This is a genomic window from Promicromonospora sp. NPDC059942, from assembly GCF_042731755.1.
Taxonomy (GTDB): Bacteria; Actinomycetota; Actinomycetes; order Actinomycetales; family Cellulomonadaceae; genus Promicromonospora.
Genome location: NZ_JBHWLR010000004.1, coordinates 58,702 through 107,510 on the forward strand (window position 1 = coordinate 58,702; position 48,809 = coordinate 107,510).

40 protein-coding genes are annotated in these 48,809 nt (G+C 71.2%); 10 read left to right on the forward strand and 30 right to left on the reverse strand.

The window, feature by feature from the left end; genetic code table 11:
- The first annotated feature begins 141 nt into the window (after positions 1 to 141).
- Entirely contained in the window at positions 142 to 1,473 is a 1,332-nt protein-coding gene (locus ACFV9Q_RS07635; RefSeq protein WP_377233894.1) for a phytase, read from the forward strand.
- Positions 1,474 to 1,522: 49 nt separating this feature from the next.
- Here the strand turns inward: ACFV9Q_RS07635 and ACFV9Q_RS07640 are convergent, their stop codons facing one another.
- The 10 genes from ACFV9Q_RS07640 to ACFV9Q_RS07685 all read right to left on the reverse strand — a co-directional run bounded on the left by ACFV9Q_RS07640 (position 1,523) and on the right by ACFV9Q_RS07685 (position 12,622).
- Positions 1,523 to 2,248, reverse strand: a complete 726-nt coding sequence (locus ACFV9Q_RS07640; protein ID WP_377227729.1) for an ABC transporter permease — start codon at positions 2,246 to 2,248, stop codon at positions 1,523 to 1,525.
- Positions 2,245 to 3,048, reverse strand: a complete 804-nt coding sequence (locus ACFV9Q_RS07645) for an ABC transporter ATP-binding protein (protein ID WP_377233895.1) — start codon at positions 3,046 to 3,048, stop codon at positions 2,245 to 2,247. Before ACFV9Q_RS07645 ends, ACFV9Q_RS07640 begins: the two co-directional genes overlap by 4 nt.
- A 25-nt stretch (positions 3,049 to 3,073) precedes the next feature.
- On the reverse strand, positions 3,074 to 3,712 hold the full coding sequence (locus ACFV9Q_RS07650) for a TetR family transcriptional regulator (protein ID WP_377227727.1): 639 nt from the start codon (positions 3,710 to 3,712) through the stop codon (positions 3,074 to 3,076).
- A gap of 113 nt (positions 3,713 to 3,825) precedes the next feature.
- On the reverse strand, positions 3,826 to 5,007 hold the full coding sequence (gene mmsB / locus ACFV9Q_RS07655; protein WP_377233896.1) for a multiple monosaccharide ABC transporter permease: 1,182 nt from the start codon (positions 5,005 to 5,007) through the stop codon (positions 3,826 to 3,828).
- A complete protein-coding gene (gene mmsA / locus ACFV9Q_RS07660; protein ID WP_377233897.1) occupies positions 5,004 to 6,584 on the reverse strand; it encodes a multiple monosaccharide ABC transporter ATP-binding protein in 1,581 nt (526 codons plus the stop codon). Before mmsA ends, mmsB begins: the two co-directional genes overlap by 4 nt.
- A 152-nt stretch (positions 6,585 to 6,736) precedes the next feature.
- Positions 6,737 to 7,915: a multiple monosaccharide ABC transporter substrate-binding protein gene (chvE, locus tag ACFV9Q_RS07665; protein ID WP_377233898.1), complete on the reverse strand. Its 1,179-nt coding sequence runs from the start codon at positions 7,913 to 7,915 to the stop codon at positions 6,737 to 6,739.
- A 279-nt stretch (positions 7,916 to 8,194) separates the two neighbouring features.
- Positions 8,195 to 9,106 (reverse strand): carbohydrate ABC transporter permease, encoded by a 912-nt coding sequence (locus tag ACFV9Q_RS07670; RefSeq protein WP_377233899.1) that lies wholly within the window; start codon positions 9,104 to 9,106, stop codon positions 8,195 to 8,197.
- Complete coding sequence (locus ACFV9Q_RS07675) at positions 9,106 to 10,041, reverse strand: carbohydrate ABC transporter permease (RefSeq protein ID WP_377233900.1); 936 nt, start codon at positions 10,039 to 10,041, stop codon at positions 9,106 to 9,108. The genes ACFV9Q_RS07670 and ACFV9Q_RS07675 overlap by 1 nt, the downstream gene beginning before the upstream one ends.
- Complete coding sequence (locus tag ACFV9Q_RS07680) at positions 10,038 to 11,390, reverse strand: ABC transporter substrate-binding protein (RefSeq protein ID WP_377233901.1); 1,353 nt, start codon at positions 11,388 to 11,390, stop codon at positions 10,038 to 10,040. The genes ACFV9Q_RS07675 and ACFV9Q_RS07680 overlap by 4 nt, the downstream gene beginning before the upstream one ends.
- 155 nt (positions 11,391 to 11,545) lie before the next feature.
- A complete protein-coding gene (locus tag ACFV9Q_RS07685; protein ID WP_377233902.1) occupies positions 11,546 to 12,622 on the reverse strand; it encodes a LacI family DNA-binding transcriptional regulator in 1,077 nt (358 codons plus the stop codon).
- 116 nt (positions 12,623 to 12,738) lie between these two features.
- Here ACFV9Q_RS07685 and ACFV9Q_RS07690 point away from each other — a divergent pair, with 116 nt between their 5' ends.
- Complete coding sequence (locus tag ACFV9Q_RS07690; protein WP_377233903.1) at positions 12,739 to 14,286, forward strand: alpha-N-arabinofuranosidase; 1,548 nt, start codon at positions 12,739 to 12,741, stop codon at positions 14,284 to 14,286.
- Between the two features lie 87 nt (positions 14,287 to 14,373).
- On the opposite strand, the gene ACFV9Q_RS07695 is transcribed toward ACFV9Q_RS07690, so the two are convergent.
- The 6 genes from ACFV9Q_RS07695 to ACFV9Q_RS07720 all read right to left on the reverse strand — a co-directional run bounded on the left by ACFV9Q_RS07695 (position 14,374) and on the right by ACFV9Q_RS07720 (position 23,623).
- Positions 14,374 to 15,153: a GTP pyrophosphokinase family protein gene (locus ACFV9Q_RS07695; RefSeq protein WP_377227720.1), complete on the reverse strand. Its 780-nt coding sequence runs from the start codon at positions 15,151 to 15,153 to the stop codon at positions 14,374 to 14,376.
- 45 nt (positions 15,154 to 15,198) lie between these two features.
- Positions 15,199 to 18,822, reverse strand: a complete 3,624-nt coding sequence (locus ACFV9Q_RS07700; RefSeq protein WP_377233904.1) for an alpha-L-arabinofuranosidase C-terminal domain-containing protein — start codon at positions 18,820 to 18,822, stop codon at positions 15,199 to 15,201.
- A 92-nt stretch (positions 18,823 to 18,914) separates the two neighbouring features.
- Positions 18,915 to 19,922 (reverse strand): galactofuranose ABC transporter, permease protein YjfF, encoded by a 1,008-nt coding sequence (yjfF, locus tag ACFV9Q_RS07705; RefSeq protein WP_377227718.1) that lies wholly within the window; start codon positions 19,920 to 19,922, stop codon positions 18,915 to 18,917.
- Complete coding sequence (locus ACFV9Q_RS07710) at positions 19,922 to 20,995, reverse strand: ABC transporter permease (protein WP_377227717.1); 1,074 nt, start codon at positions 20,993 to 20,995, stop codon at positions 19,922 to 19,924. Before ACFV9Q_RS07710 ends, yjfF begins: the two co-directional genes overlap by 1 nt.
- The gene (locus ACFV9Q_RS07715) at positions 20,992 to 22,518 is read right to left on the reverse strand and encodes a sugar ABC transporter ATP-binding protein (protein WP_377233905.1); all 1,527 of its coding nucleotides are present in this window, start codon (positions 22,516 to 22,518) and stop codon (positions 20,992 to 20,994) included. Before ACFV9Q_RS07715 ends, ACFV9Q_RS07710 begins: the two co-directional genes overlap by 4 nt.
- A 100-nt stretch (positions 22,519 to 22,618) precedes the next feature.
- A complete protein-coding gene (locus tag ACFV9Q_RS07720; RefSeq protein ID WP_377233906.1) occupies positions 22,619 to 23,623 on the reverse strand; it encodes an ABC transporter substrate-binding protein in 1,005 nt (334 codons plus the stop codon).
- A gap of 288 nt (positions 23,624 to 23,911) precedes the next feature.
- Here ACFV9Q_RS07720 and ACFV9Q_RS07725 point away from each other — a divergent pair, with 288 nt between their 5' ends.
- Positions 23,912 to 24,601, forward strand: coding sequence for a GPP34 family phosphoprotein (locus tag ACFV9Q_RS07725; protein WP_377233907.1), 690 nt, complete (start codon positions 23,912 to 23,914; stop codon positions 24,599 to 24,601).
- 92 nt (positions 24,602 to 24,693) lie between these two features.
- Here the strand turns inward: ACFV9Q_RS07725 and araA are convergent, their stop codons facing one another.
- The 10 genes from araA to ACFV9Q_RS07775 form a co-directional block, all read right to left on the reverse strand.
- Complete coding sequence (araA, locus tag ACFV9Q_RS07730; protein ID WP_377233908.1) at positions 24,694 to 26,208, reverse strand: L-arabinose isomerase; 1,515 nt, start codon at positions 26,206 to 26,208, stop codon at positions 24,694 to 24,696.
- Positions 26,205 to 26,945: an L-ribulose-5-phosphate 4-epimerase gene (locus tag ACFV9Q_RS07735; RefSeq protein WP_377227712.1), complete on the reverse strand. Its 741-nt coding sequence runs from the start codon at positions 26,943 to 26,945 to the stop codon at positions 26,205 to 26,207. The genes araA and ACFV9Q_RS07735 overlap by 4 nt, the downstream gene beginning before the upstream one ends.
- Positions 26,945 to 28,609, reverse strand: coding sequence for a xylulokinase (locus ACFV9Q_RS07740; RefSeq protein WP_377233909.1), 1,665 nt, complete (start codon positions 28,607 to 28,609; stop codon positions 26,945 to 26,947). Before ACFV9Q_RS07740 ends, ACFV9Q_RS07735 begins: the two co-directional genes overlap by 1 nt.
- 335 nt (positions 28,610 to 28,944) lie before the next feature.
- A complete protein-coding gene (locus tag ACFV9Q_RS07745) occupies positions 28,945 to 30,294 on the reverse strand; it encodes an ABC transporter substrate-binding protein (protein WP_377233910.1) in 1,350 nt (449 codons plus the stop codon).
- 62 nt (positions 30,295 to 30,356) lie between these two features.
- Positions 30,357 to 31,220, reverse strand: coding sequence for a carbohydrate ABC transporter permease (locus tag ACFV9Q_RS07750; RefSeq protein WP_377233911.1), 864 nt, complete (start codon positions 31,218 to 31,220; stop codon positions 30,357 to 30,359).
- Positions 31,220 to 32,113 (reverse strand): carbohydrate ABC transporter permease, encoded by an 894-nt coding sequence (locus tag ACFV9Q_RS07755; protein WP_377233912.1) that lies wholly within the window; start codon positions 32,111 to 32,113, stop codon positions 31,220 to 31,222. Before ACFV9Q_RS07755 ends, ACFV9Q_RS07750 begins: the two co-directional genes overlap by 1 nt.
- A gap of 262 nt (positions 32,114 to 32,375) precedes the next feature.
- Positions 32,376 to 33,377 carry a LacI family DNA-binding transcriptional regulator gene (locus tag ACFV9Q_RS07760; RefSeq protein WP_377234168.1) on the reverse strand — a complete coding sequence of 334 codons (1,002 nt, stop codon included), beginning with the start codon at positions 33,375 to 33,377 and terminating at the stop codon, positions 32,376 to 32,378.
- A gap of 47 nt (positions 33,378 to 33,424) precedes the next feature.
- Positions 33,425 to 34,228 carry a pyrroline-5-carboxylate reductase gene (gene proC, locus ACFV9Q_RS07765; RefSeq protein WP_377233913.1) on the reverse strand — a complete coding sequence of 268 codons (804 nt, stop codon included), beginning with the start codon at positions 34,226 to 34,228 and terminating at the stop codon, positions 33,425 to 33,427.
- Positions 34,229 to 34,304: 76 nt separating this feature from the next.
- Complete coding sequence (locus ACFV9Q_RS07770) at positions 34,305 to 34,958, reverse strand: hypothetical protein (protein ID WP_377233914.1); 654 nt, start codon at positions 34,956 to 34,958, stop codon at positions 34,305 to 34,307.
- Positions 34,959 to 35,112: 154 nt separating this feature from the next.
- Positions 35,113 to 36,063: a phosphatase PAP2 family protein gene (locus ACFV9Q_RS07775; RefSeq protein WP_377233915.1), complete on the reverse strand. Its 951-nt coding sequence runs from the start codon at positions 36,061 to 36,063 to the stop codon at positions 35,113 to 35,115.
- Positions 36,064 to 36,165: 102 nt separating this feature from the next.
- Between ACFV9Q_RS07775 and radA the strand changes: the two genes are divergently transcribed.
- On the forward strand, positions 36,166 to 37,599 hold the full coding sequence (radA, locus tag ACFV9Q_RS07780) for a DNA repair protein RadA (protein ID WP_377233916.1): 1,434 nt from the start codon (positions 36,166 to 36,168) through the stop codon (positions 37,597 to 37,599).
- Positions 37,600 to 37,652: 53 nt separating this feature from the next.
- Positions 37,653 to 38,735 (forward strand): DNA integrity scanning diadenylate cyclase DisA, encoded by a 1,083-nt coding sequence (gene disA / locus ACFV9Q_RS07785; RefSeq protein ID WP_285100798.1) that lies wholly within the window; start codon positions 37,653 to 37,655, stop codon positions 38,733 to 38,735.
- Between the two features lie 261 nt (positions 38,736 to 38,996).
- On the opposite strand, the gene ACFV9Q_RS07790 is transcribed toward disA, so the two are convergent.
- Complete coding sequence (locus ACFV9Q_RS07790; protein WP_377233917.1) at positions 38,997 to 39,863, reverse strand: hypothetical protein; 867 nt, start codon at positions 39,861 to 39,863, stop codon at positions 38,997 to 38,999.
- A 289-nt stretch (positions 39,864 to 40,152) separates the two neighbouring features.
- On the opposite strand from ACFV9Q_RS07790, the gene ACFV9Q_RS07795 reads away from it, so the two are divergent.
- Positions 40,153 to 41,049, forward strand: coding sequence for an A/G-specific adenine glycosylase (locus ACFV9Q_RS07795; protein WP_377233918.1), 897 nt, complete (start codon positions 40,153 to 40,155; stop codon positions 41,047 to 41,049).
- A gap of 7 nt (positions 41,050 to 41,056) precedes the next feature.
- On the opposite strand, the gene ACFV9Q_RS07800 is transcribed toward ACFV9Q_RS07795, so the two are convergent.
- Positions 41,057 to 41,584: an amino-acid N-acetyltransferase gene (locus tag ACFV9Q_RS07800; protein ID WP_377227701.1), complete on the reverse strand. Its 528-nt coding sequence runs from the start codon at positions 41,582 to 41,584 to the stop codon at positions 41,057 to 41,059.
- A 184-nt stretch (positions 41,585 to 41,768) separates the two neighbouring features.
- Here ACFV9Q_RS07800 and ACFV9Q_RS07805 point away from each other — a divergent pair, with 184 nt between their 5' ends.
- The 3 genes from ACFV9Q_RS07805 (at position 41,769) to glpK (ending at position 45,910) form a co-directional block, all read left to right on the forward strand.
- A complete protein-coding gene (locus tag ACFV9Q_RS07805) occupies positions 41,769 to 43,514 on the forward strand; it encodes an FAD-dependent oxidoreductase (protein ID WP_377227700.1) in 1,746 nt (581 codons plus the stop codon).
- A gap of 106 nt (positions 43,515 to 43,620) precedes the next feature.
- Positions 43,621 to 44,349 (forward strand): MIP/aquaporin family protein, encoded by a 729-nt coding sequence (locus ACFV9Q_RS07810; RefSeq protein WP_377233919.1) that lies wholly within the window; start codon positions 43,621 to 43,623, stop codon positions 44,347 to 44,349.
- 46 nt (positions 44,350 to 44,395) lie between these two features.
- Complete coding sequence (gene glpK / locus ACFV9Q_RS07815; RefSeq protein WP_377233920.1) at positions 44,396 to 45,910, forward strand: glycerol kinase GlpK; 1,515 nt, start codon at positions 44,396 to 44,398, stop codon at positions 45,908 to 45,910.
- A gap of 73 nt (positions 45,911 to 45,983) precedes the next feature.
- On the opposite strand, the gene ACFV9Q_RS07820 is transcribed toward glpK, so the two are convergent.
- Positions 45,984 to 46,577: a TetR/AcrR family transcriptional regulator gene (locus ACFV9Q_RS07820; RefSeq protein ID WP_377233921.1), complete on the reverse strand. Its 594-nt coding sequence runs from the start codon at positions 46,575 to 46,577 to the stop codon at positions 45,984 to 45,986.
- On the reverse strand, positions 46,561 to 47,268 hold the full coding sequence (locus ACFV9Q_RS07825; protein ID WP_377233922.1) for a hypothetical protein: 708 nt from the start codon (positions 47,266 to 47,268) through the stop codon (positions 46,561 to 46,563). Before ACFV9Q_RS07825 ends, ACFV9Q_RS07820 begins: the two co-directional genes overlap by 17 nt.
- Before the next feature lie 92 nt (positions 47,269 to 47,360).
- On the opposite strand from ACFV9Q_RS07825, the gene ACFV9Q_RS07830 reads away from it, so the two are divergent.
- Positions 47,361 to 48,665 carry an alpha/beta fold hydrolase gene (locus tag ACFV9Q_RS07830; RefSeq protein ID WP_377233923.1) on the forward strand — a complete coding sequence of 435 codons (1,305 nt, stop codon included), beginning with the start codon at positions 47,361 to 47,363 and terminating at the stop codon, positions 48,663 to 48,665.
- Positions 48,666 to 48,809 lie beyond the last annotated feature (144 nt).

Genomic DNA, 48,809 nt, shown 5'->3' on the forward strand with positions numbered 1-48,809 from the left:
TTGCGGCCAGAGAAAAAAAAAAAACCCCCGGGCCTAAAAGGGGAGGCCACCGCGCCGGGGGACCGCAGCGGCCGGATCGGCGCCCGAAGCGTTCGCGTGGAGTTCAGGTCGGCGACACCTGGGGGCGGGAGGCTCGGGGCCATGCGACGTCGCCTCGCCGCCCTGCCGGCCGCCCTGCTGCTCGTGTCCCTGCTCGCACCGGTCGCGGCACCCGCGTCGGCCGTCGCGGACGGCGTGCACGGCACGCACGGCGTCGGCGGAGAGCACCGGACCGCCACCGTCACCACCTCGGTGGAGACTCCCCCGCTGTACGACGACGAGGCCGGGGGCAACGCGTCCGGCGACGACCCCGCGATCTGGGTGCATCCGGACGACTCGGAGCGGTCGATCGTGGTCGCGACGGCCAAGGAGGGCGGGCTCCGGGTCTACGACGTGGCCGCGACCGAGCTGCAGTCGGTCGCGGCCACGCCGGCCCCGCGCGCGGACGGCGTTCCCGGCCGGTTCAACAACGTGGACATCGCCTACGGCCTGAAGGTCGACGGCCGAGCGACCGATGTCGCCGTCGTCTCGGACCGGTACAACGACCAGGTCCGCTTCTTCGCGATCGACCCCGCGGGTGCCGACGCCGAGACGCCGCTCACCGAGGTCACCGCGCCGGAGCTGGAGTTCCTGTTCAGCCCGGACCGGGAGACGGTCGCGGAGGACCACACCGCGTACGGCCTGGCCGTCTACCAGCCGCGGCGCGGCGGCACGTACGCCGTCGTGACCCAGGAGGGCAGCACCACGATCGCGACGGCGCGGCTGACGACCGGGCCGGACGGCGTGGGCTACACCGACGTCGAGCACCTGGAGCTCCCCGGCGAGTTCCACCTGCCGGACGGCACCACCTGGGTGCCGTGCGAGGAGCCGGGCGTCGAGCCGCAGCTCGAGGGCGTGGCGGTCGACCGCCGCACCGGCACGCTGTACGCCACGCAGGAGGACGTCGGCCTGTGGCGGGTGCCGCTGCCGCTCGGCTCGGGCGCGCCGCGCCTCGTCGACAAGGTCAAGGACTTCGGCGTGCACGACGCCTACGACCCCGAGACCGAGGAGTGCGCCCCGGTGGACCCGGCGGCGCCGTCGTACGGCGGGACGAACCTGACCGCCGACGCCGAGGGCGTCGACATCTGGTACGGCCCCGGCCGCACGGGCTACATCATCGTCTCCAGCCAGGGCGACGACACCTACCCCGTCTACGCCCTGACCGGCCGCAACCGCTCGCTCGGCGCCTTCCGCGTCGCGGGCGACGGCGTGGACGACGTCAACGGCTCGGACGGCCTCGCGGTGTCCAACGCGCCCGTCGGCGAGTACCGGTCCGGACTGCTGGTCACGCACGACGAGCCCGAGACCGGGCCCGACGTCGACCCGGGCCGGGACGCCACGGGCTTCTCGTACGTGCACTGGGGCGACGTCGCGAGGGCCCTCCACCTGCACTGAGATCTGCGCGACCTGGCCGGGCCTGCCGGCCGGCCAGGTCGCGCCGCGCTCACGCCGTCCGACGGCGGAGCGTGGCCACCCCCAGCACCACCGCGCCCACGATGAACAGGACGATCACCCCGACGGCGCCGCGCACGCCCGACCAGTCCTCCCCCGCCGCGAGCGACGTCATCGCCTCGATGGCGTAGGTGAGCGGGAAGACCCGGGACAGCCACTCCAGGACCTCGGGCATCTGGTCGCGCGGCATGAGGAGGCCGCAGGTGATGAGCTGCGGGAACAGGATCGCGGGCATCATCTGCACCGCCTGGAACTCGCTCCGGGCCAGCGCGGAGGCGGCCAGGCCCAGGGTGCAGCCGAGGATCGCGTCGAGCAGCGCGACCACGACGACGAGCCAGAGCGGCCCGGCCACGTCCATCCCGACCAGCACGGCGAAGCCGACCACGACGCCCGCCTGCACCAGCGCGAGCGTCGCGAACGCGAGGCCGTAGCCCGCCACGAAGTCGCCCTTGCGGATCGGCGTGGTCATGAGCCGCTCCAGCGTGCCCGACTGCCGTTCCCGCAGCGTCGCCACGCTCGTGACCAGGAACATCACGATGAGCGGGAACAGGCCCACGAGCATGGGGCCGAACTGGTCGAGCACCTGGGGCTGGTCGTGGAACATCCAGGCGATCAGCCCGATCAGCAGGCACGGCAGCAGCAGGATGAGCGCGACCGTGCGGTGGTCCCCGCGCAGCTGGGACAGCACGCGGCCGGCGGTGGCGAGGGTCAGGGTCATCGCGCGGTCTCCTCGTGCGTCGGGGTGTCGTGCGTCGGCGTGGCGGCGGGGGTCCCGTCCGCCGGGGTGGCGGTGGCCGCGGCGTCGGCCGCGTCGATCAGGGAGAGGAACGCGCGCTCCGCGTCCGGCGCCCCGGTGCTGGTCAGCAGCTCGTCGGGCGTGGTGTCCGCGACCAGGCCGCCGGCCCGCATCAGCAGCAGGCGGTCGCACTGGGTGGCCTCGTCCATCACGTGGCTGGAGACCAGGAGGGTGCGCCCCTCGGCGGCGAGCCGCCGGAACACCGTCCACAGGTCGCGGCGCAGGACGGGGTCGAGGCCGACCGTCGGTTCGTCGAGCACGAGCAGCTCGGGGTCGCTGACCAGCGCCGCGGCCAGCGAGACCCGGGACCGCTCGCCGCCGGACAGCGTGCCGACCCGCTGCTTCTCGTGCCCGCCGAGGTCGACGGTCGCGACGGCCCCGGCGACCGCCTTCGCCGGGGACGAGACCCCGGCCAGGGCCGCGAAGTACCGCAGGTTCTGCGCCACGGTGAGGTCGGTGTAGACGCTGGCGTCCTGCGTCATGTAGCCGACCTTGCGGCGCAGGCCCGGGCTGCCCGCCGCGGCGTCGAGCACCTGGACGGTGCCGGTGACCTTGTCCTGGACACCCACGACGGTGCGCATGAGCGTCGTCTTGCCGGAGCCGGACGGCCCGAGCAGACCGACGACCGACCCCGCGGGGACGTCGAGGTCGAGCCCGTCGATGATCGGCCGCCCGCCCCGGACGACCCGCAGGTCCCGGATGACGATCGCGTTTTTCCTCATGTGAGGAATTGTGCTCCTGCGACGGCTACCGCGCAAGACCCTCCGCGGCACCCTCGGCGGCGGAGAGGGTGCCGGTGAGATAGCGCTGGAGGGTGGGGCCCACGAGCCGGGCCACCTCGGCCGGGGCGAGCGAGGCGAGCGGCTCCACCGGGATCAGGTAGCGGGTCAGCAGCACCCCCGACATCTGCGAGGCGACGAGCGCGGTGCGCACCGGGGCGTCGGGCACGGCGAGGGCGCGCATCACCGGCGCCAGGATGGCCGCGCCGATGAACTGCGGCAGCAGCCCGCGCAGCTCGGGATCGGACATCACGGCCGGGATGACCACGCGAACGGTGTCCCCGCCGTCGAAGTCCCAGATGCCGATGACCGCCTCCACGAGACGCTCCCCGAGCGACTCGACCGGGCCGGCGGACACCCGCTCCACCACCTTGTCCGGCTCGATCCCCGCGACGCCGAGCGTCGCCGTCAGCAGGCGCGCCTTGTCGGGGAACCAGTGCCGCACCGTGCCCGGGTCGACGCCGGCCCGGCGGGCCACGGCCCGGAGTGAGGCGGCCTGGTACCCGTTCTCCACGAACTCGTCACGGGCGGCGGCCAGGATCTCGGCGCGGGCGTCCTGCCCGGCAGGACGTCGGCCCCGCCGGGGCGCGGGATCAGGTTGGGCCATCCCGTCATTCTCGCCCACCACCCAGAACGCCGAGACAGAACTGTGGCGAGGTAGAACCGCAGCACGGGTCTGCGGTACTACCTCGCCACGGTTCTGTCTCGGCGAGAAGGGGGTCAGCGGGTAGCCGCCGCCCGCTTCTTGTTCCAGACGTCGAAAGCGACGGCCAGGAGCAGCACGATGCCCTTGACGATCTGCTGCGTCGACTGGTCGACACCCATGAGCGACATGCCGTTCGACATGACGGCCATGATCAGACCACCGACCATCGCGCCGGTCACCGTGCCGATGCCACCGGTCACGGCGGCGCCACCGATGAAGCACGCCGCGATCGCGTCGAGCTCGAACATGTTGCCCGCCGCCGGCTGAGCGGCGCTCGACCGGGCGGAGAACACGATGCCCGCGACGGAGGCGAGGAAGCCCATGTTCACGAACATCCAGAAGTTCACACGCTTGACCCGGACGCCGGACAGCTGCGCCGCGGCGAGGTTGCCACCGATGGCGTAGACGTGGCGGCCGAACACGCTGTGCTTGGTGATCAGCGTGTAGGCCAGGACCAGCACGGCCAGGATGATCAGCACGGCGGGCAGGCCGCGGTACGTGGCGAGGTTGTAGGCGAACCACATGACGACGGCGGCGACCACGACCAGCTTCAGCACGAACAGCACCGGAGCCTCGACCGTCTGGTTGTAGGCGATCCGCGCGCGGCGGTTGCGCCACGAGTTGTAGGCGAAGCCCAGCACGCCGATCGCGAAGATGACCAGCGTGAAGGTGTCGTACCCGTACCCGCCGAGCAGGCCGTTGAGGAAGCCCGTGGCGATGCTCGTGTACTCGCTCGGGAACGGCGAGAGCGAGACGTTGTTCAGCACCTCGAGCGTGAGGCCGCGGAACAGGAGCATGCCTGCCAGCGTCACGATGAACGCTGGGATACCTACGTACGCGACCCAGAACCCTTGCCAGGCACCGACCAGGAGTCCCGTGCCGAGCGCGGCGAGGACGCCGACCCACCAGGGCAGGCCGTTCCGGATGACGACGACGGCGGCGACCGCACCGGTCAGCGCGACCACCGACCCCACCGACAGGTCGATGTGCCCGCCGATGATGATGATCACCATGCCGATGGCGAGGATCAGGATGTACGAGAACTGCAGCACGAGGCTGGTGAGGTTCCGCGAGCTGAGCAGCAGTCCGTCGGTGAGCACCGAGAACAGCACGATGATCAGCACGAACGCGATGTAGATACCGCTGGTGCGGATGTTCCGGGTGAGCAGGTCCCGGATGTTGGCGATGCCGGTCATGCCGTCGCCTCCTGCGTCTCCTGCGTGGTCTCCTGCGTCATGAGAGCCATGAGTCCTTCCTGGGTGGCGGAGGGCACGTCGACCTCGCCAGTGATACGGCCGAAGGCCAGGGTGTAGATGCGGTCACAGATCCCGAGGAGCTCGGGGAGCTCCGACGAGATGACCAGCACGGCCTTCCCGGCAGCGACCAGCTCGTTGATGATGGTGTAGATCTCGTACTTGGCGCCGACGTCGATGCCGCGGGTGGGCTCGTCGAGGATCAGCACCTCAGGGGCGGTGTACAGCCACTTGGACAGCACCACCTTCTGCTGGTTGCCGCCCGAGAGCTTGCCCACCTCCACCAGCACGTTGGGGGTGCGGATGTTCATGGACGCGCGGTACTCCTCCGCGACCTTGAGCTCCTCGTTCTCGTCCACGAAGCCGTTCTTGGACAGCTTGCCGAGGCCTGCCGCCGAGATGTTCCGGCGGATGTCCTCGATGAGGTTGAGCCCGTACTGCTTGCGGTCCTCCGAGACGTAGGCGATGCCCGCCTTGATCGCGTCCGGCACGTCGCGCACGTCGACCGGCTGGCCGTGGATGTACGCCGTGCCGCTGATGTCCCGCCCGTAGGAGCGGCCGAACAGCGACATCGCGAGCTCCGTGCGCCCGGCGCCCATGAGTCCGGCGATGCCGACGACCTCGCCGGCGCGGACGTTCAGGTGCGCCTTGTCGACGACGACGCGCCCGGGCTGGGTCGGGTGGTACACCGTCCAGTCCTCGATGCGCAGCACCTCGTCGCCGGGGTTCGACACGCGGTCGGGGTACCGGTTGTCGAGGTCGCGCCCCACCATGCCGCGGATGATCCGGTCCTGGATCGCGTCGGACGAGGCGCCCGCGGTGGCCATGTCGAAGGTCTCGATCGACCGGCCGTCGCGGATGATGGTGGTGCGGTCCGCGATCTCGGCGATCTCCGCCAGCTTGTGGGAGATCATGATCGAGGTGATCCCCTGCTCCTTGAACTGCCGGAGCAGGCCGAGCAGGTGCTCGGAGTCGTTGTCGTTCAGCGCCGCCGTCGGCTCGTCGAGGATGAGCAGGCGCACGTCCTTGGAGATCGCCTTGGCGATCTCGACGAGCTGCTGCTTGCCCACGCCCAGCGCGGAGATGGGCGTCGTGGGCGACTCGCTCAGGCCCACCCGCGCGAGCAGCTCGGCCGCCTCGGCGTTGGTCCGGTTCCAGTCGATGGCGCCGCCCGCCCGGAGGCGCTCGTTGCCGAGAAAGATGTTCTCGGCGATCGACAGGTACGGGACGAGGGCGAGCTCCTGGTGGATGATCACCACGCCCAGCGCCTCGGAGTCGTTGATCGTGCCGAACTGGGCGGTCTCGCCGTCGAGCACGATGTCGCCCTCGTAGGTGCCGTGCGGGTACACACCCGACAGCACCTTCATCAGGGTGGACTTGCCCGCCCCGTTCTCGCCGCAGATCGCGTGGATCTCGCCCCGGCGGACGGTGAGGTTGACGTCCTGGAGTGCCTTGACCCCAGGAAATGTCTTGGTGATGCCGCGCATCTCGAGGATGTCGGTCGGCGCCGAATCGGCCATGCCAGTCCTTGTCGCGTACTTGTCGCCAATAGAGAGGGTGCGAGGCCGGGCCCGCCCGACGGCCCCGTGCCAGGCCGTCGGTCACCCGGAGGTGGCCTGACGGCCTGACACGGGGTCGGCGGTGTCGAGCCGGTGTCGCGAGGAGGTCAGACCTACTCGTCGACCTGACCGGAGGCGACCTCGTCCTCGGTGAGGTAGCCGGAGTCGATCAGCTCGGCCTGCAGGTTGTCCTTGGTGACGATCACCGTGGGCAGCAGGTACGACGGCACGATCTTCTTGCCGTTGTCGTACGTCTCGGTGTCGTTCGCCTCGGGCTCGTTGCCCTCGAGGAAGGACGTGGCGGCGGTGACGGCCTGCTCAGCCAGCAGACGCGTGTCCTTGAAGATCGTCGAGTACTGAGCGCCGTCGACGATCAGCTTGGCCGACGACGCCTCGGCGTCCTGGCCCGTGACGATCGGCGTCGCGAGGTCGCCCTTGCCGTAGCCGGCGTTCTCGAGGGCCGTGATGATGCCGCGCGAGATCACGTCGGCCGGGGCCAGCACACCGTCGACGTTCACGTCACCCTTGGTGTACGTGGCGGTCAGCAGGTCCTCCATGCGCTTCTGCGCACGCTCCTGCTCCCAGCGCTGGATGGCGACGGTGTCGAAGTCGACCTGCTTCGACGGCACGACGAGCGTCTTGTCGTCGATGTACGGCTGGAGCACGGACATGGCGCCGTTGAAGAAGAACCCGGCGTTGTTGTCGTCGGGGGAGCCGGCGAACAGCTCGATGTTGAACGGGCCCTCGGGCGCGTCCGCGGCCGGCTTGCCGTCCTCGCCGAGGATGCCCAGGCCGGTCAGCAGCGAGGTGCCCTGCTGCACGCCGACCTCGTAGTTGTCGAACGTGACGTAGAAGTCGACGTTCTCCGAGTCGCGGATGAGGCGGTCGTAGGAGATGACCGGGATGTCCGCAGCGGCGGCGGCCTCGAGCTGGCTGCCCAGCGCGGTGCCGTCGATCGAGGCGATGATGAGCGCCTCGGCGCCCTTGTTGATCATCGCGTCGATCTGCTGCTGCTGGGTCGGGATGTCGTCGCCCGCGAACTGCAGGTCGACGTCGTACCCGGCGTCCTCGAGACCCGTCTTCACGGCGTCGCCGTCGGCGATCCAGCGCTCGTACGTCTGGGTGGGCATGGCCACACCCACGAGGCCGCCGGCCTCGCCGTCCCCGGCACCACCACCGTCGGCGCCGCCACCCGCACCGGCACCGCCACCGCCGCACGCGGCGAGCGAGACGGCCATCGCGCCCGTTGCCAGCGCGGCCAGACCACGCGTAGCCCACAGCTTCCTTGCCATGACTTCTCCTCTTCGAGTGTTGCCCGGGCAACGTCTCTGCAACCCGGCCGACTTCACTTTGTGAACGCAACAGATTGTGAACGCTCACAAGCCCATTGGTCAAAGTCGCGTCGGCTGAACCCCGCCACGACCCATCGGTGACGGGGTTCACCGTAGCCGTGGTCCGGGAAAAGTAAGGAAGCCTTCTTGAATGGTTACGGCATCGAGACCGTCAACCGTTCAAGACATGTGTCAAGGAAGCGCGGGCTCGGCCGACCCGTCGCGCGGGCCGGCCGGGCCTCACCGGACGCTGCCGAGCGACAGCCCGCCCTGCCAGTACCTCTGCAACGAGAGAAACGCTGCGACCAGCGGAACCACGGACAGGAACGACCCCGTGACGATCAGGTTCCACACCTGCTCGCCGCCCGCGCCGGCGTTCGAGAGGGCCTGCCAGTTGTAGATGCCGACCGTCACCGGCAGCAGGTTGGGGTCCCGCAGGACCGCCAGCGGCAGGAAGAAGTTGTTCCATGTCGCGACCGTCGTCAGGAGCAGCACGGTCACGATCGCCGGCCGCAGCAGCGGTAGCACGACCTGGAAAAAGAGGCGAAGTTCACCCGCGCCGTCGACCCGCCCGGCGTCGAGCACCTCCTCCGGCACCGCGTCCTGGGCGTAGACCCGCACGAGGTAGACGCCGACCGGGCTCAGCAGCGACGGCAGGATCACCGCCCACATCGTGTTGAGCAGCCCCATCCCGCTCAGCAGCACGAAGGTGGGGATCACCAGCGCCGTCATCGGGACCATGACCGAGCCGAGCAGCAGGGCGAAGAACGCCGAACGCCCCCGGAACCGGTACTTGGCGAGGCCGTAGCCCGCGAGCACGGAGAGCGCCGTCGCGCCCACGCCGCCGGCGATCGCGTACACGAACGAGTTGCGGAACCACGTCCAGTAGATGCCGCCCTGGTGCGTGAAGAGCCCCGCGATGTTGTCCCAGAGCGCGAAGTCGGGGCCGAACCAGAGCGCGTCCCCGGCGAACAGGCCGGAGTTCGTCTTGGTGGACGCCACGGCGAGCCACCACAGCGGCACCACGAAGTAGATCGCGAGGAGCACGAGCACCACGTGCGAGCCGAGGCGACGGCCCTGGCCCACCGGGGCCGAGGTCTCGCGTGCCGCGCGGCCGGCCTGGGATCTGGAAAGAAGCGTCGAGGTCGCCATCACTTGAGCCCGCTCTGCTTGCGCGTCAGGAACAGGAACACGTACGAGCCCACGAACACGAGGAAGCCGAGCGCGAACGCCAGCGTCGAGGCGTAGTTGAACTGGCTGTAGTTGAACGCCGTCGCGAAGGCGTACATGTTCGGGGTGTAGTCGGACGGGATGGCGCCCTGCGCGGAGGACCGCAGCACCTGCGGCTCCGTGAAGAACTGCAGGGTGCCGATGAGCGCGAAGACCACGATCATCACCATCGACGACGAGATCATCGGCACCTTGATGCGCAGCGCGATCTGGCGGCCGTCCGCTCCGTCGAGCACCGCGGCCTCGTAGACCGAGGGGTCGATCGACCGCAGGGCCGCGTAGATGATGATCATGTAGTAGCCCACCCACTGCCAGGTCACGATGTTGACCAGCGACCCGAAGATGTTGGCGGAGCTGAGGAAGTTCGGCGCCGTCAGGCCCACCAGGCCGAACACGTCCTGCGCCGGGCCGAACCGGGGGCTGTACAGGAAGCCCCACATGAGGGCCCCGATGACCGCCGGGATCGCGTACGGCACGAAGATCAGCAGGCGCGTGGCCCGGCTGAGCCGCGTGGCGAGGGTGTCGAGCAGGAGCGCCGCCACGAGCGCGACCACGATCTGCACCGGCACCATGACCAGCACGAACCGGAGCACCCGCCACAGGCCCTCCAGGAACACCGGGTCCGTGAACGCCTTGACGTAGTTGTCGGCGCCCACGAACACGCTGCGCCCGGCCGTGGCGATGCCCTTGTTGTGCAGGCTCATCCACAGCGCGTAGCCCAGCGGCAGCACGAGGAACACGGCGAACACCGCGGCGAACGGCGCCACGTAGACGTATCCCCAGCGCTGCCGCCGGCTGGCGATCTTGCTGGTGGGGCGGGTCGCGGACGGCGCGACGGCGCTCTTGCTCGCGCTCATTCGGAGACCGTGAAACCCTGCTCGGTGGCGTACTGGACCAGCCCGTCCTGGACGGTGCCCAGGGCGGTGGCGGCGTCCGTGCCGTTCTGCACCATGTCGTACAGGGCCTGGGTCTGCTGGTCGTAGGCGTAGACCTGGAACGGGCTGAACGAGAAGCCCTGGTACCCGTTGGCCGCGTCCAGGAACACCTCCTCGTTGATCTTCTGCCCGCCGAAGAACGGCGCCTCGAGCCCCGTGAACCAGTCCGACTCGAGCATCGGCTTCCACTGCGGCCACAGGGCCGCCTCCTCGACGCCGAGCTTCCACGCCTCGTCGGTGTCGAACAGCTCCTTGGCCACGGTCGCGGCGGCCTCCGGCTGCTCGGACTGCGTGGTCACGGCGAAGGTCGAGCCGCCCCAGTTCACCTGCACCGGGTTCTCCGGGTCCCACTGCGGCAGCGGGGCCGCGCGCCACTCGGCGTCGGCGTCCGCCTCCGACAGGCCCTGCAGGTAGCCGGGGCCCCAGGCGGCCGCGAGGTAGACGGCGTAGGTGCCGTCCACGAGCGCCGCGTTGTAGTCGGTGGTGAAGGCGTCCTCGGTGGCCACCAGGTCGTCGTCGATCAGGCCCTTCCAGTAGCTCAGGACCTCCTCGGCCTCCGGGCTGTCGACGGTGATGCCCACCTCGGTCGGCTTGGCGGCGTCGTACTGGAACGGCTCCCAGCCGTTCTGGGCGAACAGCGCGTAGTTGAGCGCGTTGCCGTTGGTCGGGAAGTCGGTGATGTGCCCCTCGAAGCCCGCGTCGCGCAGGTCCTGGGCGGCGGTCGCGAACTCGTCCCAGGTGGTGGGCACCTCGACGCCGTACTGCTCGAAGATGTCGGCGCGGTAGAGCATGCCCATGGGGCCGCCGTCCACGGGGATCGCGTAGACCGCGTCGCCGTTGGAGACGTCGGACCAGGAGCCGGGGGTGTAGTCGCCCTCCAGCTCGGCGGCGCCGTACTCGGACAGGTCGACGAGCGACTCGAGGATCGTGAAGGTGGGCAGTACCTCGGCCTCGAGCATGATCACGTCGGGCGCGCCGGTGCCGGCCTCGATGGCGGTCTGGAACTTGTTGTACTCGTCCGCGCCCTGGCCCGCGTTGGTCCAGCAGACCTGCAGGTCGGTGTGGGTCTCGTTGAAGTTGTCCACGACCGACTCGAACGACGGGTACCACGCCCACACGGTCACCTGGGCGGCGTCGGGCTGATTGATCTCGTTGGTGCAGGTCGCCTCCTCGGCACCCCCGCTGCCCCCGGAGCAGGCCGTGAGGCCGATGGCGGATACGGCCACGGCGGCTGCGGCGGCCACGCCTCGGCGTCGGGCTGAAGTACGCATCCGAGTCCTCCTTGATTCGGTGCTCCGCGGTCGAGGGACCGCGTCGCTCCCGGCGTCGTCACCGGGTCACTTTTCAACGTTGTAGGAACGCCGGGCACCGTTCTACCGGCAACCATGCCGCCGTGGCAAGAGGTAGTGCGGTGATCGGTAGTTCGTCAGGCCCAGGTCATGTCGACGGCGACCTGCTCGGTTCCGCCCGGCTGGACGCCCACCACGTCGCCCTGCTCGCCCGTGGACTCGCGGCCCACGATCCGGGAGTCCGGCACCACCTTGCGGAAGGGCGCCGGGTCGCCGGACGCGCCGATGCGCTCCAGCAGCAGCTCCACCGCGGTGTGCGCGATCTGGTCCCGGCCGGGGTCCACGGACGAGAGCGCGGGGACGGAGAACCTCGCGTCGTCGACGTCGTCGAAGCCGATGAGTGCCACCTGGCCCGGCACGTCGATCCGGTGCGCGTGCAGGGCGTGCAGGGCACCGAGCGCCAGGGCGTCGTTGAGGGCGAAGACGGCGTCGATCTCCACCCCGTCGTCGAGCATCCGGCTCATCGTCTCGGCGCCGGTCGAGCGGTGCCAGAGGCCCGCCTCGCCGACCAGCGCGGGGTCGAACGGCAGCCCGGCCTCCGCCAGCCCCTCGCGGTAGCCCTCGGTCCGCAGCGCGGCCGACCCGACCTGCTCCCCCTCGTGCGCCCCGATCACCGCGATCCGACGCCGTCCCAGCGACGCCAGGTGGAGGGTCGCCGCCTTGGCAGCGGCCACGTTGTTCATCGTCACGTGGTCGGCGGGCGCCCCGAACACGCGCTCGCCGAGGATCACCAGCGGGAAGTCCACCGAGAACAGGCCGATGTCGTCCGGCCCCAGCGCCAGCGGCGAGAAGATCAGCCCGTCGGTCAGGTGGCGGCGCCGGCCCGAGAGCACCTCGGTCTCGCGTTCGCGGCTGGCGCTCGTCTGCTCGATGAGCACGGTCCAGCCGGCGGCGTCGGCGGCGGAGATGACGGCGTCGGCGAGCTCCGCGAAGTACGGGAGGGACAGCTCCGGGACCGCGAGCGTGATCAGTCCGGTCCGCCGCGTCCGGAGGTTCCGCGCGGACATGTTCACGCGGTAGCCGAGCTCCTCGATCGCGGCCTCGACGCGCTCCTTGGTCGCTGCGCGGATGTACGGGTAGCCGTTCACCACGTTCGACACGGTCTTGATCGAGACGCCGGCGCGTTGCGCCACGTCGTGCATCGTCACGGCCACGCTGCCAGCCTCCGGTCGGCGAGTTTTTCCACAGGGTAGAGGACGGGCATCGCTGCCGCGTCGTCCATCGGCTAGTGTGCAACGTTGTAGAACCGCCGACCGATCAGCGAGGAACAATGACGACCTCCCGCACCCGCGTCCTGCTGCACCCCGACTTCACCGTGGGCGCCGTCGACCGCCGCCTCTTCGGCTCCTTCGTGGAGCACCTGGGCCGCGCCGTGTACACGGGCATCCACGAGCCCGGCCATCCGACGTCGGACGAGCACGGCTTCCGCCGCGACGTCGCCGACCTGACCCGCGAGCTGGGCGTCACGACCGTCCGCTACCCGGGCGGCAACTTCGTGTCGAACTACCGGTGGGAGGACGCCGTCGGCCCGGTGGAGCAGCGCAAGCCGTTCCTCGACCTCGCCTGGCGCACCGTGGAGCCCAACCTCGTGGGCACCGACGAGTTCCTGCAGTGGGCCGAGCGCGAGGGCATCCAGCCGATGATGGCGGTCAACCTCGGCACGCGCGGCGTCGAGGAGGCCGTGGCGCTGCTGGAGTACTGCAACGGCGAGGCCGGCACCCGCTGGGCCGACCTGCGCATCGCCAACGGCCGCGAGAAGCCCTACGGGGTCAAGCTCTGGTGCCTGGGCAACGAGATGGACGGCCCGTGGCAGATCGGTCACAAGGACGCGCACGAGTACGGCAAGCTCGCCCGGAACGCGGGCGCCGCGATGAAGCTCGTCGACCCGTCGATCGAGCTGGTCGCGTGCGGCTCCTCCTCGATGCAGATGCCCACGTTCGGCGAGTGGGAGCGCACCGTCCTGGAGTACACGTACGACCTGGTGGACCACATCTCGATGCACGCCTACTACGAGGAGGTCGACGGCGACCGCGCGTCATTCCTCGGCTCGGGCACCGCGATGGACCGGTTCATCGAGCGGGTCGTGTCCTCGGCCGACGCCGTGGGGGCGCAGCGCCGCTCGGACAAGAAGATCACCGTCAGCTTCGACGAGTGGAACGTCTGGTACCTGACCACCCGGTTCCCCGGCGAGGAGAACCTGCCGATCCAGCGGGACGCCCCGCGCATCATCGAGGACGTCTACTCCGGCCTGGACGCCGTCGTGGTGGGCGACCTGCTGGTCACGCTGCTGAACCACGCCGACCGCGTGCCCGTGGCCTGCCTGGCCCAGCTCGTCAACGTGATCGCACCGATCATGACCGAGCCGGCCGGCGAGGCGTGGCGGCAGCCCACGTTCCACCCGTTCGCGACGACGGCGCGGCTCGCGCAGGGCGAGGCGCTCGACCTACGCGTGACCACGCCCTCGATCACGACCAAGGCCCACGGCGACGTGCCGTCGGTGACGGCCGCGGCCACGCTGTCGGACGGCGCGGTGGCGCTGTTCCTGACCAACCGCTCCCCCGAGCCGGTCGAGGTCGAGCTGGCGCACCCGGGCGCGGCGCTCGGGATCACCGAGGGCTGGTCGATGACGGCCGACCACGAGCCCGCCGTCGTCGGCCCGGAGCACGCGGCGAAGGTGGCCGAGAAGCACTGGGGAGCGTTCGACGTGGCCGGCCGCGTGGCCGGGGGCGGCGCCGCCGGGGGTGCCGCCGGCAGCACCACGATCACCCTGCCGCCGGAGTCGTGGACGGCCCTGTCGGGCACCCTCGCGTCGTCCTGAGCACGTGAGACGTGTCAGCCGTACAGGTCACCGGAATGACCTGTACGGCTGACACACCGGGAGCGCGGGAGAGCGTCAGAGAGCCGGTCAGGACTCGCTGTCGAAGCCGAAGCCGCCGTCGGCCTCCGCCGCACGCCAGAAGTCGCGCAGCATCTCCTCCGGCGTGTGCAGGTTGTGCCGGCTCGCCACGGGCTCCTCGTCGCCCGAGATCGCCTTGACCTCGTCGTGGATGCGCTCCATCGAGGTGTCGAGCGACCAGGCGACGTCTGCGGCGAGCTTGAGCGAGTCGGTGAGGTGCCGCGGCACGTCGCCGTCGTACTTGTAGTAGATCTTGTGCTCCAGGCTCGCCCAGAAGTCCATGGCGATGGTCCGGAGCTGGATCTCGACGATCACCTTCTCGACCCGGTCGGACAGGTACACGGGGATCTGCACGATGAGGTGCAGCGACTTGTACCCCGTCGCCTTCGGGTGCTTGATGTAGTCGCGCTCCTCGAGCAGCGTCAGGTCCGTCTGCTGGAGCAGCATGTCGCGCACCAGGTAGATGTCGTTGACGAAGCTGCAGGTGATCCGCACTCCGGCGACGTCGAACATCTGCTCGCGCACGCCCTCCGGCGTCAGCGGGATGCCCTTGCGCCGGCACTTGGCGACGATCGACTCGAACGACTTGAGCCGCGACCCCACGTGCTCCACGGGGTTGTAGTTCTGCATGTGCCGGAACTCGTCCCGGAGGATCGAGATCTTGGTCATGACCTCGTCGATCCCGAACTTGTAGGTCAGCACCAGACGGCGGAGGTCGGCGACCAGCTGACGCAGCTCGGCAGGATCAGGCATGGGGCGTTCCCGGACGTCCTCGGGCAGCTTGCTCACGGGACCACCGTACGGGGTGACGGTGGTCCCGTGGGCATGAACCGGCTAACGCTCCTGAAGACGCAGGAACGTGATCGAGTGGGCCGGGAAGTCGTACGTGAACTCCGACCCACCGCCGGAGCGGGTCACGTCGAGCCGCGTCCTGCTCTCGACGGGTACCACCCGTTCGGGCTGGGTCTTGGTGTTCCTGGCCGACGGCGCCCCGGTCATCTCCGTGACCTCGGCACGGGAGGCCAGCGCGGCCCCCGCCACCGAGACCGCCGTGCGCGCCACCGACTCGTACGGGTTGACCACCTTGAGCACCAGGTCGCCGGTGCGCTCGTCGCGCGTGACCACCTGGTACAGCGACTCGGTGGTCGGCTCGGTGTACGTCATCTGCAGCTCGCCGTCCAGGTAGAGCTTGATGGTGCGGCCCGAGACGACGACCTTGACGTGGTAGTCCCGGCCCGTCTGCATCGAGTGCCCCTCCACCGCCGCGACCTCGTTCGCCGAGCTGTTGTCGGCCCGCTGCAGCGCCTGCCGGGTGTTGTTCCACCCGCCGAGGTTCCACCAGTAGAAGTCGTCCCGGCCGCCGGCCGCGAACCCGACGAGGAACGCCTCGCTGCCGCCCAGCTTCCGGGCGTCGAGCTCCAGGGTGTAGTTGTCCCAGTCCTTGGCGTACGCGTCCGTGATGATCGAGCGGGCGTCGGTGACGTTCCCGGCCGACTGCACGTACTCGCCGTCGGTCACGGCCCACGTCCCGGACTGGGGGTCCCAGCCGGACGCGTCGTCGAACGAGTCGGAGAAGAGCACCTCGCCGGACGCGTTGTCGGTGACCACGACGTCGTCGTAGGCCGCCCGGGTGTTCCACGTCGACAGGAAGACGCCACCCGAGATGTCCGCGGGCGTCTCCTCCGGGCCGTCGTGCGTGGACGGGACCACCTGGTCGCCCGTGTTCGTCATGAACATCTTCTGCGTCCAGTACGACGTCGAGCCCCACGACTCGTCGTTGTCGAACCACATCATGTCCGGGGACCACTGCACGTAGTCCTCGTTGGCGAACATCGGCGCGTACGAGGCGAGCTCCACCAGGTCGGAGTTGCGCTCGATCCCGGTCATGTACGCGGCCTCGGACAGCGCGTTCGACCACGCGTTGCCCCTTGAGGCGTACTCACCGAGGAAGACGTGCGGGCCCTCGCGGTCGTAGGAGTCGTAGCGCTCGGTGTTCGACAGGAACCACGACGGGTCGTTGTAGTAGTGCTCGTCGACCATCGCGACGCCCTGCTCGCGGTTGAAGTCCCACAGCTCCTCGAACCGGGCGCCGGTGTCGTCCGGGCCGGAGTTGGAGATCACGGTGACCTCCGGGTGGGCCGCCTCGACGGCGTCACGGAACCGCGGGAAGTTGGCCTGGAACGTGTCGGTGTTCTCCTCGTTGCCCAGGCCGATGTACCTCAGGCCGAACGGCTTGGGGTGCCCCAGCGAGGCCCGCACCTTGCCCCACTTCGTCCTCACCGACCCGTTGGCGAACTCGATGAGGTCCACGGTGTCCTGCACCCAGCGGTCGATGCGGGCGTCGTCGGTCATCTCGGGGATGGTGCTGCCGCAGCCGTTGGCGCCCACCGAGAGCACGGGCAGCGGCGTCGCGCCCAGGTCCTCCGCGAACTCGAAGTACTCCAGGTAGCCCAGGCCGTAGGTCTGGTTGTAGCCCCAGAAGTTCCAGTTGGTGGGGCGCTCCTCGACCGGCCCGATGGTCTCCTTCCACTGGTAGGTCCGACGGCGGTCGGCGCCGTCCGACTCCAGGTACGTGTCGAAGGTGCCCACGTTCGTGACGCAGCCCCCGGGGAACCGCAGGAACGACGGCTCCAGGTCGGCGACCTTCTCCGCGAGGTCCTTGCGCAGCGCCGAACGCCCGTTGACCGGGCCCACCCAGGTGTCACGCGGGAAGAGCGAGACCATGTCCAGGCGCAGCGTGCCGCGAGCGCCGCCGGTCACCACGAGCCGGGCGTCGTTCACGGTGCGGTTCGCGGTGAGGGTGGCGGTGTGCTTCTTCCAGCGGTCGGAGCCGTTGACGGCGACCGTGGTGGACGCGTACGTCGTCGAGCCGTCGGGGGACTCCAGGCTGACCGTGAGGCGCTGCCCGCGCTCGGCCCGGGCGAACACCGAGAAGTCGTACTTCTTGCGCTTCTCGAGGGCGAAGCCCTTGTTGTAGCTCGCGTTGCGCACGCCGACGCCGGGGCCGTCGGCCTCGACCGTCAGGTAGGCCCGGTTGCTGTCGTTGAGCCACTGGCCCCGCTCGGACTCGACGACGGCGGTGCCCGCAGAGCCTCGCTGCACCACGTCCCAGCCGGTCATCCCGGTGAAGCTCGAGTTGTCGGTCGCGGCGAACTCGAAGGACCGGTTGCGGACCAGCTCGGCGTACAGGCCGCCGTCGGCGGCGTAGTTGATGTCCTCGTAGAAGACGCCGTAGAGGTCGTCGCTCATCTCCGTGCCGGCGGCGTCGGCGTCGACGTCGAGCGTGTGCTCCTGGACCGGGGTCGCGGCGGGCGGGTACGCGGCGAGCAGCCGCTCCCGCTCCTCGGCCGTGATCGGCAGGACCGTCCCGTGCCGCGGGCTGGCCGGCAGGATCGCGTCGAGGTTCGCCGTCCACTCGCCGCTGCTGAGGTCGTCGGTCTCGAAGAGCATGTAGCCCTGGCCGCCGTGGTAGCTGGGCTGGTCCTGGAGCAGGAACCAGCGGTCGTCGGTGAGCGACGGGAACAGCGTGGGGCCCTCGCCCCCGGTGAACGTGCCGCCCCACGGGTTCGGCTGGCCGAACCCGACGCGCTCCTTGATCAGGTCCCAGCCGTCACCCTCGGTCACGCCCTGGGTGCGGCGCAGGTCGGTGGACGACTCCTGCCGCATCCCCATGTACGACTCGTCCTTGGTGAGGCGGTAGTAGACGCCGTCCTCGTGCGCGACCGTGGAGTCGATCATGCCGAGGCCGTCACCCTGCGGCTCGTCGATCCAGGGCTGCGGCTCCGAGAACGTCTCGAAGTCGGTGGTGGTCGCGTACAGCATGCGCTGGTAGGAGTCGCGGATGTCGCGCTCGGCGGGCGGGACGTCGTCGGGGTAGAGCGCCGAGGCCCAGTAGACGACGAACTCCCCCGCCGCCTCGTCCCAGTACGCCTCGGGGGCCCACAGGTTGCCGGCGTTCTCGGGCGCCAGCTCGATCTCGCGCTGCTCGCCCCAGCTCACCAGGTCGGTGGACTCCCAGACCATGATCGACCGGCTGCCGGTCTCCTGGGCGTCGCCGAAGTTGCCGCCGCCGTAGATCTGCAGGTCGGTGGCGAGCAGGTAGTAGGTGCCGTCGCCGCCGCGGATGAGGAAGGGGTCGCGCAGGCCCTTCGTCCCGAGGTCGGAGGTGAGCACGGGCTCGCCGCCGTTCAGGGTGGTCCACTCCAGCGGGTAGGGCCCGTCCGAGACGGCGAACGAGATGGTCTCGCCGTCCGCGGTGGACTCGCCTGTGAAGTAGGGGAAGAAGTAGGCGGCGTGCTCGCCGTCGGCGGCGGCCGGCGCGGGGGCGACCGGCGCGAGGGCCGCCGGTCCGGCCGGGACGACGGCGGACGTCGTCGCCGCCGCGACCCCGGGGACGGCCAGCCCCAGGGTCAGTGCTGCCGCCACGAGGGCGGTCCTGCGTCTCGTCGATCTCTTCATCGTTGTAATCCTTCTCGTCACGTCGTTGTGGCTGTGCGGATGGGACTGCGCCCCTGACTCGGCATGCCTGGCACGCCGAGTCAGGGGACGGGTTACGTTCTGCGGAGGCTCAGGACGCGCTGGAGCAGCACGAAGATCAGCAGCAGCACGCCGATCACGATCTTGGTCCACCAGGAGCTCAGGGTGCCCTCGAACGTGATGATGGTCTGGATCAGGCCGAGCACCAGCACGCCGAGCACGGAGCCGAGCACGAACCCGGTGCCGCCCGTGAGCAGCGTGCCGCCGATGACGACGGCGGCGATGGCGTCGAGCTCCATGCCGACGCCGGTCAGCGAGTAGCCGGACCGGAACGCCATCGCGAACAGCAGGCCGCCGAGCCCGGCGCAGGTGCCGCTCACCACGTAGGCGAGCACCTTGGTGCGGGCGACGGGCAGGCCCATGAGCAGCGCGGACTGCTCGCCGCCGCCGATCGCGTACACCGTGCGGCCGAACCGCGTGAAGTGCAGCACCAGGAACCCGAGGCCCACCACGATCAGCGCGATCAGCACGCTGGAGGTCATGCGCCACTGGCCGAAGATCTGCACCCAGGTGGACAGCTCGATGAACGCGGGGTTGTCGATCGCGATGGACTCCGGCGCGATGAGGAAGCACAGGCCGCGCGCGAGGAACATGCCCGCGAGGGTCGCGACGAACGGCTGCACCTGGAAGTAGTGGATCATCACGCCGTGCGCCAGGCCGATCACCGTCCCGGCGAGCACGGCGAGCGGGATCACCACGGCCACCGGCCAGCCGGCCTGGAGCAGGGCCGCGGTGATCACCGTGGACAGCGCCAGGACCGAGCCGACCGACAGGTCGATGCCGCCCGTGAGGATCACGAACGTCATGCCCACCGCGAGCACGATGAGGTGCGCGTTGTTGATGAACAGGTTGGAGATCACGGCGGGCGTCAGGAAGTTCTCGTACCGGGTGCCGCCCACGATCAGCATGAGGGCGAGCACCACGAACGTGCCCAGCACCGGCAGGTAGCGCCGGTCCAGCCGGGTGGGGAGCCGCAGCCCGCGGCGGGCGCGCGGGGTACGGGCGGGGGCCGACGTCGTCATCAGGCCTTCACCTCCGTCGAGTCGGGGGTCGAGTCGGGGCGAGCGGCGGGCTGCGGCTCGGTCGGTGCCAGGACCTGGCGGCGGCGCGCGGCCGTGAGCCGCTCCCGCATCCGGGGCGACTGGAGCAGGGTCACCGCGATGACGACGAGCGCCATGAACAGCGGCGTGACCAGCGGCGAGATGCCGAGGACGGTGACGGTCCGCTCCAGGGTGGCGATGACCAGCGCGCCGACCAGGGTGCCGGAAAGGTTGAACTTGCCGCCCGAGAGCGCCGTCCCGCCGATCACCACCGCGAGGATCGCGTCGAGCTCGATGAACAGGCCGGCGTTGTTGGCGTCGGCCGCCATGGTGTCGGCGCTGATCAGGAGGCCGGCCAGGCCCGCGAACAGGCCCGACGCCGTGTACACGGTCCAGGTCAGTGTCCTGGACCGCACGCCGGAGAGCCGGCTGGCGGCGGGGTTGATGCCCGTGGCCTCCAGCAGCATGCCGAGCGCGGTGCGCCGCACGACGAACGCGACCACGGCGAAGACGCCGAACGCGATGACGGCGGCCACGGGCAGGCCGAGCCAGAAGCCGGAGCCCAGCACCTTGAACGGCGCGCTGTTGACGGTGGTGATCATGCCGCCGGTGATCAGCATGGCCACACCGCGGCCCGCCGTCATGAGGATCAGCGTGGCGATGATCGGCTGGATGCCCAGCGCGGACACCAGGAACCCGTTCCACACGCCCAGCACCAGGCAGAGCGCCAGGGCCAGGCCGATGGCGGTGAGCACGGTGACCGGCGAGTCCGGGTCCGGTGACGACGCGATGTGCGACAGCGCGACCGCCCCGGAGACCGCGACCACCGCGCCGACCGACAGGTCGATGCCGCGCGTCGCGATGACCAGCGTCATGCCGAGGGCGACGAGCAGCAGGGGCGCCGTCGTCCGCAGGATGTCGATCGGGGCCCCGAAGAGGTGACCGTCCCGGACGGTGACCGCCAGGAAGCTCGGCCGGGCGACCGTGTTGGCGACCAGCAGCGCGACGAGCGCGGCCACGGGCCAGAACAGGTGGTGGCGCAGGACGTCCCTCATGCTGCCCCACCTCCCGCGATGAGGTCGACCACCTGGTCCATCGTGGCTCCGTTCCCGTCGATCTCCGCCACCTTGCGGCGGTCGCGCAGCACCGCGATGCGGTGCGAGATGCGCAGCACCTCCTCGAGCTCCGCGGAGATGAAGACGACGGACATGCCGTCGGCGGCCAGCTCGGCCACCAGCTTCTGGATCTCCGCCTTCGCGCCGACGTCGATGCCGCGCGTCGGCTCGTCCAGCACCAGCAGCTTCGGGGCGGTGGCGAGCCACCGCGCGAGCAGCACCTTCTGCTGGTTGCCGCCGGACAGGTTGCGCAGCAGCGCCTCCGGGTTGGCGGGCCGGATGCCGAGCTGCTTGATGTACTTCGCGACCAGCTCGTCCACCTGCTTGCGGGGCAGCGGCCGCATCCAGCCGCGCTCCGCCTGGAGCGCGAGCACGATGTTCTCGCGCACGGTGAGGCCGTCCACGACGCCCTCGCCCTTGCGGTCCTCGGACGTGTACGCGATGCGGTGGCGCATGGCCGCGCGCGGGTTCCGCAGGCGCGTCGGCCGCCCGGACACGCGGGCCTGTCCGACGTCGGCCCGGTCGGCGCCCGTGAGCAGGCGCGCCAGCTCCGTGCGGCCCGAGCCGAGCAGCCCGGCGAGGCCGACCACCTCCCCCTCGTAGAGGTCGAGGTCGAACGGCTGCACCGAACCCTTGCGGCCCAGGCCGACCACCTGCAGCAGCGGGGTGGTGTCGGCGGGGCGCTCGGCCTGCTCCAGCACCTCCTCCGCGGCCTCCAGGACGTCCATGGACCGGCCGATCATGTGCTGCACCAGCTCGGCGGCGGGCAGGTCGGCGGTCACGTACTCCCCCACGAGGGCGCCGTTGCGCAGCACCGTCATCCGGTCGGAGACCTCGTAGACCTGGTCCAGGAAGTGGCTGACGAACAGGATCGCGACGCCGTCGGCCCGCAGCGCGCGCATGACGGTGAACAGGTGCTCGACCTCGTCGGTGTCCAGGCTGGAGGTGGGCTCGTCGAGGATGAGCACCTTGCAGTCGCCCACCGTGGCCCGGCAGATCGCCACGAGCTGCTGCACCGCCAGCGAGTGCGACCCCAGGGACGACGCCGGGTCGATGTCCAGGCCCATCCGCTCCAGGTGCGTCGCCGCCTGCCGGCGGATCGCCCGCCAGTTCAGGCCGCCCAGCACCCGCGGCTCCGCGCCGAGCATGATGTTCTCCGCGACCGTGAGGTTCTCGCAGAGATTGACCTCCTGGTACACGGTGCTGACGCCGTGCGCCCGGGCGTCGGCGGGGCCGCTGAACCTGCGCTCGACGCTGTCGACGCGGATGGTCCCCGCCGTCGGCGAGTGGATGCCCGTCAGGGCCTTGATGAGGGTGGACTTGCCCGCGCCGTTCTCGCCCATGAGGGCGTGGATCTCACCGGGGCGCAGGCTGAAGTCGACGCCGTCGAGGGCCGTGACCGGCGGGAACTCGACGCTGATGCCGGTCATCTCGACGACGGGTGGTGTGGTCTGCTGGGTCATCCTCGACCTTCTGTCTGGCGTGCTGCGACACCCTGGCTACGTGCTCCGTCGCCGAGGCGGGGCGCCCGTCGCGCGGGCGCCCCACCTCGGTCGCGGCCGGTCAGTACTCGCGGGTGGGCAGCGCTTCCTTCGCCGCCTCCTGGTCGAACGCCTCGTCCTTGACGACGATGCGCTTCTCGACCTCCTCGCCGGCGAGGACCTTCTTGGCGATGTCCGCCAGGTCCGGGCCGAGCAGCGGGTTGCACTCGACGATGTAGTTGATCTTGCCGTCGGCGAGCGCCTGCATGCCGTCCTTGACGGCGTCGATCGTGATGATCTTGATGTCCTCGCCCGGCGTCAGGCCGGCGGCCTCGATCGCCTCGATCGCGCCGAGGCCCATGTCGTCGTTGTGCGCGAACACGAGGTCGATGTCGTCGTGGGCGTTGAGGAAGCCCTCCATGACGGTCTTGCCCTCGGCGCGCGTGAAGTTGCCGGTCTGGCTGTCGATGATCTCGATGTCGGAGCCCTCGATGGCGGACTCGAAGCCCTCCTTGCGGTCGATGGCCGGCGCGGCGCCGGTGGTGCCCTGGAGCTCGACCGCCTTGTAGCCCTCGCCGTCGTACTGCTCGACGGCCCACTTGCCGGCCGTCTCGCCCTCGAGCACGAAGTCCGAGCCGATGAACGACTCGTAGAGGGTCTCGTCGCTGGAGTCGACGGCGCGGTCCGTGAGGATCACGGGGATGCCGGCCGTCTTGGCCTCCTGGAGCACGGCGTCCCAACCGGTCTCGACCACCGGGGAGAACGCGATGACGTCCACACCCTGCGTGATGTAGGAGCGGATCGCCTGGATCTGGTTCTCCTGCTTCTGCTGCGCGTCGGAGAACTTCAGGTCGAAGCCGTTCTCCGCGGTGAGCGTGTCCTGGATCGACTTGGTGTTGGCGGCGCGCCACCCGGACTCCGCGCCGACCTGCGAGAAACCGAGCGTGATGACGCCGTCGTCGGCGGCGCCGGTCTCACCGCCACCGCCGGTCTGGGTGCCGGCGTCCGAGCTGCACGCACCGAGTGCGAACAGCGCGGCTGCCGACACTGCGGCCAGAACGGTACGGGTCAGGGTCGTGCGTGCCATGTCTCCTCCTTGAGATCCCGCACGGCATCGTGCGGGTGCTAGCGGCGTGGTGCCCGTTGGAATGTTAGCGCTCACAAATTCGGACCGAAAGTGGAGGACGTCACATTCCAGTAACGAGTCTGTCTCGTTTGCCCCAGTAACGGAACGGAACAAGCCAACTGGTGCGATCCAGACATTGCTCGCACACCTCCGCCTTCCGGCGGTCCGGGAGGTCATCCCGGCGGCGGATCCCAGAGGCGGACGCGCCGTGTTCTGCTGGACCCGAAGGCACGACAACGGGAGACAGCCATGGAGATCGGCCTCGCCGAGGAGTACTTGCTCCTCGCCCTCGACGACACCTCGGGCCGGCCGCTGATCGGCGCGCCGCAGCTGCAGTTCGCGCTGGCCGGGGCGGCCGTCGCGGAGCTCATGCTGCGGGGCGCGCTCGACGTCTCGGACGGCGTCGACGGCGGGCAGAAGGGCAGGTTCCGGGTGACCGGCCGGGCCACGCCGTCGGACCCGCTGCAGCACGAGATCCTCGCGCTGCTGGACGGCCGCAAGCCCAAGGACGCGATCCGGAAGATCGGGCAGGGCAGCTTCGCCCGGACGCTGCGCGAGACGCTGCAGCAGGCGCTGGCCGCGCGGGGCGTGCTGCGCGAGGAGCAGGTCAAGGTGCTCGGGCTGTTCCCCAGCACCACGTGGAAGTCGCACGACCCGGCACCGGAGGCCGCCGTCCGCGAGCGGGTGCTGGCCGCCCTGACCGGGAGCGCGGACCTGGACGAGGCGACGGCGGCGCTGATCTCGCTGCTGCACGCGACGGACCTGGTCCGCAGGCTCTTCCCCGACCAGGACCGGCGGGAGCTGAAGCGGCGGGCGAAGGAGATCGCCGACTCGGAGTGGGCGGGCGCGGCGGTGAAGCGGGCGATCGACGAGCTCAACGCGGTGCTGATCGCGGTGCTGGCGTCAACGACGGCCGCAACAACGGCGGCTACCACCTGACCCACCCACCCACTTCGTTGAGTGCTGGCTATTTGTTGCTCAGAAGGCTCTGGAGCAACAGATAGCCAGCACTCAACGAGGGCGTCGCCTGGTCAGAGGGACTGGGCCAGGCGGTAGTACGCCGCGTTGTGGCGCACCTGGTCCGCGAAGCCGCGGCGCGTCGTGTCCTCGTCGATGACCAGCAGCTCGGTGCGCGCGATGTTCGCGAACACCTCGAACGCCTCGATGCCCGCGGCGGTCGACATGACGGTGTGGTGCGCGCCGCCCGCCGTCAGCCACGACTCGGCGGAGATCTCGAACGACGGCCGGGGCGCCCACATGGCCCGGGCCACGGGCAGGTTCGGCAGGTCGCGCGGCGGCGTGACGACGTCGACCACGTTGGCCGTGAGGCGGAACCGGTCGCGCATGTCGGCGAGCGACACCACGACGGCGCCCTCGACGGCGTCCGCGGAGAACACCATGCGGACAGGGTCCTCCTTGCCGCCGATGCCGAGCGGGTGGATCTCGATGCGCGGCGTCGTGGTGGTCAGCGACGGGCAGACCTCCAGCATGTGCGCGCCGAGGATCAGCTCGGAGCCGGGGGTGAGGTCGTAGGTGTAGTCCTCCATGAGGGACGCGCCGCCCGGGAGGCCCTCCCCCATCACCTTGGCCGCGCGGACGAGCACGGCGGTCTTCCAGTCGCCCTCGGCGCCGAAGCCGTAGCCCTTCTCCATCAGGCGCTGGACCGCCAGGCCGGGGAGCTGGCGCAGGGCGCCGAGGTCCTCGAAGTTGGTGGTGAACGCCTTGGCGCCGGCCGCCTCCAGGAAGCCCTCCAGGGCGATCTCCTGGCGCGCGGCGTAGCGCAGCGACTCGTGCCGCTCGGCGCCGGCGCGCAGCTCGGGGGCGACGTCGTACTTGGCCTCGTACTCCGCGACGACGGCGTCGATCGCGGACTCCTCGACGGCGTCCACCGCCGCGACCAGCTCGTTGACGCCCCAGGTGTTCACCGAGACGCCGAACCGCAGCTCGGCCTCGGTCTTGTCGCCCTCGGTGACCGCGACGTTGCGCATGTTGTCGCCGAACCGGACCAGCTTGAGCTCGTGCGTCGCGGCCCAGCCGGCCGCGCCGCGCACCCAGGTGCCCACCCGGCGGGTGACGGCCGGGTTGGAGACGTGCCCCACCACCGTGGTCCGCGCGACGCCGAGCCGCGTGGCGATGTACGCGTACTCCCGGTCGCCGTGCGCGGCCTGGTTGAGGTTCATGAAGTCCATGTCGATCTCGTCCCAGGGGAGCTCGACGTTGGCCTGCGTGTGCAGGTGCAGCAGCGGCTTGCGCAGCGCGTCCAGCCCCGCGATCCACATCTTCGCGGGGCTGAAGGTGTGCATCCAGGTCACGACACCCAGCACCTGGTCGTCGCCGTTGGCGTCGAGCATGGCGCGGCGGATGGCGGCCGAGTCCTTCAGGACGGGCTTCCACACGACCTTGACCGGCACGTCGGACGACGCGTCCAGGGCGCGGGCGACCTCCTGGGACTGCTCCGCGACCTGGGCCAGGGTCTCCTCGCCGTAGAGGTCCTGGCTCCCCGTGAGGAACCAGACCTCACGGTCCGCGTAGGGCTTGGTGCTCATGCCTGTCCTTCCGTGGTGGTCGCGGCCTGCTGGCCGTAGACGTTCTGGTAGCGGTCGTAGAGGGCGTCGATGTGCTGCTGCTCGATCGGCACGGGCTCGCCGAGCTGGCGGGAGACGTGCACCGTGCGGGCGACCTCCTCGACCATCACGGCGGCCTTCACGGCCGCGCGCGCGTCCTTGCCGATGGTGAACGGGCCGTGGTTGCGCATGAGCACGGCGGGGCTGCGGTGACCACTGAGGGTCTCGACGATGCCGCGGCCGATCGAGTCGTCGCCGATGATCGCGAACGGCCCCACGGGCACGGGCCCGCCGAACTCGTCGGCCATCATCGTCAGCACGCAGGGCACCTCCTCGCCGCGCGCGGCCCAGGCCGTCGCGTAGGTCGAGTGCGTGTGCACCACGCCGCCCACCTCGCGCATGTGCGTGTACACGTAGGCGTGCGCCGCGGTGTCCGACGACGGCGCGCGGGTCCCGTCCACGAGGTTGCCGTCCAGGTCGCACACCACCATGTCGGCCGGCGTGAGGTCGTCGTAGGAGACGCCCGACGGCTTGATGACGAACAGGTCGGCGCTGCCGTCCGGCACCTCGGTGTTCGGCACCCGCTGCGACACGTTGCCCGCGGTCCAGACCACGAGGTCCCAGCGCGGCAGCTCCGCGTGCAGGTCCGAGACGACGCCGCGGACGCGCGCCACCTCCTCCTGGACGGCCGGCGAGTAGTCGGTCAGTGTCTTGCTCATCAGTCGCTCTCCTGCGTCGTGTCTCGGGTGCGGAGCGCGGCGACGGCGGCGCGCTCGACCGCCAGGCCCGCGCTGTAGCGCTCCAGGAAGGCGGCGTAGCCCGCCACGTCGTCGGCGTCCGGCTCGACGACGTCGAGCGCGGCGTCCGCGAACACCTCGGTGCCCAGGTAGGTGCCCAGGTCCTGCGCCGGGGCGGCCGCGCCGGCCGCGGACGCCCGGTAGGCGGCCAGCACGGCGATGCCCCAGGCACCGCCCTCGCCGGCCGTGCGGCCCACGGCCACCGGCGCGCCGAGCGCGGCGGCCAGCAGGCGCTGGGCCACGCCCGCGGTCTTGAACATGCCGCCGTGCGCGAACATCGCGTCCAGCTCGACCCGCTCCTGGGCGAGCACGCGCATGCCGAGGCTCAGGGTGCCGAACGCGCTGTACACCTGCGTGCGGGCGAAGTTGGCCAGCGTGAGCCGGCTGTCCGGCGTGCGGGTGAACAGCGGGCGCCCGGCCTCCAGGCCCGTGATGGGCTCGCCGGACAGGTAGTTGTAGGCGAGCAGGCCGCCGCCGTCGGCGTCGCCGTCCAGGGCGGACCGCAGGAACGCCTCGAAGACGGCGCCGGGCTCGGCCGGCTGCCCCAGGGCGGCCGCGAACTGGCCGAACACCTCGGCCCAGACGCCCAGCTCGCTCGCCCCGTTGTTGCAGTGCACCATCGCCACGAGGTCCCCGGCGGGGGTGGTGACGAGGTCCAGCTCGTCGTGCACCCGCTCCAGCGGCTGCTCCAGGACGACCATCGCGAAGATGCTGGTCCCGGCGCTCACGTTGCCGGTGCGCGGCGCCACCGAGTTGGTCGCCACCATGCCGGTGCCGGCATCGCCCTCGGGCGGGCACAGCGGGATGCCCGGGCGGAGCGTGCCGCTCGGGTCGAGGAGGGCGGCGCCCTCCTCGGTCAGGACGCCGGCGTCCGCGCCCGCGGGCAGGACGCCGGGCAGCAGGTCCGCAAGGCCCCGGCCGAACCCGTGGCCGGAGGCCGCCTCGTCGAACTGCGCCAGCATCCGCTGGTCGTAGCCCTTGGTCGCCGCGTCGATCGGGAACATGCCCGAGGCGTCGCCCACGCCGAGCACGTGCTGCCCGGTCAGCAGCCGGTGCACGTACCCGGCCAGCGTGGTGACGTGCCGCACCTGCGGCACGTGCGCCTCCTCGTCGAGGATCGCCTGGTACAGGTGCGCGACCGACCAGCGCAGCGGGATGTTGTGCCCGAACAGGCCGGTCAGCTCCGTGGCCGCGCGCTCGGTGGTGGTGTTGCGCCAGGTGCGGAACGGCACCAGCAGCTCGCCGGCGTCGTCGAACGCCAGGTAGCCGTGCATCATCGCCGAGACGCCGAGGGCGCCCACGGTGGTGGGCCGCACGCCGTACTGCCGCTCGACGTCGGCCAGCAGCGCGGCGACGGACTCCTGCAGGCCGGTCCGGACCGCCTCCAGCGAGTAGGTCCACACGCCGTCGACGAGCTGGTTCTCCCAGTCGTGGCTGCCGCTCGCGAGCGGCGCGTTGTCCGGTCCGACGAGGCACGCCTTGATCCGGGTGGAGCCGAGCTCGATGCCGAGGGCGGTCCGCCCCTGCTCGATCGCCTCCCGGTGGCCGGCGAGCTGCCCCGCTCCTTCGTCCTGCCGCTCCACCATCGTGGACCGCTCCGTCCTGCCCGCACCGTCGCGAGGCGTAGCTCGTGTCTCCGTCGTTCGGCCGCCCTGAGGGCAACCCGCTCACCGCCTCGGCGATGTTAGCGCTCACACGATACCTGCCCTACAACGCTGTACCCAAGCCGGTCCCCCGGCACATGTCAGACCCCCAGGTCACCCGAGGGACCTGGGGGTCTGACACGTGCGGGGCGGCGCTCATCGCCCGGTACGGCCGGCTGAGCCGGAGGTGCAGCGCAGGGTAGGGGCCGAGGAACGAGGCACCTGCCCGGAGCGGAACCGCAGACTCAGCCGCACGACAAGCAACGAGTGCGTCGGCGTCAGCCCCCGTTCACCTCGAAGCCCTGCTCGGTGCCGTACGAGACGTTCTCCTCCTGCCAGGCGGCGAGGCCGTCCAGCAGCGACGACTTGTCGAGGTAGGCCTGGCCCACGGTGTCCGCGAAGATGCTGTTCGCGTACGACTGCCACGGCAGGTACTGCCAGCCCTCGTTGACGTCGGCCGCGCCCGCGGCGAGCACCTCGTTGATCTTCTGCCCGCCGAAGTACTCGGACTCGTAGCCCAGGAACTCCGGGGACTCCAGCTGCTTCACGGTGGCGGGGAAGCCGCCCGTCTCCATGAAGGCGTCGATCGACTCGTCGCTCGAGTTGAGCCACTTGAGGAAGCCGGCCGCGAGCAGCTTGTTCTCCGCCGCGCCCGGGATGGACTCGGCGCTGCCGCCGTTCTCGGCGTTGGTGGGCGTGCCGTCGTAGGTCGGCATCGGGGCGACGCGCCACTTGCCCTTGCCGTCCGGGACGCCGTCCTCCAGGATGCCGGGCATCCACGCGCCGAGCGCGACCGAGCCGATGGTGCCGTCGTTCAGGGCGGCGTACCACTCGTCGCTCCAGCCCGGGAGCTGGCACAGCAGCTCGTCGTCGATGAGCGGCTGGTACATGTCGGCCCACTTGGTGGTGCCCTCGTCGGCCAGGTCGATGGTCACGGCGCCGTTCTCGGTGTGGAACGGCTTGCCGCCGGCCTGCCAGATCATGCTGGTGGTGAAGCCGGCGTCGCCCGTGTCGTTGCCGATGCAGGTGTCGGGGTCGTTCTGCTTGATCTTCCGGGCGGCGTCGATGTACTCGTCCCAGGTCGTGGGGACCTCGACCCCGGCATCGTCGAACACGTCCTGGTTGTAGAAGAACGCCATGGGGCCGGAGTCCTGCGGCAGGCCCCAGATGCCCTGCTGCGAGACCGCGCCCCACGTGGACGGCGTGTACAGGTCCTCCAGGTCGGCGAACCCGAACGCGGTGAGGTCCACGAGCTGGCCGGGGAGCTGGAACTGCGGGATGGACTGGTACTCGATCTGGACGACGTCGGGCACGCCGGTCCCGGCGGCGATCGCGTTCTGCAGCTTGGTGTTGGCGTCGCCGGCGCCCACCGTGTCCACGAGGGTCACGTCGACGTTCGGGTACGCCTTCTCGAACGCCGCGACCTGCGTCTCGGCCTGCGGGGTCCAGGTCCAGTACGACATGCTGCCGCCCTCCTGGAGCGCGGCCTCGATCTCGTCGGCGTTGGCACCCTCGGAGGCGCCGCCGCCACCGTTGTCGTCCCCGCCACCCGAGCAGGCGGTGAGCGAGGCTGCCATCAGAGCGGCCAGGGCGCCGAGCGCGACCCGGCGGTTACGGGTGATGGTCATGGTCTTCCTTCTTCCACATCGTTGTAGTTCAGGTCTTGCGACGTCGGCGGGGCCGACCTCGCCTATGCCTTGACGCTGCCCGCGCTCAGGCCGGACTGCCAGTAGCGCTGGAGCACCAGGAACACGACGACGATCGGCACGATCGTCAGGAACGATCCCGTGATCACCAAGTTGAACACCGGCTGGGCGCCGATGCCCGACGCATCCGCCAGCCACTGGTACAGGCCCAGCACCAGCGGGTACAGGTCCGGGTCGTTGAGCATGATCAGCGGCAGGAAGTAGTTGTTCCACGTGGCGACGATCGCGAACAGCGCCACCGTCACGATGCCCGGCGCCAGCAGGCGCAGCGAGATCGTGAAGAAGGTGCGCCACTCGCCCGAGCCGTCGACCCGGGCCGCCTCCAGGATCTCGGTGGGCACCGCCTCCGCCGAGAACACCCACATGAGGTAGAGCCCGAACGGCGAGACGAGCGACGGCAGGATCACCGCCCACATGGTGTTGGTCAGGCCCCACTGGCTGAACAGCAGGAACGTGGGCACCGCGAGCGCGGTGCCGGGCACGGCGATCGCCCCGAGGATCACGGCGAACACCGCGTTGCGCCCGCGGAACCGGTACTTGGCCAGGCCGTACCCGGCGGCGGTCGCCAGGACCGTGGCGCCGCCGGCGCCCACGACCACGTAGACCAGCGTGTTGCCGAACCACTTCAGGAAGACGCCGTCGTCGCGCGTGAGCACCGCCTGCACGTTGTCGAAGAACGCGAAGTCGCCCGAGAACCACAGGCCGAACGAGCTGAGCAGCTCGGGCTGGGTCTTGGTGACGCTGAACAGCATCCAGGTCAGCGGGAGGATCGAGTAGATCAGCAGCGCGCCCAGCAGGACGGTCAGGGTGATCGACTTACGGGGACGGTGGTACGAGTAGCCGGCCATCAGATCTCCCTCCGGGTCCCGCGGAGCTGCACCACGTACGCGACGATCGCGGTGACCACGCCCATCACGATCGCGACAGTTGCGGCATAGCTCACCTGGTTGCCCACGAAGCTCAGGTTGTAGGCGTAGATGTTCGGTGTGTAGTAGGTCGAGATCAGCGCCGGTTCGATCTGTTTCAGGACGGTCGGCTCGGTGAAGAGCTGGAAGCTGCCGATGATCGAGAAGATCGTCGCGATCACCAGGGCCCCGCGGACGGCGGGGATCTTGATGGACCGCACGATGCGGAACTGGTTGGCGCCGTCGATGGCCGCCGCCTCGTAGATCTCGAGCGGCACCGTCCTGAGCGCCGCGTACAGGATCAGCATGTTGTAGCCCACGAACTGCCAGGTCACGATGTTGCCGATCGCGGTGAGGATCCACTGCTTGGTGTACGGGTCGATGAGCGGGAAGCCCACCAGGTCGTTGACGCTCCCGGTGAGACCCAGCCGGTCGTCGTACATGAAGCCCCACATCAGGACCGCGACGACGCCGGGCACGGCGTACGGCAGGAACAGCGCCACGCGGAAGAGCCTCTTGCCGTGCAGGCGGCCGCTGTCGATCGCGAGCGCGGCGATCAGGGCGACCGCCAGCATGATCGGCACCTGCACCACGAGGAACAGGGTGACCCGCCCCACTCCGTCCCAGAGCTTCGGGTCGCCGAAGGCGGTCACGTAGTTGGCGAACCCCGCGAAGGTCGTACCGCCCATGAGCTGGTTGCGGAACAGGCTCAGGTACATCGAGTAGACCAGCGGGGTGATGAGCATCAGCGCGAACACCACCAGGAAGGGCGTCACGAAACTCCAGCCGGCCGCGGAGACGCGGCGGCTCGGTGGGCGGCGACCGGGCACGGCCACACCCCTTTCCCCGGACGACGGCGTCCGGAATCACCTGGACGGCTATGTCCTGGAACGCGCCGGACGACGTTGCCCGACGACGGGAATGTGAACGTAAACATCCTCGTGCGCGGTGACTCTGCCACTGCCTCGCGGACGTGTCAACGCCATCTGAGGCAACGTTCTGAGAAAGGTATACGGGGCGTCCGGGGCCGGTCAGGGCGGGCCGCAGGTCGGGCGGGCCGCCGGTCAGAAGGGCCGGCCGGCAGAGAGGGACTGCCCGTCAGAGACGCGGGGCCGCCGCGCTCCTGCGGACCACCAGCTCGGGCGCGATCAGCTCGGCCGCAGGCCTGCCGCCGTCGACCGCCGCGAGGAGCAGGGCCACGCTCCGCCGACCGAGGTCGACGAACGGCTGGCGGACGGTCGTCAGCGGCGGGATGAAGTGGCCGGAGCCGTCGACGTCGTCGAAGCCGACCACCGACACGTCGTCCGGCACGGAGACGCCGCACTCCCAGAAGGCGCGCAGCAGGCCGAGCGCGAGCTGGTCGTTGGCGGCGAAGACCGCCGTGGGGCCGGTGCCGGAGCGGACGCGCTGGGCCAGGTCGAGGCCCACCATGTAGCCGCGGTCCGCGGTCCAGCCCGCGACGACGGGCTCGGGTACGGGCAGGCGGTGCTCGGTGAGGACGGCGCGCCAGGACTCCTCGCGCTCGACGGCGTCCAGCCAGTCCTGCGGGCCCGCGACGTGCAGGATCTGCCGGTGGCCGAGCTCGATCAGGTGCTCGACGGCGAGCCGGGCCCCGGCCCGCTGGTCCACGGACAGCGGGATCACCGGGACGTCGGGCTGGAGCTCGCGGGCGGCGATGAGGACCACGGGCACGGGCGCCTGGAAGGACTCCACGGCGTCGGCCACGTCGCTGTGCGGCGCGATGACCACGATGCCCTCGACCGCCTGGTCCATGAAGTGTTCGAGGGCCTTGTGCAGGGTGGCGCCGTCGTACTGCCGCAGCGTCGCGACGCTGACGTACCAGCCCTGCTCCCGCGCCGCCTCCTCGACCGCGATCAGCGTGCTCGACGGGCCGAACAGCGGCGACCCGGTGGTCACCACGCCCACCGTGGCCGACCGGGCCGTGACCAGGGCGCGCGCCGCGCTGTTGCGGCGGTAGCCGAGCTCGGCGATCGCCTCCAGCACCCGCTCACGCGTCGCCGGGCGCACGCTCCGGTGGCCGTTGAGCACCCGCGACACGGTCTGGTGGGACACGCCGGCGAGCGCGGCGACGTCGGCCATGGCCGGCGGCCGCGTCGTCGCGGGTCGAGAGATGGTCACGGGAGGAATCATCCACCCAGCTCACGGGCGCGGTCACGCGCCGCGGTGGCGGCGGTCAGGAACGAGGCGCGCACGCCGCCGTCGTCCAGGGCTCGCAGGGCGGCCGCCGTGGTGCCGCCGGGCGAGGTGACCTTCTCGCGGAGGATGACGGGGTGCTCCCCGGTCTCGTCCATGAGACGGGACGCGCCGAGCAGCGTCTGGATCGCGAGGCGCCGCGCGACGTCGCGCGTCAGGCCGAGCAGCACGCCGGCCTCGGCGAGCGCGTCGGCCACGTAGAAGATGTACGCGGGGCCGGAGCCGGAGATCGCCGAGACGGCGTCCAGGTCCTTCTCCGCGGCGCGGACCACCGCGCCCGTGCCGGCGAACAGGTGCTCGACGGCCTCGAGGTGGACCTCCGTGGCGGCGGCGCCCGGCGCGATCGCCGTGATGCCCGCGCCGATCGCGGCGGGCGTGTTCGGCACGGTGCGCACCACGGCGACGCCGGCCGGCAGCCGCCGCTCGTAGAACGCCGAGGGGTGGCCGGCCGCGACGGTGACGACGACGGCGGCCGGGTCGATCGCGGACGCGATCTCGTCGAGCAGCGCGCCGACGTCCTTCGGCTTCACGCCGACGAGCACGATGCCCGCGCCCTGGACCGCGGCTACGTTGTCGCTGGTGGTGGCCACCTGATAGGTCTCGCGCAGGTGCTGCGCCTTGGCCTCGGTACGCACGGTGGCGACGACGTCGGACGCGGCCCAGCCCGCCGACAACGCACCCGCGAGCACCGCCTCGCCCATGTTCCCGGCCCCGAGCACTGCAAGTCGCTGGTTCACCACACCATTGTCCCCCGGCGCGCGGGAACGAGGTGCCGCACCCGTCCGGGTGCGGACGGGTCCGGCCGAGACCCCGTCACAGGGGGAACGCCGTGTAGAAGTCCTCCATGACGTCGGCCGGGCCGGTCGCCTGCAGCACCGCGGTCCCGTTCTGCCACACCACGACGGTCTTGCCGCCGTCGGCCGGCACGAACGCGTACTGCCCCACGACCTTCTTGCCGACCTTGACGTCGCCCGTCCGGTCGGCCTCGCCTGCGGACGCGGTCCAGGCCGCGGCGCCGGTGGCCGCCTCGTCCTCCGTGGCCCACTGGCCGGCCACGACCGCGACCTCGACCGAGTCGCCGTCGGAGTACTCGGCGTTCCAGGCCTCCAGCGCGCCCTCGCCCTTGGGCTCCTTGGCCTCGGTGAGCGAGCCGAGCGCGAGCTGCAGCACCGCCGACGGCAGGGCCTTCTGGAACGCGGTCTCCTCGCCGCTGCGGTCCATCGCCTTGACCGTGGGCGTCGGTACCGGCGCCGTGACGGTCACCGTGGGCACCGGCTCCGGCGTCGCCGCGGAGCGCCAGAAGCCGGGCCACGCGAAGCCGGCCAGGAGGACCAGCACGAGCACGATGACGAGCACGCCCACGAACACGACGAGGCGACGGCGCCGGTACACGGCAGGCGACGCCTTCCTCGCGGCCACCGATGCGGTCGCACCGGTGCGCGGTGAGTTCACGCGCTGGTCGGTCATGTCTGGCTCCCCCGTGCTACGTCCATCGGATACCTCACGATGGCTCATCCGAGACCTTATGTCGCGCCACTGACATCGGCAGGGAGGCACGCCCGGCGGGAGAGGGTGAGGGGCGGGTGGCTTCGGCGGAACCGCAGGCTCAGGGGCCGGGCGCTCAGCGGGGCCGCGCCGCCGCCTGGGTCAGCGGGAGCAGCACCGCGAACGCGGCCGCCGCGACCGCGCACGCCGCGAGGTGCCCGCCCGCGTACGCGACGAGCCCCGCGTCCCAGGGCAGGCCCGGGCCGAGGCGCCCCTCCGTCGCGGCGGCAGCCAGGACCGACAGCACGGCGGCCGGGACCGCGGCGACGCCGAGCACGACCGCGACGAGCCGGGTCGGCAGGGCGGTACTGCCGAGCGGGTCGTCCTCGGGCCGGTCCGCCCACCCGGCGGGCGTCGCGACCCCCGCCAGCGCCGTCCACAGCACCACGACGAGGACCGCGGCGACGACGTCCGACGGGCGGTGCCAGCGGTCCGCGATCGTCGCGAGGCCCATGGCGCAGGTCAGAATGGCGCCCGCGAGCGCCGTCGCGGGCCGCCAGCGGCGGGGCGCGACGAGCAGGAGCGCCGCCCAGGCCGCCGCGACGACGGTGACGTGGCCGCTGGGCAGGGTGTTGATGTCGCGGTTCCACTCCCCGACGAGGCCGGTCCGGTAGAACACGCCGTCCTTGATGACCTGCGTGGTCAGGTTCGAGCCGAGGATCACGGCGGCGGCCAGGGCGGTGGCGCCCCACCTGCGCCGGGCCAGCCCGACGCCGCACACGGCGAGGAAGCCGGTCACGAGCCACGGCGGCGAGCCGAGCAGCAGCACGGGCTCCACCGGCCGGTTGACCACGTCCTGGAAGAGGTCGGCCGTGACGAAGACCCGCTCCTCGACCCGCTGCCCGGGCCACGTGGTGACCATCGCCCACCAGACCAGCAGGGTCCCGAGCGCCGCGGCGAACGCGACCGTGAGCGCGGCCAGGCGGGTCGTCGAGGGAGGCGCGCCGCGCGAAGGGGCGGGCTGCGGAAGGTCTGCGCCGGTGCGCGACCCGGCGGGGCGCACCATGCGCCCGTCGGTGGCCGGCATGGTCGCAAACTACCTGGCGAGAGCGCTCGACGCGGCCGCCCGAGGGGGTACGGCACGGGTGATCTTCGGCCGGTGTCAGTGGTGGCACGTACGGTTCCCCTCGTGACCTCATCGACCTCCAAGAAGGCCCGGCCCGCGTACCGGTGCACCGAGTGCGGCTGGACCACCGTCAAGTGGGTCGGCCGCTGCGGGGAGTGCCAGGAGTGGGGCACCGTGACCGAGGACGGACCGGCGGCGAGCGGGCCGCGCACCGCCGCCGTCTCCCCCGCCCGCGCGCCCGCCCGGCCCATCGCCGACATCGACGTGGAGTCGGCGCGCGCCAACCCGACGGGCGTCGGCGAGTTCGACCGGGTCCTCGGCGGCGGCCTGGTGCCCGGGGCCGTGATCCTGCTCGCGGGCGAGCCGGGCGTCGGCAAGTCGACCCTGCTGCTCGCTGTCGCGAGCAACGTGGCCGACGGCGCGCTGGGCCCCGACGGGTTCGAGTCGCCCCGCACGGTGCTGTACGTGACGGGCGAGGAGTCGGCCGGGCAGGTGCGGCTGCGGGCCGAGCGGATCGGGGCACTCTCGCGCACCCTGCTGCTGGCCGCGGAGACGGACCTCGGGACGGTGCTGGGGCACCTGGAGGCGAACCAGCCGGACATGCTGATCGTCGACTCGGTGCAGACCATCGCGTCCGCGCAGGTGGACGGGGCTCCGGGCGGTGTCTCGCAGGTGCGGGAGGTCGCCGCGGCGCTGATCGCCGTGGCCAAGGAGCGGCAGATCCCGACCATCCTCGTGGGGCATGTGACCAAGGACGGCTCCGTGGCCGGCCCCCGCACGCTGGAGCACCTGGTCGACGTGGTCTGCCAGTTCGAGGGCGACCGGCACTCGCGCCTGCGCATGATCCGCGCGGTGAAGAACCGGTACGGCCCCACGGACGAGGTGGGCTGCTTCGACCTGTCCGAGGACGGGATCGTGGGGCTGCCCGACCCGTCCGGGCTGTTCCTGTCACACGCCGGCACGGGGGTGGCCGGGTCCTGCATCACGGTCACGCTGGAGGGACGCCGTCCGCTCGCCGTCGAGGTGCAGGGGCTCGTGGCGCCCAGCCCCCTGAACAACCCGCGCCGTGCGACCAGCGGCGTGGACTCCAGCCGGCTGGCGATGATCCTCGCCGTGCTCCAGCGGCACGGCGGGCTGCGGCTCGCCGACCAGGACGTCTACGCCTCGACGGTGGGCGGCGTCCGGATCAGCGAGCCGGCGTCCGACCTCGCGGCCGCCCTCGCGCTGGTGTCCGCGCGGACCGGGAAGCCGCTGCCCGGCGCCACGGTCGCGGTCGGGGAGGTGGGACTGGCCGGGGACCTGCGCCCCGTCGCCGGGCTGGACCGCCGCCTGGGCGAGGCCGCCCGCCTGGGGTTCGCCCACGCCGTCGTGCCGCACGGGACCGGGGTCAAGGCACCCGAGGGGCTCCAGCTCGTCGAGGCGACGCACATCCGCGACGCGGTGGAGTGGGCGCAGGGCCTAGGCCGTCGAGGTGACAACACCATGGACGACAGATGACCGGTTCATGAAACCAACTGCTTGCCCCCGAGGGCACAGCGTAGGATTTCTTCGTGGCCACGACCTCCTCGCACACTGACGAGCTGCTCCGTGAGACCCTGGCCGCCGTCGCGCCCGGGACCGAACTTCGCGACGGACTAGAACGCATCCTGCGCGGCCGCACCGGCGCGCTCATCGTGCTCGGTCTCGACCCGGTCGTCGAGCAGATCTGCTCCGGCGGCTTCTCGCTCGACGTCGACTTCTCGGCCACCCGCCTGCGCGAGCTGTCCAAGATGGACGGCGCCGTCGTGCTCGACCGGCACGCCACGCGCATCCGCAAGGCCGCCGTGCAGCTGCTGCCCGACCCGACGATAGAGACCACCGAGTCCGGCACCCGGCACCGCACGGCCGAGCGCGTGGCCAAGCAGACCGGGTTCCCTGTCATCTCGGTGAGCCAGTCCATGCGGATCGTCGCCCTCTATGTGGGCGGCCAGCGGCACGTGCTGGAGGACTCGGACACGATCCTCGGCCGCGCCAACCAGGCGCTCGCGACGCTGGAGCGCTACCGCGCCCGCCTCGACGAGGTATCCGGCACGCTGTCGGCGCTGGAGATCGAGGACCTGGTCACCGTGCGCGACGTGTGCTCCGTGGTGCAGCGCCTGGAGATGGTGGGGCGCATCTCCGACGAGATCGCCGGCTACGTGATCGAGCTCGGTGTGGACGGCCGCCTGCTGGCGCTCCAGCTCGACGAGCTGATCGGCGACGTCGGCTCCGACCGCGAGTTCGTGATCCGCGACTACGTGCTCAGCCGCAAGGACCGCACGCTCGCCGACGTGCAGGCGGAGCTCTCCGCGCTCACGTCGCAGGAGCTGCTCGATATGAGCCAGATCGGCCGGATCCTGGACCTGCCGGGCGGCGGGGACGCGCTCGACGCCGCCGTCGCGCCGCACGGCTACCGGCTCCTGTCCAAGGTGCCGCGCCTGCCCAGCGTCACCATCGAGCAGCTCGTGGGGCACTTCAGCAGCCTGCAGAAGCTCCTTGCCGCGAGCGTGGACGACCTCATGTCGGTCGACGGCGTGGGCGAGCAGCGCGCCCGGACGATCCGCGAGGGGCTGTCTCGGCTCGCCGAGTCGAGCATCCTCGAACGCTACGTCTGACCCACTCCCTCCCGCCCCGCCCCGCGCGCCGAGTCAGCCGGTTGGTCCGACCACCCACCTGACTCACCCCCGGCCGACTCCCGAGTCAGCCGGTTGGTCCGACCACCCACCTGACTCGCCCCCGGCCGACTCCCGAGTCAGCCGGTTGGTCGGTCCACCCACCTGACTCACCCCCGGCCGACTCCCGAGTCAGCCGGTTGGTCCGACCACCCACCTGACTCGGCATCGACGTGGAGCTGAGTCAGCCGGACGGTCCGGAGATCACGGGCTCGACGGCTCGGCCTTCTCGTCGGTGTCCGGCTCCGCGTCGGTGTCCGCTCCCTGCTTCCCGCTCGCGTCGGTGTCCGCTCCCTGTTTCCCGCCCGCGTCGGTGTCCGGCTTCCCGGAACCGCTCGGCGACGCGCCCCCGGACGGTTCGCCCGACGACGACCCGGACGGCGAGGGCGAACCGGACGGCTGCGGCACCGTGTACGTCAGCCGCACGACGTCGCTGGCCGCCCCCTCGACACCGGCGAGCGTGACCTGCGCCGTGTACTCCCCGGCCGTCGGCTTGGGCTGGTCGGCCGCGCAGCCCGGCGCCGAGCGCGCGTCGGACCAGCTCACGTTCGTCACGTCGACGTCGCCCGGCCCGAGGAGCAGCAGCCGCTCCTCGTCCTGGTCGGCGCAGTCCGCCGACGACCAGGCCCGCTCCGCCGTCTGCTCGCCCAGCTCGCCCTCGTACACGGTCACGGCGAGACCGTGCCGGGGCGCCTCGACCAGGCACTGCACCTGACCGGTGTTCCGCACCGACACGGTGAACCTGACGGGCACCCCGGGCGTCACCGCCGTGCGGTCGGCCGCGAGCCCCACGTCGAGGTCATCGGGCGTGCACGGCGCGGCCGCGGCGTTCGGGTCCACGGGCTCGGGCGGGCTCAGCTTCTCCGCCAGGATCGGCGGGTCCGGGTGCGGCCACGTCACCGCGACCCCGATCCCGCCCAGCGCCACCACGGCCAGCACCGCGATCAGCCGCCCCGGCCGGCGGGGGCGTCTGCCGGACGGGCGCTGCTCCACCGCGACCCGACCCAGGGACCACTCGGCCCGTTCCGGCGCACTGACCACCTGCTCGACCCCCAGAAGCTGTTGCGACACCTACGGCCTGACGTGCTCCGCCGGCCGCGGCACCAAAGTACGACTCCGCGCGGGGCCCGGGCGGCAGCCGCGCCGCCGAGTCGGTCACATGTCCGACTTCACTGCCCGGCCGGGCCGCGCCGGGCCGAGCTGGACCGCGCCGCCCGCGCCACGCCCGCGGCCCATCGCCCGCCCGGCCGCGCCAGGCCCGCCGCCCGCCGCCCACGCCCGCGGCCCATCGCCCGCCCGCCCGCACACCACCACCCACCGGGTCGGCCGGACCACCGCCCGTGCGGCAGGATGAGTCCCCGTGACAACAGCGGAGGCGACGCGACGTACCGGGGTGCGCTCCAGCGTCGTGCAGTGGTTCGACGGCGCCGCGCGCGACCTGCCCTGGCGGGCGCCGGACCGCACCGCGTGGGGCGTGCTGGTGAGCGAGGTCATGCTGCAGCAGACCCCCGTGGTGCGCGTCGAGCCCGCGTGGCACGCGTGGCTGGAGCAGTGGCCCACGCCCGCGGACCTGGCGCAGGCTCCGACCGCCGACGTGCTGCGCGCCTGGGGCCGCCTCGGCTACCCCCGCCGCGCGCTGCGCCTGCAGGAGTGCGCCCGGACGATCGTCGAGCGGCACGACGGCGTGGTGCCGCGCACCGAGCCCGAGCTGCTCGCCCTGCCCGGCGTCGGCGAGTACACGGCCGCCGCGGTGCTGGCGTTCGCCTACGGCAAGCGGTCCGTGGTGGTCGACACGAACGTGCGGCGGGTGCTGGCGCGGGCGGTCGGCGGGTCGGCGCTTCCCGCGCCGTCGTACACGGCCGCCGAACGGGCGCTGGCGACGTCGCTCGCCCCCGAGGGCGACGCCGACGCCGCGCGGTGGGCCGCCGCCTCGATGGAGCTGGGCGCGCTGGTCTGCACCGCGAAGGCGCCGAAGTGCGGTGCGTGCCCCGTCGCCGGGCTGTGCGCGTGGCGCCGTGCCGGCTCGCCCCCGGACGCGCACGCCGACAAGCGCCGCACCCAGGCCTGGGCGGGCACCGACCGGCAGGCGCGCGGCCGGGTGATGGCGGAGCTCCGGCACGCGTCGGAACCCGTGGACCGAGCCCTGCTCGCGGGCCTGTGGCACGACCCGGCCCAGCTCGACCGCGCGATCGCCGGCCTCGTCGAGGACGGCCTGGCCGAGCAGGACGACGCCGGCCGCCTGCACCTGCCCCGGTAGCGCGGGGTCAGAGCTCCAGCAGCATCCGCGAGTTGCCCAGCGTGTTGGGCTTCACGCGCGCCAGGTCGAGGAACTCGGCCACGCCCTCGTCGTACGAGCGCAGCAGCTCGGTGTACACCTCGGGCGTCACGGGTGTGCCGTCGATCTCCCGGAACCCGTGCGCGGCGAAGAAGTCGACCTCGAACGTGAGGCAGAAGACCCGGCTCAGGCCCAGCGCGCGGGCCCGCTCGACCAGCGCCTCGAGCAGCGCGTGCCCCACCTTGCGGCCGCGCCAGTCGCGGTGCACGGCCAGCGTGCGCACCTCGGCGAGGTCGTCCCACATCACGTGCAGCGCCCCGCAGCCGACGGCGGAGCCCGGCGTGGCGGGGTCGGCCGCCACCAGGAACTCCTGGACCGCCTCGAAGTACCCGACCATCTCGTACGGCCGGAGGATGCGCTCCTGGCTCAGCGGCTGGACGAGGTCGCGGATGGTGCGCACGTCGGCGGGAAGGGCGGGTCGGATCACGGGCACTGCCGGCGCCTCGGGTGTCGTCACGGCGACACACTACGGCGGGCGGACGCAGCGGGTGACGTGCGGGTGACATCTGGACGGCACCGCACGCCCCTTACCTGGTGAAACGAATGGCAAACCGGAAAGTGAGCGAGAGAACATCCCAACACACCCTCGCCACAAGGGCAAAGGTCTTGCCAAGTCACGGAATGCGTGGTGAGTTTGGCGCATGGCCTCTACACGCCTGACCGCAGAAGCGAGGACCCAAGCACTGGCTGCGCTCGAAGCCAGCGTCAGCCCCGCCGCAGAGCTCGACGTGCTGGTGATCGGGGGCGGCGTCACCGGCGCCGGCATAGCCCTCGACGCGGTCACGCGGGGGCTGTCGACCGCGGTCGTCGAGGCACAGGACTGGGCGCAGGGCACGTCCAGCCGCAGCAGCAAGCTGGTGCACGGCGGCCTCCGCTATCTCCAGATGCTCGACTTCGCGCTGGTGCACGAGGCGCTCACGGAGCGCGACCTCCTGCTACGGGACCTCGCACCGCACCTGGTGCGGCCGGTCCCGTTCCTGTATCCCCTGGAGCACCGGGTCTGGGAGCGCGCCTACGTGGGCGCCGGCATCGCACTGTACGACGTCCTCGCGACGCTGACCCCCGGCCGCCGGCCGATGCCGTTCCACCGGCACCTGAGCCGCCACCAGATGGAGGCCAAGTTCCCGGACCTGGCCCACGACGCCGCCGTCGGGGCCGTCCAGTACTGGGACGCGTCGGTCGACGACGCCCGCCTGGTCGCGACCCTGATCCGCACGGCAGCGAGCTACGGGGCGCACGCCGCCAGCCGGACCCAGCTGGTCAGCCTGACGCAGGGCGCGACCGGCGCCGTGAACGGCGCGGTGGTCGTGGACCTGGAGACGGGCAAGGAGATCACCGTCCGGGCACGGTCCGTGATCAACGCGACCGGCGTGTGGACCGAGGACACCGAGGCCCTGGCCGGCTCGGAGGGCGGGCTGCGCGTGCTCGCCAGCAAGGGCGTGCACCTGATCGTCCCGCGCGAGCGCATCCGGGGGCACGTCGGGCTGATCCTGCAGACGGAGAAGTCCGTGCTGTTCGTCATCCCGTGGTCCCGGTACTGGATCATCGGCACCACGGACACCCACTGGAGCCTCGACCCGACCCACCCCGTGGCCACGAGCACCGACATCGACTACGTGCTGGACCACGCGAACGCGGTGCTCGCACACCCCCTGACCAGGGAAGACGTCATCGGCACCTACGCGGGCCTGCGCCCGCTGCTGCAGCCGGGCACCAAGGCCGGCACGAGCAGCTCGAAGGTCAGCCGCGAGCACACCGTCGCGTCGCCGACGCCGGGCCTCACCGTCGTCGCGGGCGGCAAGCTCACGACGTACCGGATCATGGCCAAGGACGCCGTGGACTTCGCGATCGGGCAGCGCGCCGCCGCGCTGCCGTCGATCACGCACCAGATCCCGCTCACGGGCGCCGTCGGGCTGCGCGCCGTCCAGCGCCAGGCGCGCACCTGGGGCAAGCGGTTCGGCTGGTCGCCCCCGATGCTGGACCACCTGCTCCACCGGTACGGCGCCAACCTCGCCGAGATCGTGGAGCTGTGCGACGCCGACCCGTCGCTGGCCAAGCCGCTCGAGCACGCCTCCGCCTACCTGCGCGCCGAGGTGCACTACGCGGTGAGCCACGAGGGCGCCCTCCACCTGGAGGACGTGCTCGGTCACCGTACGCGGCTGGTCTACGAGGTGGCGGACAGCGGCACGGCGGCCGCAGACGAGATCGCCGCCGTCGTCGGCCCGCTGCTCGGCTGGGACGCGTCGGACACCGAGCGTGAGGTCAGCGCCTGGCGGGCGCGCATCGACGCGGAACGCCAGGCCGCGGAAGAGGCCGACGACGAGGGCGCCGAGCGGGCGCGCCTGACCACACCGGACGTGGCGGCCATGCAGCCGCTCCGAAACTAAGGAAAGACGAGGCCAACTACTACTCACAGCCGACGGGTCGCCCCTGAGGGACCGCCGGGACTACCTCCGTACGCCGACAGAGCTGTCGGCAGAAAGCGAGTCAGCGATGAACGCATTCACGGACATCATCGTGCCGGAGTTCCTGGGCACGATGATCCTGCTCCTCGGCGGTGCCGGTGTGGTGGCGAACGCCATCCTGCCCAAGAACAAGGGCTTCAACGGCGGCTGGCTGATGATCAACTTCGGGTGGGGCCTCGCGGTGTTCGCGGGTGTCTTCGTGTCGCTGAAGTCCGGCGCGCACATCAACCCGGCAGTCACCCTCGGCATCCTGGCCAGCGGGGCCGAGGAGTTCGCCCCGGGGGTCGCCGCCGACTTCGGCAACATGCTCATCTACTGGGTGGCGCAGCTCTGCGGCGCCTTCGTGGGCGCGATCCTCGCGTACCTGGCGTACAAGCAGCACTTCGACCAGGACGCCGACCCGGCCGTGAAGCTGGGCGTGTTCTCCACGGGCCCGGCGATCCGCTCGTACACGTGGAACTTCGTCACCGAGGTCATCGGCACGTTCATGCTGGTCTTCGTCATCCTGTCGTTCGCCAACTGGCCCGGGGACATGGGACCGCTGGCCGCCGCCCTCCTCGTGACCGGCATCGGTGCGAGCCTCGGTGGTCCGACGGGGTACGCGATCAACCCGGCACGTGACTTCGGCCCGCGGATCGCCCACTTCGTCCTCCCCATCCCGGGCAAGGGGTCGAGCGACTGGGCCTACTCGTGGGTCCCGGTGCTCGGACCGCTGGTCGGCGGCGCGCTGGGCGGCCTGCTCGCCGCGTCCCTCTGAGCCGAACCTCAGGCAGACCTCGACACAGACAAGGGAGTCAACTCCGATGGCTGACTACGTACTCGCGATCGACCAGGGCACCACGAGCACCCGGGCGATCGTGTTCAACCACGCCGGGACCATCGTGTCCAGCGGCCAGATCGAGCACGACCAGATCTTCCCCAAGGCCGGCTGGGTGGAGCACAAGCCGGACCAGATCTGGGACAACACCCGCCAGGTCGTGGGCCTCGCGCTGACCAAGGCGAACATCAACCACACCGACCTCGCCGCGGTGGGCATCACCAACCAGCGCGAGACCACCGTGGTGTGGGACAAGACGACGGGCAAGCCCGTCTACAACGCGATCGTCTGGCAGGACACGCGCACGCAGGCGATCGTCGACGAGCTCGCCGGCTCGGAGGGCGCGGACAAGTACAAGGCGATCGTCGGACTGCCGCTCGCCACCTACTTCTCCGGCCCCAAGGTGAAGTGGATCCTGGACAACGTGGAGGGCGCCCGCGAGGCGGCCGACCGCGGTGACCTGCTGTTCGGCAACACGGACGCGTGGGTCCTGTGGAACATGACGGGCGGGGTCGACGGCGGCGTGCACGTCACCGACGTCACGAACGCGTCCCGCACCATGCTCATGGACCTGGACACCCTGTCCTGGCGCGAGGACATCGCGGCGGACATGACCATCCCGCTCTCCATGCTCCCCGAGATCCGCTCCTCCTCCGAGGTGTACGGCACCGGACGCCCCCGCGGCATGGTGCCCGGCGTGCCCATCGCGGGCATCCTCGGCGACCAGCAGGCGGCGACGTTCGGCCAGGCGTGCTTCGAGGTCGGCACCGCGAAGAACACCTACGGCACAGGTAACTTCATGCTGCTCAACACGGGCACGGAGAAGGTGCCGTCCGAGAACGGCCTGCTCACCACGGTCTGCTACAAGATCGGCGACAGCGCGCCGATCTACGCGCTGGAGGGCTCCATCGCCGTTACGGGCTCGCTGGTCCAGTGGCTCCGCGACAACCTGGGCCTGTTCACCGACGCACCGGACGTCGAGTGGTACGCCCGCAAGGTCGAGGACAACGGCGGCGCGTACTTCGTGCCCGCCTTCTCCGGCCTGTTCGCCCCGTACTGGCGGCCCGACGCGCGTGGTGCGCTGGTGGGCCTGACCCGGTACGTCAACCGGAACCACATCGCGCGGGCCGCCCTGGAGGCCACGGCCTACCAGACCCGCGAGGTCATGGACGCCATGAAGGCGGACTCCGGCGTGGAGCTCACCGAGCTCAAGGTCGACGGCGGCATGGTCGCCAACGAGCTGCTCATGCAGTTCCAGGCCGACCAGCTCGGCGTCGACGTCGTGCGCCCCGTCGTCGCGGAGACCACCGCGCTCGGCGCCGCGTACGCGGCGGGTATCGCCGTCGGCTTCTGGAAGGGCGAGTCGGACGTCACCGCGAACTGGGCCGAGGACCGGCGCTGGTCGCCGGACATGGACGACAAGGAGCGCGACCGGCTGTACCGGAGCTGGAAGAAGGCCGTGACGAAGACCTTCGACTGGGTCGACGCCGACATCGGCTGACCGCACCACCACGTGTCAGACGCCCAGGTCACTCCGGTGACCTGGGCGTCTGACACGTTTTGGGGCGACGGCGTCAGGGAGCCAGGAACCGGCGCGCCGTCTCCACGAGCGTCGCCTTCTCGCCCTGCGCCGTGAACCCCTCGTCGACCGCGACGCGTCCGAGGAACCCGTCCGTGAGCAGGTACAGCCACGAAGTGATCCGGTCCGGGGTCAGGTCGGTCCGGATCTCGCCGGCCCGCTGGGCCCGCTCGACCCAGGGCCGGATCAGGTCGTGCTGGGCCCGCGTGTCCTCGTCGAGCCGGGCCGCGACGTCCGGCAGGTGCATGACGCCGCCCACCGCGCGCACGAACCCGGGCATCCGGGGTTCCGCGGCGTCGTCGGCGCCCTGCCGGACGATGTCGAGGACGACGCCCAGGGCGTCCGTCCGGCCCGCGTACCGCTCCTCGGCGTCGCGCGCCTCCTGGGTGCCGAGCGTCAGGATCGCGAGCAGGACGTCCAGCTTGGTCGGGAAGTAGTGGAAGAACGTGCCCGACCCGATGCCCGCCTGCCGGCAGATCGCCGCAGTGGTGGTGCCGTCGTAGCCGCGCTCCGCGAAGACCGTGAGCGCGGCGTCGATGATGACCAGCCTGCGTGCCTCGTGCCGTTCGGGGTCAACGGTCCGTGCCACGCGCGTCCTCGGTCGCGGCCGTGCGGCGCACCTGGATCCGGTCGTCCCGGACGCGCGCCACCAGGCCGAGCGCGGCCAGGTCCTCGTCCGCCTGGCGGCGGGCGGCGGCGTCCTTGCGCTCCTCCAGCCGACGGCGGAGCACCTCGTGCTCGGCGGGCGTGAAGCCCGGCCGGCCGTCCACCCAGCGCTCGAACTGCTGCTCGTGCGGGTCGGCGTCGTGCCAGGGCCAGCCGTGCCGGGTCAGCGCCTGGCGCACCTTCTCGACCGAGAGGGTGTCGGTGTCGAGGCGGACGCGCAGGCCGCCGTCGGGCCGCAGGAGCACCAGGTCCTCCTTGTCCCGGAACGCCGCGCCGACGTCGGACCGCTCGACCCACACCTCGCGCTCCTCCTGCCGGTGCTCGACGTGGTCGTCGGCGACGGTGAGCACCGGCGCCTCCCCGACCGTCATGAAGGCGATGAAGCCGCCACCCAGCAGGCCGAGCCCGCCCAGGATGCCGAGCGTCCAGGGCAGGGGCAGCGACTCGATCAGCGTGAGCAGCCGCGGCACCGGCAGCGGCGTCGCGTCGATCAGGCCGGCGATCCCGCCCGCCAGCGGCGCGGCGAACCAGCCGAGCAGGAGGCCGAGCACGAGCACGGCCAGGCCGAGCACGGCGGGGAGCGCGGGCGGCTGGCGTACCTCGGTGGTCGTCATGAACCAATTATTAGAGCAGCCACTCCACTAATGCAACGAATATCGCGGACGCGGCGCTGCGACGGTGGAGCGTGCGGTCGTAGGCTCGGCCCGTGCCCATCAGCTACACGCTTCCCGGCGTCCATGTCACCGACCACTCGGTCGACGTCCCGCTCGACTGGTCCCAGCCCGACGGGTCCCCCACGATCTCCGTGTTCGCGCGCGAGCTCGTCGACCCCACCCGCCGCACCGAGGACCTGCCGCTCCTCGTGTTCCTCCAGGGCGGCCCCGGCGGCAAGGGTCCCCGCCCCACCGGCCCGGACGGCTGGGTGGGCACGGCGCTCAAGCGGTTCCGTGTGGTGCTCCTCGACCAGCGCGGCACCGGGCGGTCCAGCGCCGTCCGGGCGGAGGCCCTGAACGCCCTCGGCACGCCCGCGCAGCAGGCGGAGTACCTGACGCACTTCCGCGCCGACAACATCGTGCGCGACGCCGAGCACGTCCGGAAGACGCTCTTCGACGGACGGCGCTGGACCTCGCTGGGCCAGTCGTACGGCGGCTTCATCACCATGACGTACCTGTCGTTCGCGCCCGAGGGCCTCAACGCGAGCCTCGTGACCGGCGGCCTGCCGGGCCTGACGGCGTCGGCCCGGGAGGTCTACGAGCGCACCCAGCCGCGCGTGGTGGCCAAGAACGAGCGGTTCCGCGCGCGCTACCCGCACGTCACCAAGGCCCTCGGCCGGATCGCCGACCGCCTCGCGGCCGGCGGCGTGACCGAGCCCGGCGGCGACCCGCTCACCGTGCGGCGGTTCCAGACGCTCGGCATGGACTTCGGCATGCAGCCCGGGTTCGAGCGCGTGCACTGGATCATCGACGAGGCGTTCGACTCCCCGCACGGCGGCCCGCTCAGCGACACGTTCCGCGCCACGGTCGCGGCCGAGACGTCGTTCGCGACCAACCCGCTGTACGCCCTGCTCCACGAGTCGATCTACGCCCAGTCCCACACGGGCCCCACCGCGTGGGCGGCCCAGTCCGTGCGCGACGCCGACCCGGCGTTCGGCGAGGACGCCCGGCCGCTGCTGCTGACCGGCGAGATGATCTACCCCTGGATGTTCTCCGAGATCAGCGCCCTGCGGCCGTTCGAGGCCGCGGCCGACGCCCTCGCCCAGCGGCAGGACTGGGGCGACCTGTACGACCTGCACCGGCTCGCGGACAACGACATCCCGGTCGAGGCCGCCGTGTACTTCGACGACATGTTCGTGGACTCGTCCCTGTCGCTGGAGACCGCGGCACACGTGGGCAACGTCGAGCCGTGGGTCACCAACGAGTTCGAGCACGACGGGCTGCGGCTCGGCGACGTCCTGCCGAAGCTGCTGGACCGCCTGGACGCCCGGGGCGGCCCGCTGACGTCGCCGGAGTAGGCCGTAGCGCCGTCTGGCGCTGCCTCCTCCCCTTTGAGGCCCGGGTTTTTTTTTTTTTCGGTCGGTTCCAGAAGAGAAAGGCGGGGATCAAAAAGGGGATGCGCGGGGGGGTCTAAGCCAGTCCTCCGTCCTGTCGGGGGACAA

What these genes read in the sequence shown, in the direction of transcription:
- ACFV9Q_RS07810 (WP_377233919.1), top strand. Translation starts at nt 43,621, where the DNA reads ATGAACGCATTCACGGACATCATCGTGCCGGAGTTCCTGGGCACGATG.
- ACFV9Q_RS07680 (WP_377233901.1), bottom strand. Translation starts at nt 11,390, where the DNA reads ATGCGTACTTCAGCCCGACGCCGAGGCGTGGCCGCCGCAGCCGCCGTG.
- ACFV9Q_RS07645 (WP_377233895.1), bottom strand. Translation starts at nt 3,048, where the DNA reads ATGAGGAAAAACGCGATCGTCATCCGGGACCTGCGGGTCGTCCGGGGC.
- ACFV9Q_RS07735 (WP_377227712.1), bottom strand. Translation starts at nt 26,945, where the DNA reads ATGAGCAAGACACTGACCGACTACTCGCCGGCCGTCCAGGAGGAGGTG.
- ACFV9Q_RS07745 (WP_377233910.1), bottom strand. Translation starts at nt 30,294, where the DNA reads ATGACCATCACCCGTAACCGCCGGGTCGCGCTCGGCGCCCTGGCCGCT.
- ACFV9Q_RS07700 (WP_377233904.1), bottom strand. Translation starts at nt 18,822, where the DNA reads ATGAAGAGATCGACGAGACGCAGGACCGCCCTCGTGGCGGCAGCACTG.
- mmsA (WP_377233897.1), bottom strand. Translation starts at nt 6,584, where the DNA reads ATGGCCGATTCGGCGCCGACCGACATCCTCGAGATGCGCGGCATCACC.
- glpK (WP_377233920.1), top strand. Translation starts at nt 44,396, where the DNA reads ATGGCTGACTACGTACTCGCGATCGACCAGGGCACCACGAGCACCCGG.
- ACFV9Q_RS07805 (WP_377227700.1), top strand. Translation starts at nt 41,769, where the DNA reads ATGGCCTCTACACGCCTGACCGCAGAAGCGAGGACCCAAGCACTGGCT.
- ACFV9Q_RS07650 (WP_377227727.1), bottom strand. Translation starts at nt 3,712, where the DNA reads ATGGCCCAACCTGATCCCGCGCCCCGGCGGGGCCGACGTCCTGCCGGG.
- ACFV9Q_RS07725 (WP_377233907.1), top strand. Translation starts at nt 23,912, where the DNA reads ATGGAGATCGGCCTCGCCGAGGAGTACTTGCTCCTCGCCCTCGACGAC.
- ACFV9Q_RS07825 (WP_377233922.1), bottom strand. Translation starts at nt 47,268, where the DNA reads ATGACGACCACCGAGGTACGCCAGCCGCCCGCGCTCCCCGCCGTGCTC.
- ACFV9Q_RS07670 (WP_377233899.1), bottom strand. Translation starts at nt 9,106, where the DNA reads ATGGCGACCTCGACGCTTCTTTCCAGATCCCAGGCCGGCCGCGCGGCA.
- ACFV9Q_RS07760 (WP_377234168.1), bottom strand. Translation starts at nt 33,377, where the DNA reads ATGGCCGACGTCGCCGCGCTCGCCGGCGTGTCCCACCAGACCGTGTCG.
- ACFV9Q_RS07770 (WP_377233914.1), bottom strand. Translation starts at nt 34,958, where the DNA reads ATGACCGACCAGCGCGTGAACTCACCGCGCACCGGTGCGACCGCATCG.
- ACFV9Q_RS07750 (WP_377233911.1), bottom strand. Translation starts at nt 31,220, where the DNA reads ATGGCCGGCTACTCGTACCACCGTCCCCGTAAGTCGATCACCCTGACC.
- ACFV9Q_RS07635 (WP_377233894.1), top strand. Translation starts at nt 142, where the DNA reads ATGCGACGTCGCCTCGCCGCCCTGCCGGCCGCCCTGCTGCTCGTGTCC.
- araA (WP_377233908.1), bottom strand. Translation starts at nt 26,208, where the DNA reads ATGAGCACCAAGCCCTACGCGGACCGTGAGGTCTGGTTCCTCACGGGG.
- chvE (WP_377233898.1), bottom strand. Translation starts at nt 7,915, where the DNA reads ATGGCAAGGAAGCTGTGGGCTACGCGTGGTCTGGCCGCGCTGGCAACG.
- ACFV9Q_RS07675 (WP_377233900.1), bottom strand. Translation starts at nt 10,041, where the DNA reads ATGAGCGCGAGCAAGAGCGCCGTCGCGCCGTCCGCGACCCGCCCCACC.
- ACFV9Q_RS07710 (WP_377227717.1), bottom strand. Translation starts at nt 20,995, where the DNA reads ATGAGGGACGTCCTGCGCCACCACCTGTTCTGGCCCGTGGCCGCGCTC.
- ACFV9Q_RS07715 (WP_377233905.1), bottom strand. Translation starts at nt 22,518, where the DNA reads ATGACCCAGCAGACCACACCACCCGTCGTCGAGATGACCGGCATCAGC.
- ACFV9Q_RS07720 (WP_377233906.1), bottom strand. Translation starts at nt 23,623, where the DNA reads ATGGCACGCACGACCCTGACCCGTACCGTTCTGGCCGCAGTGTCGGCA.
- ACFV9Q_RS07775 (WP_377233915.1), bottom strand. Translation starts at nt 36,063, where the DNA reads ATGCCGGCCACCGACGGGCGCATGGTGCGCCCCGCCGGGTCGCGCACC.
- yjfF (WP_377227718.1), bottom strand. Translation starts at nt 19,922, where the DNA reads ATGACGACGTCGGCCCCCGCCCGTACCCCGCGCGCCCGCCGCGGGCTG.
- mmsB (WP_377233896.1), bottom strand. Translation starts at nt 5,007, where the DNA reads ATGACCGGCATCGCCAACATCCGGGACCTGCTCACCCGGAACATCCGC.
- ACFV9Q_RS07640 (WP_377227729.1), bottom strand. Translation starts at nt 2,248, where the DNA reads ATGACCCTGACCCTCGCCACCGCCGGCCGCGTGCTGTCCCAGCTGCGC.
- ACFV9Q_RS07740 (WP_377233909.1), bottom strand. Translation starts at nt 28,609, where the DNA reads ATGGTGGAGCGGCAGGACGAAGGAGCGGGGCAGCTCGCCGGCCACCGG.
- ACFV9Q_RS07690 (WP_377233903.1), top strand. Translation starts at nt 12,739, where the DNA reads ATGACGACCTCCCGCACCCGCGTCCTGCTGCACCCCGACTTCACCGTG.